The 53,621-nt window shown below is 58.7% G+C and carries 60 protein-coding genes, 1 rRNA gene, 1 other RNA gene and 1 riboswitch (1 of these 63 running past the window's edge); of the genes, 38 read left to right on the forward strand and 24 right to left on the reverse strand.

Annotated elements, in window-relative coordinates:
• Window positions 1-6: 6 nt before the first annotated feature.
• The 3 genes from rrf to AACQ95_RS19490 all read left to right on the forward strand — a co-directional run bounded on the left by rrf (window position 7) and on the right by AACQ95_RS19490 (window position 4,130).
• Window positions 7-121, forward strand: a 5S ribosomal RNA gene (rrf, locus tag AACQ95_RS19480).
• Between the two features lie 390 nt (window positions 122-511).
• Window positions 512-829, forward strand: coding sequence for a PTS system regulator TmaR (tmaR, locus tag AACQ95_RS19485; protein WP_042868369.1), 318 nt, complete (start codon window positions 512-514; stop codon window positions 827-829).
• Between the two features lie 217 nt (window positions 830-1,046).
• The gene (locus tag AACQ95_RS19490) at window positions 1,047-4,130 is read left to right on the forward strand and encodes a transglycosylase domain-containing protein (protein ID WP_241279489.1); all 3,084 of its coding nucleotides are present in this window, start codon (window positions 1,047-1,049) and stop codon (window positions 4,128-4,130) included.
• 87 nt (window positions 4,131-4,217) lie between these two features.
• Here AACQ95_RS19490 and yjgA read toward each other — a convergent pair whose 3' ends face one another.
• A complete protein-coding gene (gene yjgA, locus AACQ95_RS19495; RefSeq protein WP_042868365.1) occupies window positions 4,218-4,742 on the reverse strand; it encodes a ribosome biogenesis factor YjgA in 525 nt (174 codons plus the stop codon).
• 113 nt (window positions 4,743-4,855) lie between these two features.
• On the opposite strand from yjgA, the gene pmbA reads away from it, so the two are divergent.
• Window positions 4,856-6,199, forward strand: a complete 1,344-nt coding sequence (gene pmbA, locus AACQ95_RS19500) for a metalloprotease PmbA (protein WP_241279491.1) — start codon at window positions 4,856-4,858, stop codon at window positions 6,197-6,199.
• A gap of 86 nt (window positions 6,200-6,285) precedes the next feature.
• Here pmbA and murA read toward each other — a convergent pair whose 3' ends face one another.
• The 7 genes from murA to mlaF are packed head-to-tail and all read right to left on the reverse strand — an operon-like array spanning window position 6,286 to window position 10,805.
• Window positions 6,286-7,542, reverse strand: coding sequence for a UDP-N-acetylglucosamine 1-carboxyvinyltransferase (murA, locus tag AACQ95_RS19505; protein WP_042868361.1), 1,257 nt, complete (start codon window positions 7,540-7,542; stop codon window positions 6,286-6,288).
• Window positions 7,543-7,558: 16 nt separating this feature from the next.
• Complete coding sequence (gene ibaG / locus AACQ95_RS19510; protein WP_005306001.1) at window positions 7,559-7,816, reverse strand: BolA family iron metabolism protein IbaG; 258 nt, start codon at window positions 7,814-7,816, stop codon at window positions 7,559-7,561.
• On the reverse strand, window positions 7,816-8,088 hold the full coding sequence (locus AACQ95_RS19515) for an STAS domain-containing protein (protein WP_042868359.1): 273 nt from the start codon (window positions 8,086-8,088) through the stop codon (window positions 7,816-7,818). The genes ibaG and AACQ95_RS19515 overlap by 1 nt, the downstream gene beginning before the upstream one ends.
• A complete protein-coding gene (mlaC, locus tag AACQ95_RS19520) occupies window positions 8,085-8,717 on the reverse strand; it encodes a phospholipid-binding protein MlaC (RefSeq protein WP_042868357.1) in 633 nt (210 codons plus the stop codon). The genes AACQ95_RS19515 and mlaC overlap by 4 nt, the downstream gene beginning before the upstream one ends.
• Window positions 8,718-8,726: 9 nt before the next feature.
• Entirely contained in the window at window positions 8,727-9,218 is a 492-nt protein-coding gene (gene mlaD, locus AACQ95_RS19525) for an outer membrane lipid asymmetry maintenance protein MlaD (RefSeq protein WP_045525748.1), read from the reverse strand.
• 7 nt (window positions 9,219-9,225) lie between these two features.
• A complete protein-coding gene (gene mlaE, locus AACQ95_RS19530) occupies window positions 9,226-10,005 on the reverse strand; it encodes a lipid asymmetry maintenance ABC transporter permease subunit MlaE (protein WP_042868353.1) in 780 nt (259 codons plus the stop codon).
• Window positions 10,005-10,805: a phospholipid ABC transporter ATP-binding protein MlaF gene (gene mlaF, locus AACQ95_RS19535; protein ID WP_043140015.1), complete on the reverse strand. Its 801-nt coding sequence runs from the start codon at window positions 10,803-10,805 to the stop codon at window positions 10,005-10,007. The genes mlaE and mlaF overlap by 1 nt, the downstream gene beginning before the upstream one ends.
• 208 nt (window positions 10,806-11,013) lie before the next feature.
• Between mlaF and AACQ95_RS19540 the strand changes: the two genes are divergently transcribed.
• The 10 genes from AACQ95_RS19540 to npr all read left to right on the forward strand — a co-directional run bounded on the left by AACQ95_RS19540 (window position 11,014) and on the right by npr (window position 17,827).
• Entirely contained in the window at window positions 11,014-12,009 is a 996-nt protein-coding gene (locus AACQ95_RS19540) for a KpsF/GutQ family sugar-phosphate isomerase (RefSeq protein WP_043140012.1), read from the forward strand.
• Window positions 12,009-12,563 (forward strand): 3-deoxy-manno-octulosonate-8-phosphatase KdsC, encoded by a 555-nt coding sequence (gene kdsC, locus AACQ95_RS19545; protein ID WP_043140009.1) that lies wholly within the window; start codon window positions 12,009-12,011, stop codon window positions 12,561-12,563. The genes AACQ95_RS19540 and kdsC overlap by 1 nt, the downstream gene beginning before the upstream one ends.
• Window positions 12,560-13,120 carry an LPS export ABC transporter periplasmic protein LptC gene (gene lptC, locus AACQ95_RS19550; protein WP_043140007.1) on the forward strand — a complete coding sequence of 187 codons (561 nt, stop codon included), beginning with the start codon at window positions 12,560-12,562 and terminating at the stop codon, window positions 13,118-13,120. Before kdsC ends, lptC begins: the two co-directional genes overlap by 4 nt.
• The gene (lptA, locus tag AACQ95_RS19555) at window positions 13,107-13,634 is read left to right on the forward strand and encodes a lipopolysaccharide transport periplasmic protein LptA (RefSeq protein ID WP_042867839.1); all 528 of its coding nucleotides are present in this window, start codon (window positions 13,107-13,109) and stop codon (window positions 13,632-13,634) included. Before lptC ends, lptA begins: the two co-directional genes overlap by 14 nt.
• 3 nt (window positions 13,635-13,637) lie before the next feature.
• Window positions 13,638-14,363, forward strand: a complete 726-nt coding sequence (gene lptB, locus AACQ95_RS19560) for an LPS export ABC transporter ATP-binding protein (protein ID WP_042867841.1) — start codon at window positions 13,638-13,640, stop codon at window positions 14,361-14,363.
• A 65-nt stretch (window positions 14,364-14,428) separates the two neighbouring features.
• Entirely contained in the window at window positions 14,429-15,868 is a 1,440-nt protein-coding gene (locus AACQ95_RS19565; protein WP_043140004.1) for an RNA polymerase factor sigma-54, read from the forward strand.
• A gap of 21 nt (window positions 15,869-15,889) precedes the next feature.
• Window positions 15,890-16,177: a ribosome hibernation promoting factor gene (hpf, locus tag AACQ95_RS19570; protein ID WP_005305957.1), complete on the forward strand. Its 288-nt coding sequence runs from the start codon at window positions 15,890-15,892 to the stop codon at window positions 16,175-16,177.
• A gap of 2 nt (window positions 16,178-16,179) precedes the next feature.
• Window positions 16,180-16,626 (forward strand): PTS IIA-like nitrogen regulatory protein PtsN, encoded by a 447-nt coding sequence (gene ptsN, locus AACQ95_RS19575; protein WP_042867845.1) that lies wholly within the window; start codon window positions 16,180-16,182, stop codon window positions 16,624-16,626.
• Between the two features lie 41 nt (window positions 16,627-16,667).
• A complete protein-coding gene (rapZ, locus tag AACQ95_RS19580) occupies window positions 16,668-17,534 on the forward strand; it encodes an RNase adapter RapZ (RefSeq protein WP_103472043.1) in 867 nt (288 codons plus the stop codon).
• A gap of 20 nt (window positions 17,535-17,554) precedes the next feature.
• Window positions 17,555-17,827, forward strand: coding sequence for a PTS phosphocarrier protein NPr (npr, locus tag AACQ95_RS19585; protein WP_005314403.1), 273 nt, complete (start codon window positions 17,555-17,557; stop codon window positions 17,825-17,827).
• Window positions 17,828-17,845: 18 nt separating this feature from the next.
• Here the strand turns inward: npr and AACQ95_RS19590 are convergent, their stop codons facing one another.
• From AACQ95_RS19590 to AACQ95_RS19645, 12 genes are all read right to left on the reverse strand, one after another.
• Window positions 17,846-19,750: a BglG family transcription antiterminator gene (locus tag AACQ95_RS19590; protein ID WP_241279493.1), complete on the reverse strand. Its 1,905-nt coding sequence runs from the start codon at window positions 19,748-19,750 to the stop codon at window positions 17,846-17,848.
• 103 nt (window positions 19,751-19,853) lie between these two features.
• The gene (gene dagF, locus AACQ95_RS19595) at window positions 19,854-20,594 is read right to left on the reverse strand and encodes a 2-dehydro-3-deoxy-phosphogluconate aldolase (RefSeq protein ID WP_241279495.1); all 741 of its coding nucleotides are present in this window, start codon (window positions 20,592-20,594) and stop codon (window positions 19,854-19,856) included.
• Window positions 20,594-21,709: a DgaE family pyridoxal phosphate-dependent ammonia lyase gene (locus AACQ95_RS19600; RefSeq protein WP_241279497.1), complete on the reverse strand. Its 1,116-nt coding sequence runs from the start codon at window positions 21,707-21,709 to the stop codon at window positions 20,594-20,596. Before AACQ95_RS19600 ends, dagF begins: the two co-directional genes overlap by 1 nt.
• Entirely contained in the window at window positions 21,693-22,832 is a 1,140-nt protein-coding gene (locus AACQ95_RS19605) for an amidohydrolase/deacetylase family metallohydrolase (RefSeq protein WP_241279499.1), read from the reverse strand. The genes AACQ95_RS19600 and AACQ95_RS19605 overlap by 17 nt, the downstream gene beginning before the upstream one ends.
• A gap of 185 nt (window positions 22,833-23,017) precedes the next feature.
• Window positions 23,018-23,668, reverse strand: a complete 651-nt coding sequence (locus AACQ95_RS19610) for a DUF4310 family protein (RefSeq protein WP_098981841.1) — start codon at window positions 23,666-23,668, stop codon at window positions 23,018-23,020.
• A gap of 11 nt (window positions 23,669-23,679) precedes the next feature.
• On the reverse strand, window positions 23,680-24,456 hold the full coding sequence (locus AACQ95_RS19615) for a DUF4311 domain-containing protein (RefSeq protein WP_043554311.1): 777 nt from the start codon (window positions 24,454-24,456) through the stop codon (window positions 23,680-23,682).
• Window positions 24,457-24,496: 40 nt separating this feature from the next.
• On the reverse strand, window positions 24,497-24,793 hold the full coding sequence (locus tag AACQ95_RS19620; RefSeq protein ID WP_103472048.1) for a DUF4312 family protein: 297 nt from the start codon (window positions 24,791-24,793) through the stop codon (window positions 24,497-24,499).
• Entirely contained in the window at window positions 24,793-25,158 is a 366-nt protein-coding gene (locus AACQ95_RS19625; protein WP_042039079.1) for a glycine-rich SFCGS family protein, read from the reverse strand. Before AACQ95_RS19625 ends, AACQ95_RS19620 begins: the two co-directional genes overlap by 1 nt.
• Window positions 25,159-25,521, reverse strand: coding sequence for a transcriptional regulator (locus tag AACQ95_RS19630; RefSeq protein ID WP_241279501.1), 363 nt, complete (start codon window positions 25,519-25,521; stop codon window positions 25,159-25,161).
• A 318-nt stretch (window positions 25,522-25,839) separates the two neighbouring features.
• Window positions 25,840-26,979, reverse strand: a complete 1,140-nt coding sequence (gene degS / locus AACQ95_RS19635) for an outer membrane-stress sensor serine endopeptidase DegS (RefSeq protein ID WP_043139974.1) — start codon at window positions 26,977-26,979, stop codon at window positions 25,840-25,842.
• Window positions 26,980-27,068: 89 nt separating this feature from the next.
• A complete protein-coding gene (locus AACQ95_RS19640) occupies window positions 27,069-28,430 on the reverse strand; it encodes a Do family serine endopeptidase (protein WP_042867873.1) in 1,362 nt (453 codons plus the stop codon).
• 81 nt (window positions 28,431-28,511) lie between these two features.
• Complete coding sequence (locus tag AACQ95_RS19645; RefSeq protein ID WP_241279503.1) at window positions 28,512-28,892, reverse strand: YhcB family protein; 381 nt, start codon at window positions 28,890-28,892, stop codon at window positions 28,512-28,514.
• 140 nt (window positions 28,893-29,032) lie between these two features.
• Between AACQ95_RS19645 and zapE the strand changes: the two genes are divergently transcribed.
• From zapE to AACQ95_RS19685, 8 genes are all read left to right on the forward strand, one after another.
• Window positions 29,033-30,127, forward strand: coding sequence for a cell division protein ZapE (gene zapE, locus AACQ95_RS19650; protein WP_241279505.1), 1,095 nt, complete (start codon window positions 29,033-29,035; stop codon window positions 30,125-30,127).
• A 266-nt stretch (window positions 30,128-30,393) separates the two neighbouring features.
• Window positions 30,394-30,822, forward strand: a complete 429-nt coding sequence (rplM, locus tag AACQ95_RS19655; protein WP_042039071.1) for a 50S ribosomal protein L13 — start codon at window positions 30,394-30,396, stop codon at window positions 30,820-30,822.
• A gap of 15 nt (window positions 30,823-30,837) precedes the next feature.
• The gene (gene rpsI, locus AACQ95_RS19660; protein WP_042019610.1) at window positions 30,838-31,230 is read left to right on the forward strand and encodes a 30S ribosomal protein S9; all 393 of its coding nucleotides are present in this window, start codon (window positions 30,838-30,840) and stop codon (window positions 31,228-31,230) included.
• Between the two features lie 295 nt (window positions 31,231-31,525).
• Window positions 31,526-32,116 carry a ubiquinol-cytochrome c reductase iron-sulfur subunit gene (gene petA, locus AACQ95_RS19665; RefSeq protein WP_241279507.1) on the forward strand — a complete coding sequence of 197 codons (591 nt, stop codon included), beginning with the start codon at window positions 31,526-31,528 and terminating at the stop codon, window positions 32,114-32,116.
• Window positions 32,117-32,118: 2 nt separating this feature from the next.
• Complete coding sequence (locus AACQ95_RS19670; protein ID WP_241279509.1) at window positions 32,119-33,336, forward strand: cytochrome b; 1,218 nt, start codon at window positions 32,119-32,121, stop codon at window positions 33,334-33,336.
• Complete coding sequence (locus AACQ95_RS19675; protein WP_065402434.1) at window positions 33,333-34,067, forward strand: cytochrome c1; 735 nt, start codon at window positions 33,333-33,335, stop codon at window positions 34,065-34,067. Before AACQ95_RS19670 ends, AACQ95_RS19675 begins: the two co-directional genes overlap by 4 nt.
• A gap of 87 nt (window positions 34,068-34,154) precedes the next feature.
• Window positions 34,155-34,784 (forward strand): stringent starvation protein SspA, encoded by a 630-nt coding sequence (gene sspA / locus AACQ95_RS19680; protein WP_011707594.1) that lies wholly within the window; start codon window positions 34,155-34,157, stop codon window positions 34,782-34,784.
• Window positions 34,781-35,206 (forward strand): ClpXP protease specificity-enhancing factor, encoded by a 426-nt coding sequence (locus AACQ95_RS19685; protein ID WP_043554320.1) that lies wholly within the window; start codon window positions 34,781-34,783, stop codon window positions 35,204-35,206. Before sspA ends, AACQ95_RS19685 begins: the two co-directional genes overlap by 4 nt.
• Window positions 35,207-35,253: 47 nt before the next feature.
• On the opposite strand, the gene dolP is transcribed toward AACQ95_RS19685, so the two are convergent.
• From dolP to AACQ95_RS19705, 4 genes are read right to left on the reverse strand one after another with little or no spacing between them, the layout of a single operon-like run.
• Entirely contained in the window at window positions 35,254-35,832 is a 579-nt protein-coding gene (gene dolP, locus AACQ95_RS19690; protein WP_042867884.1) for a division/outer membrane stress-associated lipid-binding lipoprotein, read from the reverse strand.
• A 4-nt stretch (window positions 35,833-35,836) separates the two neighbouring features.
• Window positions 35,837-36,427 carry a D-sedoheptulose-7-phosphate isomerase gene (locus AACQ95_RS19695; RefSeq protein ID WP_005305871.1) on the reverse strand — a complete coding sequence of 197 codons (591 nt, stop codon included), beginning with the start codon at window positions 36,425-36,427 and terminating at the stop codon, window positions 35,837-35,839.
• Window positions 36,428-36,436: 9 nt separating this feature from the next.
• Window positions 36,437-36,829, reverse strand: coding sequence for a YraN family protein (locus AACQ95_RS19700; RefSeq protein WP_241279510.1), 393 nt, complete (start codon window positions 36,827-36,829; stop codon window positions 36,437-36,439).
• Window positions 36,750-38,537, reverse strand: a complete 1,788-nt coding sequence (locus tag AACQ95_RS19705; protein WP_241279512.1) for a penicillin-binding protein activator — start codon at window positions 38,535-38,537, stop codon at window positions 36,750-36,752. Before AACQ95_RS19705 ends, AACQ95_RS19700 begins: the two co-directional genes overlap by 80 nt.
• 199 nt (window positions 38,538-38,736) lie before the next feature.
• Between AACQ95_RS19705 and rsmI the strand changes: the two genes are divergently transcribed.
• The 16 genes from rsmI to lfiJ form a co-directional block, all read left to right on the forward strand.
• Window positions 38,737-39,570 (forward strand): 16S rRNA (cytidine(1402)-2'-O)-methyltransferase, encoded by an 834-nt coding sequence (rsmI, locus tag AACQ95_RS19710; RefSeq protein WP_043139964.1) that lies wholly within the window; start codon window positions 38,737-38,739, stop codon window positions 39,568-39,570.
• 61 nt (window positions 39,571-39,631) lie between these two features.
• Window positions 39,632-40,018, forward strand: an RNA gene (gene rnpB / locus AACQ95_RS19715) — RNase P RNA component class A.
• Window positions 40,019-40,245: 227 nt separating this feature from the next.
• Entirely contained in the window at window positions 40,246-41,121 is an 876-nt protein-coding gene (lfiM, locus tag AACQ95_RS19720; RefSeq protein ID WP_181003657.1) for a lateral flagellar motor switch protein LfiM, read from the forward strand.
• A gap of 7 nt (window positions 41,122-41,128) precedes the next feature.
• On the forward strand, window positions 41,129-41,506 hold the full coding sequence (lfiN, locus tag AACQ95_RS19725; RefSeq protein WP_103472057.1) for a lateral flagellar motor switch protein LfiN: 378 nt from the start codon (window positions 41,129-41,131) through the stop codon (window positions 41,504-41,506).
• Window positions 41,506-42,240 (forward strand): flagellar type III secretion system pore protein FliP, encoded by a 735-nt coding sequence (gene fliP / locus AACQ95_RS19730; RefSeq protein ID WP_103472058.1) that lies wholly within the window; start codon window positions 41,506-41,508, stop codon window positions 42,238-42,240. The genes lfiN and fliP overlap by 1 nt, the downstream gene beginning before the upstream one ends.
• Before the next feature lies 1 nt (window position 42,241).
• Window positions 42,242-42,511, forward strand: a complete 270-nt coding sequence (gene lfiQ, locus AACQ95_RS19735; RefSeq protein WP_005314303.1) for a lateral flagellar biosynthetic protein LfiQ — start codon at window positions 42,242-42,244, stop codon at window positions 42,509-42,511.
• Entirely contained in the window at window positions 42,508-43,290 is a 783-nt protein-coding gene (lfiR, locus tag AACQ95_RS19740; protein ID WP_241279514.1) for a lateral flagellar biosynthetic protein LfiR, read from the forward strand. Before lfiQ ends, lfiR begins: the two co-directional genes overlap by 4 nt.
• A complete protein-coding gene (gene flhB / locus AACQ95_RS19745; RefSeq protein ID WP_241279516.1) occupies window positions 43,287-44,423 on the forward strand; it encodes a flagellar biosynthesis protein FlhB in 1,137 nt (378 codons plus the stop codon). Before lfiR ends, flhB begins: the two co-directional genes overlap by 4 nt.
• 3 nt (window positions 44,424-44,426) lie before the next feature.
• On the forward strand, window positions 44,427-46,502 hold the full coding sequence (lfhA, locus tag AACQ95_RS19750; protein WP_065402442.1) for a lateral flagellar biosynthesis protein LfhA: 2,076 nt from the start codon (window positions 44,427-44,429) through the stop codon (window positions 46,500-46,502).
• 195 nt (window positions 46,503-46,697) lie between these two features.
• Window positions 46,698-46,785: riboswitch (cyclic di-GMP riboswitch) on the forward strand.
• A 139-nt stretch (window positions 46,786-46,924) separates the two neighbouring features.
• Entirely contained in the window at window positions 46,925-48,301 is a 1,377-nt protein-coding gene (gene lafK, locus AACQ95_RS19755) for a lateral flagellar response regulator transcription factor LafK (protein WP_241279517.1), read from the forward strand.
• Window positions 48,302-48,312: 11 nt separating this feature from the next.
• On the forward strand, window positions 48,313-48,639 hold the full coding sequence (lfiE, locus tag AACQ95_RS19760) for a lateral flagellar hook-basal body complex protein LfiE (protein ID WP_081097860.1): 327 nt from the start codon (window positions 48,313-48,315) through the stop codon (window positions 48,637-48,639).
• Between the two features lie 17 nt (window positions 48,640-48,656).
• The gene (gene fliFL, locus AACQ95_RS19765) at window positions 48,657-50,399 is read left to right on the forward strand and encodes a lateral flagellar M-ring protein FliFL (RefSeq protein WP_241279683.1); all 1,743 of its coding nucleotides are present in this window, start codon (window positions 48,657-48,659) and stop codon (window positions 50,397-50,399) included.
• The gene (fliGL, locus tag AACQ95_RS19770; RefSeq protein ID WP_241279519.1) at window positions 50,386-51,414 is read left to right on the forward strand and encodes a lateral flagellar motor switch protein FliGL; all 1,029 of its coding nucleotides are present in this window, start codon (window positions 50,386-50,388) and stop codon (window positions 51,412-51,414) included. The genes fliFL and fliGL overlap by 14 nt, the downstream gene beginning before the upstream one ends.
• 12 nt (window positions 51,415-51,426) lie before the next feature.
• Entirely contained in the window at window positions 51,427-52,119 is a 693-nt protein-coding gene (lfiH, locus tag AACQ95_RS19775) for a lateral flagellar assembly protein FliH (RefSeq protein WP_241279521.1), read from the forward strand.
• Entirely contained in the window at window positions 52,112-53,443 is a 1,332-nt protein-coding gene (lfiI, locus tag AACQ95_RS19780; RefSeq protein WP_241279523.1) for a lateral flagellar FliI-like assembly ATPase LfiI, read from the forward strand. The genes lfiH and lfiI overlap by 8 nt, the downstream gene beginning before the upstream one ends.
• A 9-nt stretch (window positions 53,444-53,452) precedes the next feature.
• Window positions 53,453-53,621, forward strand: the start of a protein-coding gene (lfiJ, locus tag AACQ95_RS19785) for a lateral flagellar protein LfiJ (protein WP_241279526.1). The gene runs 245 nt beyond the window's last position; the window shows 169 of its 414 coding nt (coding positions 1-169); its start codon is at window positions 53,453-53,455; its stop codon lies off the right edge, out of view.

The following is a 53,621-nucleotide window of genomic DNA, read 5'->3' on the forward strand; positions in this document are numbered from 1 at the left end:
AATTTGCCTGGCGGCCATAGCGCCGTGGAACCACCTGATCCCATGCCGAACTCAGAAGTGAAACGCGGTAGCGCCGATGGTAGTGTGGCATTCGCCATGCGAGAGTAGGACACTGCCAGGCACCCAACATTGAAAGCCCGCTCATCTGAGCGGGCTTTTTTATTGCTTTAAATTGGCATGTCAGCAGCCATTTTGCGCAATTTTGGTTATATTTTGTTTCTTATTACCCCATAGCCAGCTGTTTCATATCGCCTCAGCTCAACCAGCAAGGCCCTTTGCTCCCTTGTTTGCTGATGTGATAATTGCTACCTCATGGTGGCCTGTCTATTTGGTTCTCCACTCGACTCTTTGCTGCCGAAACACGGCGCCAAGCCTGCAATTAGGGTTGTATCTGCTTCATAACTCGGTAGAGTAAAGGGCATCTTGAGTTTGCCTGTACCCTCTCCTTTTTTCTCTCTGGTACGGGCGTAACTTGGCCTGCTTTTATCAACCTTAAGTCAGTGGTATCGATATGGAACAAGTAAACAAGTCCACCTTCAGCGATGTACTGGAATATGTGCGTATGTCCCGTCGCCAGAACAAACTCAAGCGCGAGATCGCCGACAACGAGAAGAAGATCCGTGATAACCAGAAGCGGGTACTGCTGCTCGACAACCTGAGCGACTACATCAAGCCGGGTATGAGCATAGATGAGGTTCAGGCCATCATCGCCAACATGCGTACCGACTATGAAGAGCGCGTCGACGATCACATCATCAAGAATGCCGAGCTGTCCAAAGAGCGTAAAGATCTGAGCTCCAAGCTCAAGGCCATGAGCTCCAGCAAGTAGTCCAGCCTAGCTGCTACCTGAAAACACCGGCTTTTGGCCGGTGTTTTGTTTTCCGCCATCAGCTCGGATCTCTTCGCGCGCTGCAACAATCGGCTCCCCTTTTTATAATCGCCCTGTTACCATCACTACAAAGCGGTCAATAGTTTTCAAGCCATTGACTTGAAAAGACTAAGCTTGAGTGAAACACAATAAATTGCGCAACCATGGTGGGGCTGATATGGGCGCATCAGAACAGACGGATTTGAACAAAGTGGCATCTCAGGATTCATCCGTCCCACGCGCGGACGGCAAATACACGCGCAAACGTCGTCCCTGGTGGCGCTGGTTGTTCTGTTTTCTCTTTTTGCTGTGCCTGGCTGCCGTGATCGCCCTGGTTGGCTATGAGATGCAGACATCCAGGCTGCAGTCGCAGGAGATCTCCCGCTATGCTGCCAAGCTGACCTATCAGGTCGAGCCGGGCCCCAGCAAACAGATAGCCTTCCCCGATGATGGCCCCTTCGACAAGCGGCTCGGTTACGTGCTGCTGCCCATGATGCAAGAGCGCTTGCTGCAACGGGGTTATCAGGTCAGCGAGCAGGTGCATTTTTCCGATGCGCTCTATGACTATGCCAGTCGTGGCTTCTTCGTTCCCTATACCGAGAAGGTGCAGGCCGGGCTGACGCTGCATGACTGCCGGGCCGAGCCCTTTTATCAGTTCAAGTATCCGACCCACTATTACCCGGATTTTGCCTCCATCCCGCCGCTGGTCATACAGTCGCTGCTGTTCATCGAGAACCGTGATCTGCTGAGCAACGAACAACCGCTGGCGAACCCGGCGGTGGATTGGCCCCGTTTTGCCAAGGCGGCCATGTCCCAGGTCGGCAAGGCGCTGGATATGCAGGATCAGTCCGCCGGCGGCAGCACACTGGCGACTCAGGTCGAAAAGTATCGTCACTCACCGGACGGTCTGACGCTCTCTCCCACCGAGAAGATCCGTCAGATGGCCTCGGCCAGCGTGCGCGCCTATCGCCTGGGCCCCAAGACGCTGGAGGCGCGCAAGCTGGTAGCCTGGGCCTACCTCAACTCGGTTCCGCTCTCCGCGGCCCCGGGTTATGGCGAGGTGCATGGCTTGGGTGATGGCCTCTGGGTCTGGTTTGGTGCCAACGTGGACGAGGTCAATCGTCTGCTGGATCCGGCCCGCAATCAGGATGCACCGCTTGCAGAACAAGGGCTCGCCTTGCGTCAGGTAGTCTCGTTGATGATTGCCCACCGTCGCCCCTCCTACTATCTGGCACAGGGGCGCGATGCACTGGCGACCCTGACCGACAGCTATCTGCGCCTGTTCGTGCAGGAGGGAATGATCACGCCGCCATTGATGGAGGCTGCTCTCAAGGCCAAGATAGGTTTCCGCGACTTCCTGCAGTCCCCTGCGATGACCAAGGTCAACAACAACAAGGGTTTGCAGGTCGCGCGTACCCGTCTCAGTCGCCAGCTCGGGGTGCAGTTGTATGATCTGGACCGGATGGATCTGACCGCTGACACCAGCCTCAACATGCCGCTGCAAAACGAGATTTCCCGCTACCTGCAGCAGCTGGCAGATCCCGCCATCGCAGCCCAGGTAGGGCTGTTTGGTGAGCGCCTGCTCTCGCCGGAGAAGACGGGGGACGTGAAATACAGCTTTACCCTGTTCGAGAAGTCGCCGGAAGGCTTCAAAGTGCGGGTGCAGACTGACAACACGGATCAGCCGTTCGATATCAACGAGGGCAGCAAGCTGGAGCTGGGCTCCACCGCCAAGTTGCGGGTACTGACCACCTATCTGGAGATAGTGTCCGAGCTGCACGACAGCTATGCGGACATGTCTGCGGAGAGTCTGCGCAAGATAGAGGTGTCGGAGCAGGACAACATCAGCCGCTGGGCTGTCTCCTATCTGATGACGGCCAAGGACAAGAGCCTGCCGCCTATGCTGGAGGCTGCGCTGGATCGCAAGTATTCCGCCAGCCCGAGCGAAGGTTTCTTCACCGGTGGTGGCATGCATACCTTCAACAACTTCCGTCGTGAGGATAACGGTCGCATTCCGGCGATCCGCGACGCGCTGCGCGAGTCCATCAACCTGCCGTTCGTGCGGTTGATGCGCGATATAGTGCGCTACAGCCTGTATCGGGAGGGCAACCGTGCCCAGCTGCTCAAGGATGACAAGGATCCGCGCCGTACCGAGTATCTGGCCAAGTTCGCCGATAAAGAGGGCCAGACCTATCTGCTGCGCTTCTGGCGCAAGTATCGCGGCAAGACTGCAGATGAGCAGCTCGACACCTTCCTGGATGGTCTCAAGCCCAGCGCCGTACGGCTCGCAGCCGTGCATCGCTATCTGATGCCGGATGCCTCGCAGGAGACCTTTGCCGCCTTCCTGGCCAAGCGACTGCCGCGTGACAAGCTGAGCGACCGGCGGATAGAGCAGCTCTATACCAGCTATGGTCCCGGCAAGTATTCGCTGCCGGATCAGGGCTACATAGCCCGGGTTCACCCGCTGGAGCTGTGGCTGCTCTCCTACCTCAAGGAGTTTGACAAGGCGACCTTTGCCGATGCGGTCGAAGCCAGTCGTGATGAGCGCCAAGAGGTGTATAGCTGGTTGTTCAAGACCCGTCACCGCAGTGCCAGGGACAGCCGTATCCGCACCATGCTGGAGGTCGAGGCCTTCCTCGACATTCACCAACGCTGGGCCAGACTGGGCTACCCGTTCGATCACCTGGTCCCCTCGCTGGCGACGGCTCTGGGCAGCTCGGGGGACAGACCCGCAGCACTGGCCGAGCTGATGGGGATCATCCAGAACGGTGGCATTCGTGCGCCGACCTTGCGTATCGAGCACCTCTCGTTCGCCAAGGGCACGCCGTTCGAGACAGCGTTTGAACCGCTTCATACCGAAGGCACCCGGGTGCTGCCGGCCGAGGTGGCCACCGCGTTGCGCAATGCGCTGTCGAAGGTGGTGGAAGGGGGAACCGCCAGACGCATAGCCGGCGCCTTTGCCCTGCCGGATGGCACTGTCCTGCCGATGGGGGGCAAGACGGGCACGGGTGACAACCGGATCGAAACGGTCGGTCGTTATGGCAATGTGACCAGCTCGCTGGCTCGCAACCGGACCGCGACCTTCGTCTTCTATCTGGGGGAGGATCACTTCGGTACCCTGACCGCCTATGTGCCGGGCAGCCAGTCTGACAAGTTCCGCTTCACCTCGGCCTTGCCGGTGCAGGTGCTCAAGGGGATGGCGCCACTGCTGATGCCTTATCTGCAGCCCGGTACCCATACCCAGTGCCTCGCTGGCAACTAGCGCGCAGAGCAGCATAAGAAACGGGGCCAATATGGCCCCGTTTTACGCTGTGTCGATTGCTGCTCGCCATGGGGCGTGAGTCATCACTTACAGCAGGTTTTCGATTTCACCGCGCAGGTACTGGTACATTTCGCGATAGGCGACCGGCGGCTTGTTCAGTTCCCGTTCCTTGTTGGCGGAACGGATCAGCTGACGCAGCTTCTGGCGGTCCAGCTCATGAAACTGGGACATCAGCTCGTTCAAGGCGCTGTCACCTTCGGTGATCAGGCGCTCGCGCCACTGTTCCAGACGATGCAGGCGGGCATTCACTGTGGAGTGGCGGTTCTTGATGATGGAGAGCGCTTCTTCAATCGGTTCTATATCACGGCTGCGCATCAGACGGCCGATGAACTGCAAATGGCGACGGAAGGACTCATCCTTCTTGGGCTTGAGTTTGCGGCCCAGCTCGACAGCATCTGCAAGCTCTTCATCCAACGGGATTTTTTCCAGCTCGCTGTGGCTCAGGGAGACTATCTCCGCGCCCAGCTTCTGCAGCACTTCCGCATCGCGCTTGAGCTGGGTCTTGCTGGGGCCCCAGTCTTCCAACTCGTTGTCGTCTTGATATTGACTCATCGGTCTCTTGATTCCTGTCGTTCACGTTGGTGGATATGTTACCAGCTTCTCCCGCTGGGCGCAGGGGTCTGATATGCTTAGCCCCCTTTCCTTCCTTCATACAGATGTGAGTTATGGATCAGCAAGACCAAATTCGCCAGGATCAAGCCCATCTCGAGACCGTCGTTGCCGAGGCACTGGAGATAGCCAAGGGACTGGGTGCCTCGCTGGCCGAAGTCTCCATCAGCAAGCAGACCGGGTTGTCGGTGAACACCCGCGGTTGTGAACTGGAAAGTATCGAATTCAACAAGGATGGTGCCCTTGGCATCGCCGTTTATCGCGATGGCTGCAAGGGATCCTCCTCGACTACCGATCTGGGCAAGTCGGCCATCCGCGCCGCCGTTGAAGCGGCCATGGAGATAGCTCGCCATACCTCGCCCGATGACTGTGCCGGTCTGGCTGATGCGGACCTGCTGGCCTGGGATGCCCCCGATCTGCAACTGTGCCACCAAATCGAACTGGATCCCCAGCGCGGCATCGAGCTGGCCATCGAGTGCGAGCGACTGGCGCTGGGTCGCGACGCCCGCATCAAGCATTCCGACGGGGCAGGTTTCTCCAGCCACCTCGGCATCAAGGTCTATGGCAACAGCCACGGCTTCGTCAAAGGCTATGCGGCGTCACGCAACTCCCTGAGCTGTGTGCTGATCGGTGAGCAGGATGGCGACATGCAACGGGATTATGGCTACTCCTCCAGCCGCGATCTGGCCGGGCTCTGGAGCCCGCAGCGCATCGCCGACGAGGCGGTGGAACGCACCGTCTCCCGCCTCGGCGCCCGCAAGATCTCCACCCGCCACGCTCCCGTGCTGTTTCACCCCGACACGGCTGCCGGCCTGTGGGGCCATCTGGTGATGGCCATCAGCGGTGGTAACCTCTATCGCAAGTCGAGCTTCCTGCTGGACAAGCTGGGCAAGCAGATCCTGCCCGAGTGGCTCACCATTCAGGAGTTCCCCCACCTGCTGGGCGGGCTGGCCAGCACGCCGTTCGATGGGGAAGGGGTGCGTACCCGTGACATGGAAATAGTGCGCAACGGCGAGCTGATGAGCTGGCTGCTCACCTCCTACTCGGCCCGCAAGCTGGGGTTGACCACTACGGGTCATGCCGGTGGCATCCACAACTGGCAGGTTTCCAGCACGGGTCAGAATTTCCAGGAGATGCTCAAAGAGTTGGGCACAGGCCTGCTGGTGACCGAGCTGATGGGGCAGGGGGTCAACATCGTCAATGGCGACTACTCCCGTGGCGCCGCCGGCTTCTGGGTCGAGAATGGCGAAATAGCCTACCCGGTCGAAGAGATCACCATAGCCGGCAATCTGAGCGAGATGTTCAGTCATATAGTGGCGGTGGGCAGCGACGAAGATGAGCGCTCCAGCCTCAAGACAGGCTCTGTGCTGGTCGAAAATATGAAGCTGGCGGGTCACTGATCCCCGCTCCCACGAAATCGATGCCATGAAAAAGGCCCCCTCGCCAACGCGAGGGGGCCTTTTTATCAGCCTGCGATCAGGGAAAATCAGCCCTTGATGCGCTCGATGCGGCCACCCAGGGCCTGCAGCTTGTGCTCTATGTCTTCGTAGCCACGGTCGATGTGATAGATGCGGTCGACTATGGTGGAGCCTTCGGCCACGAAGCCGGCCAGCACCAGACTGGCGGAGGCGCGCAGATCGGTTGCCATCACCTGGGCACCCTTGAGTTGCTCTGTGTCACGGCAGATGGCCACATTGCCCTGCAGTTCGATATCTGCGCCCATCCGCACCAGTTCAGGTACGTGCATGAAGCGATTCTCGAAGATGGTCTCTGTGACCATGCCTGTGCCCTTGGCGACGGCGTTCAGCACGGTGAACTGTGCCTGCATGTCGGTCGGGAAGGCCGGGTAAGGGGCCGTCTTGATGGTGACCGGCTTGAGGGTACGACCCGTCATGTCGAGGCTGATCCAGTCAGCGCCCTTCTCGATCAGTGCCCCCGCCTCTTCCAGCTTGACCAGCACGGCTTCCAGCAGGGAGGGATCCGTCTTGCGGCAGGTGATCTTGCCGCCGGTAACCGCAGCACCCACCAAGAAGGTACCGGTTTCGATGCGGTCAGGTTGCACGCTGTAGCTGCCCCCGTGCAGACGTTCGACACCGTCTATGGTCAGGGTGTCGGTGCCCGCGCCCTGGATCTTGGCACCCAGCGCATTGAGGAAGTGGGCCAGATCGACCACTTCCGGCTCGCGCGCGGCGTTTTCGATCACGGTGCGCCCGTCAGCCAGGGTAGCGGCCATCATCAGGTTCTCGGTACCTGTGACGGAAACCATGTCCATCAGGATGTGGGCACCTTTCAGACGGCCGTCGACGCGGGCCTTGATGTAGCCATCCTCGATGGTGATCTTGGCACCCATCAGCTCCAGGCCGTGGACGTGCAAGTTGACCGGACGGGCACCGATGGCGCAGCCGCCGGGCAGGGAGACGTCGGCAGCACCGAAACGGGCGGCCAGCGGGCCCAGCGCCAGGATGGAGGCGCGCATTGTCTTCACCAGCTCGTAGGGGGCGACGTGGTTGTTCACCGCACCGGTCAGCACTGTCACGTTGCCGTTGACCTTGGTGGTGGCACCCAGCATCTCCAGCAGCTTGATGGTGGTACCCACGTCTTTCAGGCGCGGTACGTTGGAGAGGTGGATCTCTTCATCACACAGCAGGGTGGCGAACAGGATAGGCAGGGCGGCGTTTTTGGCGCCAGAGATGGTCACTTCGCCGTTGAGAGTACAACGACCATCAATTTTAAATTTGTCCATTTACTTAGATACCAAATCAGGAGGGCAGTAGGAATTTACGTTCGCGCTTCCACTCGGCATCGGTAAAAGCCTTGATGGAGAGTGCGTGAATGGCGTTGCTGGCGATCTTGTCCATCAGCGGGGCATAGATGGCCTGCTGCTTCTTGACCCGGCTCATACCGTCAAACATGTCACCGACGGCGATCACTTGATAGTGACTACCATCCCCTTTGACATGGACTTCGGACAATGGCAGAGCTTCGAGGAGTATCGCTTCAATTTCAGAGACTTGCATTATGCGTCCTCAGTTGTGAGCGGGGTTGACTGAAACAGCCCGGCCACCCCGTACAGGTTGGCCAGGGTATAAAAATCAGTGGAGGCGCCCACCAGTTGCGGTGTGGCGCCTCGTGCCAATGCGGCTTTGGCCCATTTGACCAGCAGGGCCAGCCCGGCGGAGTCCAGGGTGGTGACCTCGCCCAGTTCGAGCCGATCTTCCTGCCACCAGTCGGCGCGGCGTTGCCACAGCTCAACGACCTGGGGTGCCTGCAGCTCGCCGCTCAGTCTCATGACTTGATGACCAGCGGCTTGGCATTGTGGGCGCGCAGCTGGGCGATCACCGCATCTATGCCGTTCTGGCGAATGAGGCCACCCAGCTCGTTCTGCTTGGCAGAGAGCAGGCTGATCCCTTCGGCGACCATGTCGAAGGCTTTCCATTCGCCGGTCTTGTTGTTCTTGCGCAGCTTGAACTCGAGGAAGATGTCCGGTTTGCCGGTCTCTTTCACGCTGACGTTGACGGCTGTGATGTTGCTGTCACCCGGCGCCTTGCCCGGCTCGACCTTGACGGTCTGCTTGTCGAAGTGCGCCAGCGCATCGGCGTAGGAGCTCACCATGTATTCGGTGAATACCTCGACGAAGGCGTCACGCTGGGCCGGGGTGGTCTGCTTGATCTGGTTGCCGAGCACCTTGTAGGCGGCGAAGCGGTTGTCCACATAGGGCAGCAGCTCTTCACGTATGATGACCCGCAGGTGATCCGGGTTGCTCTTCACCTGGGACTTGTCCGCCTTCAGGCGGGCAAAGGTCTGCTTGGCCGCTTCGTCCACCAGGGCATAGGGATCGGTGGCATCGGTGGCGTGAGCGACCAGGGAAAACAGCATGCTGGTCATCAGGCCCAGCAGCAGGGCGATCTTCTTGAACATGGTTACTCCTTACTTGCTGTCTGACTTGGTGTCGGAAGACTGGCTGTAGAGGAACTTGCCAATCAGGTCTTCCAGCACAATGGCGGATTTGGTGTCTTCAATCATGTCGCCATCCTTGAGCATGCTGGTGCCCATCTCCTCATCGGTGAAACCTGGCATCAGGCCTATGTACTGCTCACCGAGCAGCCCCGAGGTCAGGATGGAGAGGGTGCTGGTTTCGGAAAACTCGCCGGCACTCTTCTGCATTTGCAGGGATACGACTGGCACCTGGCTCTTGGCATCCAGGGTGATGTCGCTGACCCGGCCGACGACGACGCCACCGACCTTGACCGGTGAACGTACTTTCAGGCCGCCGATATTATCGAAATGGGCGCGCAGGGTATAGGTTTCTCCTTCCGGTTTGAAACTCAAACCTGCCACTTGCAGTGCCAACGCCAGAATGGCACCGATGCCGGCCAGCATGAAGGCGCCAACCAGGAATTCTACTTTGCTGAACTTCATCTTTACCTTATCCAAACATGACTGCGGTGAGTATAAAATCCAGGCCGAGCACGGCCAGGGAGGAGTGGACCACGGTACGGGTCGTGGCCTGACTGATCCCGGCCGAGGTCGGCTTGGCATCATAACCGTTAAAGAGCGCAATCCAGGTGACAACCAGTGCGAAGATCACACTCTTGATCGCCCCTTGCATGATGTCATCCTGCCAGTCGACTGAGGCCTGCATGGCGGACCAGAAGCCCCCTTCGTCCACCCCCAGCCAGTCCACACCGACCAGCTTGCCGCCGAAGATACCGATCAGGCTGAACATGAAGGCCAGCAGCGGCATGCTGATGACCCCGGCCCAGAAGCGGGGAGCCACTACCCGGCGCAGCGGGTCTACCGCCATCATCTCCAGGCTGGAGAGCTGTTCTGTGGCTTTCATCAGGCCGATTTCGGCGGTGAGGGCCGAACCGGCGCGGCCGGCAAACAGCAGCGCCGTCACGACCGGACCCAGTTCCCGCAACAGGGAGAGGGAGACCAGCGGGCCCAGGCTCTGCTCGGCGCCGAAGTCCTTCAATACGTTGTAACCCTGCAACGAGAGCACCATGCCGATGAACAGGCCGGACACCAGTATGATGGCAACGGACTGCACGCCCACCACGTACAGCTGCTGAAGCAGCAGGGGGAAGTGCTTGCGCGGCTCGGGTTTGCCCGCCAGCGCATGAAACAGCATTATGGTGGCTCGGCCGATGGAGCTGATGAAACGCACTCCGACCCGGCCCAGCTTGCTTACTTGGCTTATCAACATCACAGATCCTGTAGCAGGTCGCCTGCCGGAAAATGGAACGGAACAGGACCGTCGGGCAATCCTTTCAGGAACTGCTCGACTTCGGGATTATGCTCCTCGCGCAGCTGATCCGGCGTGCCGTGTGCCACCACCTTGCGGTTGGCGATGATATAGGCGTAGTCGGCTATGCTCAGCACCTCTTTCACGTCGTGGGTGACGATGACGGAGGTGATGCCGAGGGCACCGTTCAGCTCCTTGATCAGCTTGACCAGCACCGCCATCGTGATGGGGTCCTGGCCGACGAACGGCTCGTCATACATGATGAGGTCCGGATCCAGCGCTATGGATCTGGCCAGCGCCGCGCGGCGGGCCATGCCGCCGGAGAGTTCGGACGGCATCAGTTTCGCTGCGCCACGCAGACCGACCGCCTGCAACTTCATCATGACGATGGTGTGGATCAGCTCCTCCGGCAGGCCTGAGTGCTCCCGCAGCGGGAAGGCCACGTTGTCGTAGACCGTCATGCCGGTAAACAGGGCGCCGCTCTGGAACAGCATGCTCATCCGCTTGCGCACCTCGTACAGGCGGGAGCGGGAGAGGGTGGGGATATCTTCCCCGTCAAACAGGATATGACCGGACTCAGGCTTGAGCTGGCCACCGATCAGCCGCAGCAAGGTGGTCTTGCCTATGCCGCTGGGGCCCATGACCGCAGTGACCTTGCCACGGGGAATGGTCAGGTTGATCCCGTCGTATAACAGCCGATCTCCGTGACTGAAGGTCAGATCGGAGATGGTGATCAGGTCATTGTTCAAACAATTGTCCATCCGGTGTAAATGAAGAGCGAATTTTATGGGCTAGTCTAGGTCTAAGCAACAGCAAGGAACAACTATTGAACAGCCCGCCTGCCCAAAAGCGCGACAGTTTTGTGTAACCAATTGTCTCTACTTTTAGGACCGAGAAGTATCCGATTCGCTTATCTCGACAGACTTTTTTATAATCCCGCAGCAAATTTCGGCCCGGAGCTGTGCCTTTATGTCTGTAAAGCCTGAAAAAGTGTCTGAACTGTTCGATTTTCGTCGCAGCGCCCGTACCGTGCTGGACATTGAAAAACAAGCGATTGATGGACTCTATCAGTACCTGAATGATGCCTTCGATCAGGCATGCAACCTGGTGCTGCGCTGCAGTGGCAAGATAGTGGTCACCGGCATGGGCAAGTCAGGTCATGTCGGGAGCAAGATTGCTGCCACCCTGGCCAGCACCGGCACCCCCGCCTTCTTCCTGCACCCTGGCGAAGCCAGTCACGGGGATCTGGGGATGATCTCCAGCGGCGATCTCATCATCGCCATCTCCAACTCGGGCGAGAGTGACGAGATCCTGGCCCTGCTGCCGGTGCTCAAGCGCCGTGGCATCCAGTTGATCTGCATGACGGGCAACCCCGCCTCCACCATGGCCAAGGAAGCGAACGTGCACCTGTGCGTGCGGGTCGAGAAGGAGGCGTGCCCACTCGGGCTGGCGCCCACCTCCAGCACCACGGCCACTCTGGTGATGGGGGATGCACTGGCGGTTGCCCTGCTGGAAGCACGCGGTTTCACCGCCGATGACTTCGCCCTTTCTCACCCGGGCGGGTCGCTGGGCAAGCGGTTGCTGCTGCGGGTCGGTGACCTGATGCACAGCGGCGAGCTGTTGCCCCGGGTGGGGATAGATGCCACCATCAGCCAGGCGCTGCTGGAAGTGAGTCGCAAGGGGCTGGGGATGACGGCGGTCGTCGACGCCGATGGCCGGCTGGCCGGGCTCTTTACCGATGGTGACTTGCGCCGCATCCTGGATCTGCAGGTGGATATCCATCACACCCCGATCGCCAAGGTGATGACGGCCAACTGTGTTACCGTAGGACCCGAGATGATGGCAGCAGAAGCCGTCAAATTGATGGAAACCAGAAAGATCAACGGATTACTGGTAGTGGATGAGGACAAGCGCCCGCTCGGTGCCTTCAACATGCACGACCTGCTGAAAGCCGGAGTAATTTGATGCAAAACGTACCGACCCTCTACGGTCCGGTGACGCGCAACCAGTATGACAGGGCGGCGCAGATCCGCCTGCTGGTGTGCGATGTGGATGGCGTTCTCTCCAACGGCCTCATCTATATGGGCAATGATGGCGAAGAGCTGAAGACTTTCTGTACCCGCGACGGCGCCGGCATGCGGGCCTTGCTCAACGCAGGTATCGAGATTGCCATCATCACGGGGCGCAACTCCCGCATCGTCAGCGATCGGATGAAGAGCCTGGGTGTGCAGCATCTGGTGCAGGGGGCGGATCAGAAGCTGCCCCACTTCGAGGCACTGCTGGCCAAGCTGGGGCTGACGCCGGAGCAGGCCGCCTACATGGGTGATGACACCATAGATCTGCCGGTGATGCAGGCCTGTGGCCTCGGCATCGCCGTGGCCGATGCCCACCCACTGGTGCTGGCCCGGGCCGACATGGTGACCCGACTGGCCGGTGGGCTGGGTGCTGTGCGCGAGGTGTGCGACCTGATACTGCAGGCACAAGGGCTGGGTGACTATCAGCCAGAGGCCTCGGTATGAGCAGACAGACGCTGCTGTTCGCCCTGCTGTTTCTGGTGGCGCTGGCCGCCTGGCAGCTCGGCGACATAGAGCTGGTACCGGAGCCGACCACCAAGGTCGAGAACTATCAGCCGGACTTCACCGCCAAGAATCTGGTCACCACCCGCTTTGACGCCGATGGGCGGCGCACCGAGCGGCTGGAGTCAGAGTATGCGGAGTATTACCAGCTTCTCGAACAGGCCACCTTCAACAAGCCGGTGGTCTACATGTTCGACAAGCAGGGCGAGGCCGAGTGGAAAGTCACGGCCGATACCGGCGTGCTCAACACGGATGACAACGTGATCCTGCGGGACAAGGTACATCTGGACGGCCTGCTGCCCACCTCCTTCATCTCCACGCTGGATACCCCCTATATGGAGCTGGATCTGGTGACCCAGAACGTGAGAAGCAATCAGCAAGTCAGCATAGTGGGTAAGGATTTCCAGACCGAGGGCGTTGGCCTGAAGGGTCATCTGGAACGCAAATATTTTGAATTACTGGACCAGGGCCATGCCATCTATTTCAATGAAAAACGTTAATCTGGCCCTCGCGGCCTTGCTGCTGTGCGGCACCGTGAGCGCCAAAGAGTCCGACTTTGCCGAGAAGGTCTACGTGGATGCGGTCAAACAGGTGGCCGAGATGCAGGACAACCGCATCACCTTCAGTGATGATGTCATCATCACTCAGGGCACCATCAAGATTAAGGCCGACAAGGTAGTGGTGATCCGCTCCGGCGAGAAAGGGGCCGAGGTGATGACGGCCTATGGCAATCCCGCCACCTTCTTCCAGATCCTGGACAACGGCAAGCCGGTCAATGCCCACGGCAACAGCATCCGCTACGAGCTGAAGAACCGCCTGGTGACCATCACCGGCAACGGCCAGCTCAAGCAGGAAGACAGCCAGGTCAACGGCGATCTGATCCGCTACGACATCGTCAAACAGAAGATGATCGCCGAGAGCAAGGGCCCGACCCAGCGCGTCAAGACGGTGTTCCTGCCGGATCAGGTAGAGAACTTCGACAAGCCCGCCGATCAGAAGAAGCAGGGAAAATAAGCCATGGCAGTGTTGAAAGCAGTCGGCCTGCAAAAAAGTTACAAGCGCCGCATGGTGGTCAGCGATGTGAGCCTGGAAGTGGGTACCGGCCAGATTGTCGGATTGCTAGGTCCGAATGGAGCCGGCAAGACCACCTCCTTCTACATGATAGTGGGACTGGTGCAGAGCGATGCCGGTCTCATCACCATAGACGATCAGGACATCAGCCTGCAGCCCATGCATATCCGAGCCCGCAACGGCATCGGCTATCTGCCGCAGGAGGCCTCCATCTTCCGCCGCCTGTCGGTGTTCGACAACCTGATGGGGGTCATGCAGACCCGCAAGGGGCTGAGCCGCGAAGAGCGGGAAGACAAGGTCGAACAGCTGCTGGAAGAGTTCAATATCACCCACATTCGCGACAACCTGGGTCAGAGTCTGTCCGGGGGGGAACGACGCCGGGTCGAGATCGCCCGCGCGCTGGCGGCCGAGCCGCGTTTTATCCTGCTGGATGAGCCGTTTGCCGGGGTCGACCCCATTTCTGTGATAGACATCAAGAAGATCATCCAGCATCTGAAAGATAGAGGCCTGGGCGTCTTGATCACCGACCACAACGTCAGAGAGACTCTGGATGTATGCGAGAAGGCTTATATCGTCAGCCACGGCAAGATGATTGCCGAAGGTGCACCGGCCGAGATACTGGCCGATGAACAGGTCAAGCGCGTCTATTTGGGCGATCAATTCAGTCTATAGTAAGGGGGCATCTCTTCATTTCCTGTGACGACTGCCTCGCTGAACATAAGGATATCCCGACGTAGATGAAGCCGACATTACAGTTGCGTCTCGGTCAGTCCCTGACCATGACGCCGCAATTACAACAAGCGATTCGTCTGCTCCAGCTCTCCACCCTGGAACTCCAGCAGGAAATTCAGCAAGCGCTCGATAACAACCCCTTGCTGGAGCAAGAGGAGAATGAGGTGCAGGAGACCAGCCCGGAAGAGCCGGTCGACGCCAGTCAGCTCGACTCCAGCGATGCCATGGCCCAGGATCAGATGCCGGACGAGTTGCCGGTGGATACCACCTGGGAGGATGTCTACTCGGCCGGCACGGCCCAGAGCGCAGGCCCCATCCACGATGGGGAAGACAGCGTCTATCAGGGCGAAACCACCGAGAATCTGCAGGACTATCTGCTGTGGCAGATGCGACTCACGCCGTTCAGCGATCTGGATGCCGCCATTGCCCTCGCCATCATAGATGCCATCGACGATTCCGGTTATCTGACCGTCTCCCTCGAAGATATACAGGCGGCGGTGAGCAGCGAGGATGTCGAGGTGGAACTCGACGAGGTCGAGGCCGTGCTCAAGCGAGTGCAGCATTTCGATCCGGTCGGCATCGCCGCCCGTTCGGTACAGGAATGTCTGTTGATCCAGCTCGGTCAATACGCCCCCGAACTGCCCTGGCTCACCGAGGCCAGAGAGGTGATCAACGAGCACATGGACTTGCTCGGCAATCGCGATTATCGCACCCTGGCGCGCAAGACCCGGCTCAAGGAGAGCGACCTCAAGGAGGTGCTGGATCTCATCCAGCAGCTGGAGCCCAGACCGGGCAATGGCATCATACAGAGCGACTCCCAGTACGTGATCCCGGATGTGACCGTGGTCAAGAAGGGCACCAAATGGGTGGTCGAGCTCAATCCCGATTCCGCGCCGCGCATCCGGGTCAACGAGACCTATGCCGCCATGGCACGCCAGGCGCGCACCAGCCAGGACACCCAGTTCATCCGTTCCCATCTGCAAGAGGCCAAGTGGTTCATCAAGAGCCTGGAGAGTCGCAATGACACCCTGCTCAAGGTGGCCAGCTGCATTGTCGAGCAGCAACAGGGCTTTTTCGAGTATGGTGAAGAGGCCATGAAACCCATGGTGCTCAACGACATCGCCGAAGCGGTGGAGATGCATGAGTCGACCATTTCCCGGGTAACGACCCAGAAATACATGCATACGCCCCGCGGCATCTTCGAACTGAAGTTTTTTTTCTCCAGTCATGTGAATACCGAAGGAGGAGGAGAGTGCTCATCGACCGCAATTCGCGCGCTGATCAAGAAGCTGGTGACGGCAGAGAATCCCGCCAAGCCGCTAAGTGATAGCAAGATCGCGGATTTGCTGGCCGAACAGGGTATTATGGTGGCGAGACGCACGATCGCAAAGTACCGTGAATCCTTGTTGATCCCGCCATCCAATCAGCGCAAACGCCTGGTTTAGGCAAAACAAAAGGAAGACGTTATGCAAATTAACCTGACCGGACACCATGTCGAGATCACCGAAGCTCTGCGTGATTATGTGAACAACAAATTTGCCAAACTCGAGCGTCACTTTGACCACATCAACAATGTTCATGTGGTGTTGAGCGTAGAAAAACTGAACCAGATCGCCGAAGCCAAGCTGCATGTCAGTGGTGGCGAGGTGTTCGCCAATTCACAGCATGCCGACATGTATGCTGCGATTGATACCCTGCTGGACAAGCTGGATCGGCAGATCATCAAGCACAAAGATAAGTTAAATCAAAAATAACTATGCAACTTGAACACATACTGAGTCGGGACTGCACCAAAAGTGCGGTCCCTTGTACCAGCAAGAAACGCGCCCTTGAGATCATCAGTGAATTAGCCGCTGAGCGCCTTGGGACCTCTCGTCAGGCGTTATTCGAGTGCCTGCTGGCCCGAGAAAAGATGGGCAGTACCGGTATCGGTGCCGGTATCGCCATTCCCCACGGCCGGATCGGTGACGAGTTTCCGCCGACCGCCATCCTGATGACCTTCGCAGAGCCAATCCCCTTCGACGCCATCGACAATCAACCGGTTGACCTGCTCTTTGCCCTGCTGGTGCCGGAAAGCGAGTGCAAGCAGCACCTCAAGACCCTTTCCCTGATGGCATCCAAACTGGGTGACAAGGCGGTTTGCCGCCAGTTGCGCCAGGCAACCAGCGATGAAGATCTCTATCAGATCATGACCTCGGCCTGATATGCAGGCCCCGTCATGACCCCAAGCGGTGAGGGAACAAGATGCAATTAATAGTGGTAAGTGGGCGCTCCGGCTCGGGCAAGACAGTTGCCCTGCGTGTGCTGGAGGATCTCGGTTATTACTGCGTGGATAACCTGCCGGTCAACCTGCTGCCCCAGTTGATCGTGTCGGTCGAGAGCCAGTATGACAAGCTGGCGGTCAGCATAGACGTGCGCAACCTGCCGGTGAGCCCGGACAAGCTGGAAACCCTGCTGGCCCAGGTGCGCAACGAGGGCCGGGTCGAATTTTCCAGCTTCTTCTTCGATGCGGAAAACTCCACCCTGCTCAAGCGTTACGGCGAGAGTCGCCGGTTGCATCCCCTGTCGCGCAAACAGCTGTCGCTGGATGAGGCGATCCGGGAGGAGACCCACCTGCTGGCACCGCTCTCCTCGACCGCCGACCTGCGCATCGACACCACCAACCTCAGCATTCACGACCTGAGCGAGCTCATCAAGACCCGGGTGCTCGGCAAGAAAGAGAACGAGCTGGTGCTGGTGTTCGAGTCGTTCGGCTTCAAGTACGGCATCCCCAAGGACGCCGACTTCGTGTTCGATGCCCGCTTCCTGCCCAATCCGCACTGGATCCCCGAACTCAAGCCCTTTACCGGCAAGGACGAGCCTGTGGCCCGCTATCTCTCCAGCCAGCCGGACGTGATGCAGTTCATCCTGCAGATTGAGAACATGCTGGCGACCTGGCTGCCGCATCTGGAGCGCAACAATCGCAGTTATGTGACTGTGGGGATAGGTTGCACCGGTGGTCAGCACAGATCCGTGTTCATCGCAGAACAGCTGGCCAGCGCATTCCGGCTGCAGGGCAAGAACGTCCAGATCCGCCACCGCACCCTCGACAAGAGTGCGCCGCAATATTGATGGACCAATAGGGAGATCAGATGACCGTCTCAGCCTCGGTGGAAGTCAAAAACAAACTGGGTATGCATGCCAGACCGGCCATGATGCTGTTCGAACTGGTGCAGGGTTTCGACGCCCACGTGCTGCTGCGCAACGAGGATGGCATAGAGGCCGATGCGGACAGCGTGATCGGCCTGCTGATGCTGGACTCCGCCCAGGGCAAGCAGGTGGAAGTGCAGGTGGAGGGCCCCGAAGAAGTGGAGGCGCTGGCTGCCGTGGTGGCGCTGTTCACCTCCGGCTTCAACGAGGAGTGACTCACTCCCCGCCCTGGTTCAGGAACCGGTGCGCGCCAGCCTCTTGAAGCTGGCAAAATCCCGACAAGCCAGCAAATTCTTGCTGGCTTTTTCGTTCATCAGCGCCAGAAACAGGTCGTAGAGCCCCATCGCCTCTTCGTAGTCCGCCTTGCTGATGGCCAGCACGAAGATGAGGGTGGCCATCTCGCCATTGCCCCAGTCGATCCCCTGGGGGGCCAGCACTGTATAGACCAGGGTGCGCCGCGCCAGCAGGCCGAGGGAGTGGGGCAGGGCTATGCCTTCCCCCAGCAGGGTGGAGACGATGCGCTCCCGCTCGTGCAACGAGCTTCTGAATCCGCTCTCCACCCGATCTTCGGCCTCCAGCTGATCGCAGATCCTGGCAAACAACTGGCTCTGGCTGAGTGGCTCACTCACCACCATGAAGTGGTCGGCATCGAAGTATTTGTCGAGCAGGTAGGGGCGGGTGCGGTCGATCAGCACCAGCTTGCCGAGCTGCTCCAGCTGATACTGGGTCGGGAAGGGGGCGACCTGCACCACGGGCGCGTTCTTCTCGGCCACCTTGACGGTGCTGATGACGAAGTCTTGCTCGATCCGCGCCAATCCCTCGTAGTCCCGTACCGACTCCAGCGTCGTTAGCTGGAGCTGGGGATATTCCCGTTTGATGCGTGCCTCCAGTACCCGGAAGGTGGCGTTGCCGGCGTCGCACAGCAGCAGCGCCTGGGGGCGACGGGTATAGCCGATGTCATAGTGGCGCTCCAGCCCGACTCCGATATGGATCACCAGATAACCTATCTCGTGATGGGTCAGCCGGTAGGGAGTCTGCCTGATCCACTCAGAGATGGCCGCCAGCGTGATGTCGTAGGCGAGGGGATAGTACTGCTTGATGTGATCCGCCAGCGGATTGTGGCTGCCAATCTGGTATTTGACCCGCAGCAGCATGGCGCTGATGTGGGTCTGCAGATCCGCCCGCAACTGCAGATCGCCGCGCAGATCATAGGGGTAGTGCTGCTGGATGTAGGCGAGTAGATGCTCGACCAGCTGCTCGCTCTCGGCGGCCATGGCCGGGCTGAGCCTGGGCGTGTCGGCGGTGAGGCGGGCCTGGATCTGGATGGCGAGGCAGGCGATCTCCTCCGCTCCCGGCGGTGTCAGGGTCGGCAGCTCGGCGTAGATGTCGCGGGCCACGGCGGCCAGAGTCTGGGTGATGTCGTCGCTGGCAAACTGGCGCAGCTCGTGGCCGGCCGCCTGGCGCAGCAGGGCGACGGCGCAGTAGATGGCGAGTTGCTGCAGGCTCTCGTCGGCGAGGCGCAGCTGGTGATGGCCGAGCTGGGCATGGATGTGATTGCCCACTACCTCCAGCGTCTTGCTGGGGCAAAGGTTGGGCAGCAGGCTCTGCAACTGGTTGTTGTGGATCAGCTCCTGATAGAGCAACTGGGTGAGACAGGCCCGGATCGCCGTCTCGCTCCCCTGGATGCGCATGCCCAGCCGTGGCTTGCTGTCGATGAGCAAGCCGAAGTGGGCGAGTCGCTCCCGCACCTCCGCCATGTCTCCCTGCAGCGCCGCCCGGCTCAGATACCAGGTATCCGCCAGCTCGTCGAGCTTGATCCCCTGTTCCGCCGTCAGCAGCAGGATCTGCAGGTGCAGCACCCGCTCGCGGCTGGTTCGGGGCAGGCTGCTCTCCTGCTCCTGGGCCGCCAGCAACTCGTCAAACAGCCCCTGATTGTAAATCTTGAGCTGGTAGCCGCTGCCGCGCTGGTGGATCAGGTGGGCGCCGTGGGTGGCGATCAGCTCATTGAGGGTCGCCACGTCGGTGCGCACCGTGCGGGTGGAGACATTGAGGCGGCGAGCCAGCTCCTCCTGCGGCAGCGGTTCGGCATGGAGCTGGGTCAGCAGCTGATGGAGTCTGGGGTGGGGCAGCTTGGTCATGAGGGGGGGCGGGACTCCTGTCGCGAAATAAAGGGTCGATGTTAACAAGCGACTCATTAACAAGCCAGGCACCGGCCAGTGATCGGACCGGTGCCATCTTTCGTCACGCCAACAGTCGTTTCACAGTGGCGAGCAGGGTGCGCACATCCTCGGGGCGGGTCTGGCCGCTCTCGCTGTCGATGATGGAACTGTAGACGTGGGGGATCACCTTCTCGACACCGGCGTCCAGTGCGATGCGGACTATCTCCTCGAAGTTCTCCAGATCTATGCCACCTGTGGGCTCCAGCCAGAAGCCGTGACGGGCGCAGGCTTCGGCGACCGCCTGATACTCGTCACGGCAGGTGAGACCGCCCATGGGGAAGAACTTGACCGAGCTGCCGCCCATGTCCTTGAGCAGGGCGATGGCGGTGTCGATAGGCACAATCCCGTCCGGCTGCCCGGCACTGAGGGGCCCGGTGGATATCTTCACCATCCCCGGCGTGCCGGTGGGGGAGATAAGGCCATTGACCAGTGTCTCTGGCTGGCCCAGCAGTGCCCGGCTGGCACCGACCCCGGTGAACACCTGATTGACGTGCTGGGGCTGCAGCTGGCGAGCCAGTTCGGCCACCATGGCGGACTGGCGTGGATCGCCCGCCCCCAGCCCGATGGAGAGGGCGTTGTCGATAAGGGCCGAGTACTCCTTCATATCGGCGACCGCAGAGGGCACATCCGGATAGTTTTTGGAGAGCACGCCGACCAGCACATGGCCTTCAGCTGCGTCGTATACCGCGACGGCATTATCTTTGGAACCTGCCAGCACATTGAGGCAGACACGGTCACGGTAGTAGTTGGGAGTTAAGGACATCAACGATTCTCCTGTACTAGGTTGGCAATGGCGGCATGGATCTGGTCGAGCTGGGGGGCGGTGACGCTGCGCACGTCGATCTCGATATGCCCCTCGTTGGCCTTGTAGCCACGGCAGTAGATGGCAGGCGTGCCCTGCTGCAGGCGGGTGACGACCTGCACAGTCGTCATGCCGATGCTGGCATGGTCGAAGGCGATGTCGGTGCGGGCTATGTCGCGCCCCGCGCTGTCCCACACCACTTTCGCGCTGACGCCTGGCAACTGGTTGAGGTGCTCGATGAAGGGGCTCATCTTGGCCACCATGGCGGCACCGCTCTCCTTCTCTTTTTCCAGATAGCGCTCGATGGCGTGGGTCAGGCCAAGGATCCCTTCCTTGCCCACCTTCATGGCGCGGCCTATGCCGTTGGCCTGCTGCTTGACCCACTCCACATACTGGCGTTTGCCGAGCACCAACCCGCTGGTGGGGCCTTCGATGGCCTTGGCGCCGCTGTAGATGACCAGATCCGCCCCCTGGTTGTAATAGAGACGCAGATCCTCTTCGGCCGCCGCATCGACGATGAGCGGCAGCTGGTGGGCTTTGGCCACCTCGGCCGCCTCGGCCACCGACAGAATGCTCTTCTGCACGCAGTGGTGGGACTTGATGTAGAGAATGGCAGCTGTGTTGGCATTGATGGCGGCAGCCAGCTGGGCGGGGGAACACTCGTTGGCATAGCCGGCCTCCACCACCTTGCCGCCCCCCAGATTGACCATGGTGCCGACCGGCGCGCCGAAGTTGACGTTGTGCCCCTTGGGCAGCACGATTTCGCTCGGCACGTCATGGCGATGGGCATGCAGCTGCTCCAGCCGGTAAGGGTCGCCACGCACTATCACGGCGGCCACCGACTGGGCTATGCCGGCGCTGGCGCAGGAGACCACCACGGCATCTTCCACATCCAGCAAGCCAGCCAGGTAGGCTCCCGTCTTGTTGACCAGATCCTTCACCTCGAAGTAGTGGCCCAGGCCGAAGTTGACCGCATCGACCACCTCCCGCTCGGGGGTGGAGACGCCGAGAATGGTCATGCGCCCGGAGGCGTTGATCACGGGTTTGAGCTGATATTTCTCATAAACAGAAGGCATGGTGTGATTTCCCATAGTGAGTCAGAACCAGGTCACCGCCCACCAGGGCGGCGAGGGGAAGCAGTTGCAGGTCGCCGCTGCGCGATTGCGCCTCGGTATCCATAAACAGGGTCGGGCCGCTGGCCAGTTCGAACAGGGTCAGATCGGCATCCGCGCCCACTTCGAGTCGTCCCTTGCCGGTCAGGCGCAGCGCATCGGCGGCCTGGTCGGTGACGCAGGCAAGCACCTGTTCCAGCGTCATGCCGATGGCGAGAAACTTGGACATCACGTGGGCCAGGCTGTAGACGGGCCCCTTGATGCGGTTCTTGCAGTAGATGTCCGAGCTGATGGTGTGGGGCAGTATCCCCTGGCGGATGGCAAGCTCCGCCACCTCGAAGCTGAAGCTGGCGCCGCCGTGGCCTATGTCGAGCAAAAGGCCCCGTTTCATTCCCTCGCGCACCGCGACCCGCAGCTCGCCGGCCGGGGTCAGGATACGGTTGGGCTTGCCGTTGAAGCAGTGGGTCAGCAGATCCCCCTCTCCCAGCAGGGCGACTATCTCGTCCAGATCCGGCGGCGTGTTGCCCACGTGCACCATCAGCGGCAGCCGGCCATGGGCCTGCTGCAGTGCCTTGGCCATGCGCAGCGGCTGCAGGCCGTTCTCACCCACCACGCTGCCGCTCATCCGTGCCTTGATGCCGACGACAAAGCAGGGGTGACGGGCAATGGCTGCCGAGGCGAGTGCCATGTCCAGATCCCGGCTGTCCGCCAGCTCGTTCTGGCGCAGCAGGCCGATGCGGGAGATGTTGAGCAGGGCGTGCACCCGGGTCTTGCAGCCCGACGCGAGGCGCTGGAACGCATCCACGTCGTCGGCCCCCGTGCTGCCCGCGTCTATGACTGTGGTGACGCCGGACTCGACGCCCACCTTGTCCGGTTCATCGTGATAGATGGGGGAGGCGGGGTAGCAGTGGGTGTGACCGTCGATCCAGCCCGCACTCACATGCACCCTGCCCGCCAGATCCAGGGTTCGCTTCGCCTCGCTCCTTGCCGGCAGCTGGCCGATGGCCGCTATCTTGCCGTCCCGGATGGCGATGTCGATGAGCTCGCCATTTCCCTGGCGTCCCGCTCTGATGATCATGTCGTACATGCTGATATCCCTCTTGGAACCTGCTTGCGCTATTACTGCGAGGCCGTGATCAAGGCTCATGTGCTGCTCGGAATCCTCACGTATATCTATACGCTCCGGTTCCTGCGCTGCTCTTCACCTTGCTGACGACCTCTCGCGACAGAGCGCAAACAGGTTCTTCAATGCCGCCGAGAGACGGCCTGTGATTAAGCCAGGGCGACCGGGAAGAAGGTACCGAGCAGCATGGCACCCAGGATGGCGCCGCCTGTGATGGGCTTGTTCCACACGTAGAACAGCAGTGCACCCAGCAGGGAACCCAGCCCGATGGGGATGGAAGCGCCCATGGCGGAGAGGATGATCAGGGGGCCCAGGAAGCGGCCCGAGCTGTTGCCAGCTCCCATCATCACATCCGCCCCGTAGGTGGAGTTGCTCTGGTTGATGGTGAACTTGCGCGCCAGGATGATGATGCCGCCGATGGCGACCCCTATGGTCATGCCGGTCGCCAGCGAGGCACCGAAGTTCTCCACCGGGTAGAGGATGCCGGCACCCAGCAGCAGGGCAGGCACGCCCAGGCCGACCCCGGTCTGAATGGCGCCGCCGATATCCAGGATCCCCACCAGGGATCCCTCTATGATGCGGGCAAACAGGAAGCTGGCCCCGAAGGCCGCCACAGCGCCGTAGGCCCCTGTGTCCATGCCGGCTTTCAACATGGCGACGAAGGCCACCTCGTTGAAGGCGCCGACCCCGTACAGGTAGTACATGTGGGTCCCGGCAAAGACGCCGGCCGAGAGCAGGCCGACGAAGATGGGGAAGGACCAGTCGGCGTACCAGAAGTTGTTTCTCAGTTTCTCATCCATGTGGTGGCCCCTTATTTGCCGCTAAGCAGGTTATGGACGTTCTCCAGCCACAGGGGAATGCCCATATGGAAGGATTCAATCAGTTTCATGTCGAAGCCGCGGAAGAATCCGCTCAGCACGAACAGCAGCACTATGGCGGCCATCATCACGCGAGTTACGTGGTTCCAGCCGCTCTCTTCCACCCCCTTGCCGATCAGGATGCCGAGCACCAGACCCGGTACCGCGTTGCCCATGATGAGCTGTGCCAGACCGCCGAAGATGGTGGCCCAGAAGCCGGATTTTTTGCCCGCCTCTATGGCTGCCAGCCAGAAGATGACCGGCATGACGGTGTTGACCAAGAGGTTTGCAGCCGGCACCAGCACCTTGACGGCGGTGACCTGCAGGGCTTCCGGTACAGCGGCGGCCGTGCTGTTGAGGAAAGCGACGACGATGGCACCTATGATGCCGCCGGCGATGGCCATTTTCTTCGGGTCGTGCAGGGTGGTGGCGAGATCCCGGTTCTTGACCAGCAGTGCGGCCGTGGCCCAGTGCGGAATGATGCGGTGATCCACGTCCTGGGTGAAGGCACCGGCCGCCACGGTCGAGGCCCAGGCGTTGAAGAAGAAGCCGAGGCCGAACGAGAAGTGGGAGGCGGGATCCCCTTCGCAGGAGTTGAGCTCGCCCAGGGTACGGAAGGCGCCCATGCCCTGCACGGTTGGCGCGTGGAACATGCGTGCCGCGCCAGCCCCCACCCCGACGCCCACCAGGCCGCCGACGATGAGTGACTTGATAAATATGATTAGAAACATCCAGGGTATCCTTCTTGTGAGGGGATGCCAGCGGGTGGCGTCACACCAGGGTGAACGTCACTTGCTCGGCGTCCAGGCTGGTGACCTTGACAGTGATCTCCAGCTGGACGCGGAACTCGCGGCGCTGGCGCGGCAGGAAGAAGAACAGGAACTTCTCCACCCGGACCGACTCTTCGGCCTTGAGCACCTGCACCTCGACCGGTTCGATCCGCAGCATCACGCGCGGGTTGTCCTTGAGCAGACTGGGCTGCACCTGGCTGAGGGCGGCGGCGAACGCCTGCTGGCGGGTCGCCCCCTTGCCGTTGACTATGACCTGGGTGGTGAAGTTCTCTTTCATCAGACGCGTCCGTGCTTCTTGGCGAAGGCTTCGACCAGCTTCTGGCCCAGCTCTTCCTTGTCCATGAAGCCGAAGCCCAGCACCACGCAGCCGTCATTGATGGCGGTGACACCCTCCTCGACGGAGCGCATGCCGTAACGGCACTTGTAGCCGTACTTGGTCTGGGCCGTGATGGCACCGGCGCCGCCGCTGCCGCAGAAGGAGATGCCGAGATCCGCCTGCTCCTTGTTCATCACATCACCGAGCTTCATGTCGGCGGCCATGCCAGGGATCACGGTCACGCTGGCGCCGGCGGTTTCTGCCCCGGCCCCCACTTTCTGACCCTTGCCGAGACGATCTCCAATCACGAGTTTGATGGCTGACATTTAGATATCTCCTTTGAGTGAGCTGAGTTCGTTTTCTTTGGCGACTTCGAAATGGACGGACAAGAGGTGAGCCTCTTCATAGGCCAGCTTGTCCAGCCAGGCGACGGCCTGTTCGGCCAGTCGCAGGGAGAGGGGGGAGATCTCCTCGAACAGGCTGAGGTCGACCTCCGGCAGGGATTCGCCGCTATGGGAGCGCCACACCATGGCCTTGACGTGGGAGGCCAGCATCTGTGTCTGCACCTCGTTGGGACGAATGCCCTGCTCGCCGAGCAGGGAGTGGATGCGTGCCAGGACCAGGTCGGTCTTGCGCAGCAACGCCGGGCTGTCCGGAGTCAGGTTCTGGTCATGAGTCTCTGTTTGCAATGTCTGCTCTCCAAGGCTGGCAGAAGGGATGGCTTTACCCTAAGCCCGCGGGGGCATGCAGAGGAGGCAGCGTTTTTCCGATTCGAAGCGGAAATTCCCGCGCGCCTGGGCTGAAAACGCTGATTTTTGTGCGTTGGAGGGGGAAAGGGCACTTATTGGGGCCGACTTAGTGTGATCGATGGCGCACTTGGCCCGCGGGGCTGACCCGGCAAGGCTTGGTGGAAACTGTGAGTCACCTCACGGATGGCAAGGAAAATAGGAGGGCATTGAGATGACAAAGGGCGGTATCCCGCCCTTGTGATGGAGAGGGGCCGGGCGTCAGCTGGCGGCAGCGGCGCTCGCGCTGGCATTGCCCTTGTTCTGCTGCTTTTGCTGGTAGCGCAGGTCTTCTTCTATGGTGACCTGCACCTCCAGTGGCTTGCCATCGCGAAACACCGAGATGGTGAGCTTGGTGCCGGGGCGGCTCTCGACGATCTTGTCCATGGCGGAGCGCACGCCACTGATGGCTTCCCCGTTGATCTTGAGCAGCACATCGCCTCGCGTCAGCCCGCCCCTGGCCGCCGGGCCGTTGGGATCCAGGCTCTCGATCACCAGGCCGCGCAGATCGCCCAGGTTCATCATGCGGGCCACTATGGGGTTGATCTCGACGCTGGAGATGCCGAGGTAGCCTCGGATGACCCGACCATTGGCGATCAGTTCGTCCATGATCCGCTTGGCCAGCTTGTAGGGGATGGCGAAGCTGATGCCGTAGCTCTCCTGATTGCCGTTGAGGTGATAGGCGGCGGTGTTGATGCCGACCAGGTCACCGCGGGCGTTGACTAGGGCGCCGCCCGAGTTGCCTTCGTTGATGGCGGCATCGGTCTGCAGCAGATCCTGCCGGCCGTTGCTGTCCGGCCCCATGCTGGAGAGGCCGATCCGGCCGGTGGCACTGATGATGCCCTGGGTGATGGTCTGGCCGACGTTGTAGGGGTTGCCGATGGCGAGCACCACGTCCCCCACATCCGGTAGCCGTTCGGGATCCTGCGGGATCACCGGCAGATTGTCCGATTCTATGTAGAGCACCGCCAGATCGGTCAGCTGATCTGTGCCGACCAGCTCGGCACTGAACACGCGGCCATCCTGCAGCGCGACTATGATCTGGTCCGCATCGGCGATGACATGGTAGTTGGTCAGCACATGGCCACGCTGGCTCATGATGACGCCGGAACCCAGCCCCTGCGGCCTGAGTTCGGCCTGGTTGCCCTGATTGCGGGCGAAGCTGCGGGTATAGATGTTGACGACGGCAGGGCCGGCCCTGTGGGCCGCATAGGAGAAGCTCAGCTCGCGGGCATTGGTGATGATGCCGGGCAGCTGGGCACCGCCACGGAAATCGGGAAACAGCAGCAACAGGAGAGCCGCCACGGTTAAACCGAAGCCGACAGACTTGCCCAAGTAACTGATCAAAGGTGGGATTTTCATGTCATTCTCATCCGTACATGCAGCGCGCAGAGAATAACACTATCGGTGGATAAAAATCACCCGCGGCGAGGGCCGCGGGTGTGAGGGCGTTAACGTATCACCAGGTAGAGGGAAGACTCCCCGCGCTGTATGTTCAGTGCCAGCACCTCGGGCTTGTTCTTGAGCGCCTTGGTCAGCTCGTCCAGCGAGTTGATGCGCAGGCGGTTGACTCCGATGATGATGTCGCCTTTCTGCAAGCCGGAGGCGGCAGCAGGGGAACGCGGATCTATATCGGAGACGGCCACGCCGGTGACCGGTTCGGCGGTGGTGCTGAGCTTGGCCCCTTCCAGTGCCGGGTGCAGCACGCTGGCGAGGATCTCGCTGTCATCCGCCTTCTTCAGGATGACCTTGACGGTCTGCTCCTTGCCATCGCGGATGAGGCCTAGGGCGACCTGCTTGTCGGCCCCCATGGTCGCTATCTTGGCGCGCAACTCACCGAACGAGCGGATGGCCTTGCCATCTATGCTGATGATGATGTCGCCGGCCTTGATGCCGGCCTTGGCGGCGGCGGAGTCTGGCATGACCTGGTTGACGAAGGCACCATCCTTCTTGTTGTAGCCGAAGGTCTTGGCGATCTCTGAGGTCAGCTCGGTCCCCGTGATCCCCAGCTGGCCACGGCGTACTTCACCGTACTTGACGATCTGTTCAGACAGATCGCGCACCATGTTGGACGGAATGGCGAAGCCGATGCCGATGTTGCCACCGTTCGGGCCCAGGATGGCGGTGTTGATGCCGATCAGCTCACCGCGCAGGTTGAGCAGGGCACCACCCGAGTTGCCGGAGTTGATGGCCGCATCGGTCTGGATGAAGTTCTCCAGATTTTCGATGTTGAGGCCGCTGCGGCCGAGCGCGCTGACGATGCCGGAGGTGACTGTCTGGCCCAGGCCAAACGGGTTGCCGATGGCCAGCGCATAGTCGCCGACTCGCAGTTCGTCCGAATCGGCAAACTTGATCTGGACCAGATCCTCGGCCTTGATTTGCAGCAGCGCTATGTCGGACTGCTTGTCTTCACCTATCTTCTTGGCCGCATATTCACGACCATCTTTCAGGTTGACCTTGATCTCGTCCGCCTCGTGCACGACGTGGGCGTTGGTGATCACGTAGCCCTTCTTGGCATCTATGATGACGCCAGAGCCCAGCGCCTGGAAGGGCTGCTCGCTCACCTGCTCGTCAGGCATGTTGGGGCCGAAGAAGAAGCGGAATTGTTCCGGCAGACGCTGGCGGGTGATTTTTTTGCCAGAGACGGAAATGTTGACCACGGCAGGCGTGACCTGTTCGAGAACCGGCGCCAGGCTCGGCATCTCCTGGTTGTTCGCCAGCAAGGAGGGCAGTGCAGCTTGCACAGGGGCCGCTGACATGGCGATACCGACACTGAGGGCTAACACACTGAACACAGAAAGAGGTTTACGCATATGAAAAACAGCTCCCAGAAAAAGTTGCAATGCAATCGTCAAGGTCTGACCACGATACAGCGCAATTAGTTCCGCAAGGAACTAATTGGACTGCTTGAGCAGACCGGAGGCGCCGGCATAGTCACGGGGGGGGATACCCGGTTCTTCATTGGCCGGTGCATCGTTGCTCTCGTCGAGCAGCGCTTCGCGGAACAGCGGCTCCTGTGCCTTGGCCAGAAATTTGCTCTGCTCTGCCATGTGGCGATAGAGGGTCTGATACTGCTCGGCCAGCTGCTCCATCAGGGCGGCGCTGTCGGCGAAGTGGGTATTGATCTGGCCTTGGTAGCTTTCCAGCTCCGTGTGCGCTTTTTTCAGCTCTTGTTCCAGACGTCCGGCATCCCGGCTGCGCACCGTGAAGCGACCGATGATGATACCGATAATCAAGGCGGCGACAGCCAGCAGGATCCCGTTTAACAGACTCATAGATGCTCCTTGTTACAGCTAAATCAATGTGTGTTGATGCGGCCCGGATGACCGCTACGCCTTGATGGCACTATACCGTGCACCCCGAGAGCGTGATACCATTTTGTCCTTCATTCAGGGACTTGGAGGCGGTTGACAGGATGACCCCGCAGCAAAAATATCAGCAGGATTTGCAGCGCCCCGGCTTTGTAGCCGACCCGGCTCAGGCGATGGCCGTGACCCGCCTGGAGCGACTCTATCAGGATTTGTGCCAAAGCCCGACTCCGACCAGATCCCGCGGCCTGCTGGGCTGGTTGCAAAAGCCCAAGGCCAAGGAACCCGTCCTCGGGCTATATATGTGGGGCGGAGTGGGCAGAGGCAAGACCTGGCTGATGGATACTTTTTTCGAGAGCCTGCCGGGGACGCGAAAACTGCGGATCCACTTCCACCGTTTCATGCACAGGGTACACGACGAACTCAAGGGGCTGACCGGCCAGGCCGATCCGCTCAAGCTCATCGCCGGCAAGCTCGCCAGCGAGATAGACGTCATCTGCTTCGATGAGTTCTTTGTCTCCGACATCACGGATGCCATGCTGCTGGGGACCTTGTTCCAGGAGTTGTTTGGTCACGGCGTGGTACTGGTGGCCACCTCGAACATACCGCCACAGGATCTTTATCGAAATGGCCTGCAGCGCGCCCGTTTTCTGCCAGCCATCGCATTGATCGAGCGTCATTGCGAGATACTTAACGTAGATGGCGGAGTCGACTATCGCTTGCGTACCCTGGAGCAGGCTGAGATTTATCACTCTCCGCTGGATCAGCAGGCAAAAGCGAATCTGGATCGTTATTTTCAACAGTTAACCGGGCTGGAAGAGGCCCGGGCGGGCAGTGTCGAGATCAACCATCGTCAATTGGCGTCGCTGGGGATGGGGGAAGGGGTGCTCTACATGGAGTTCGAGCAACTTTGTTGCACTCCTCGCTCACAGAGCGACTACATAGAGCTGGCCCGACTGTTTCACACCGTGTTGCTGGCCAATGTACAGCCCATGGGGGCGGGCACGGATGACGCGGCTCGCCGCTTCATCGCCATGGTGGACGAGTTCTATGAACGGCACGTCAAACTCATCATGTCGGCGGCTGTCCCCATGACAGAACTCTACGGGGACGGACTGCTGAATTTCGAATTCAAACGTTGTCTTTCACGGCTTCAGGAAATGCAATCGCACGAATACCTTGCCAGAGTGCACCTTCCTTAGTCACAATACCGCGCCTGCCAGTCGGATGGGCATCTGCGGCAGGTAGGGCCGGGCGACATTTGCTAGCTTCATGGCAGTGAAATTAGCAGGTGATATTTAAGGCAACTTCACTTATAATCGCCCGGCCCACGTTACAGCTGTCGATAAGACAGCAACACTTTAAGCTTTACTTGTATTCGAAGGGGTACAGGTAGGCCATCGTTTGTTGTTTGTGGGAGAGCCCCCATAAGCAATTGGGTCTGTAACAGGTAATTGGGTTTAACTTAATGAAAACTTTCGTTGCCAAGCCAGAAACCGTAAAACGTGACTGGTACATTGTGGACGCAGAAGGTAAAACTCTGGGTCGTATCGCAACCGAGATCGCTTCTCGTCTGCGTGGTAAGCACAAAGCTGAGTACACTCCGCACGTTGACACCGGTGATTACATCATCGTTGTAAATGCTGAGAAGGTACACGTAACCGGTAAGAAATTTACCGACAAAATGTACCATGCTCACTCCGGTTTCCCGGGTGGTATCAAGTCAATCAGCTTCGACAAGCTGATCAAGCGTAAACCGGAAATGGTAATCGAAGCTGCTGTCAAAGGTATGCTGCCGAAGGGTCCTCTGGGCCGTGCCATGTTCCGTAAACTGAAAGTTTACGCAGGCGCCGAGCATGCTCATGCTGCTCAGCAACCTCAAGTACTGGATATCTAATCGGGAACTGGCAACATGGCAGAAAATCAATACTACGGTACCGGCCGTCGCAAAAGCTCCACTGCTCGCGTGTTTATCAAAGCGGGTAGCGGTAAAATCATCATCAACCAGCGCTCCCTGGAGCAGTACTTTGGCCGTCCGACTGCCCGCATGGTAGTTCGTCAGCCGCTGGAACTGGTTGAGATGACCGAGAAACTGGATCTGTACATCACCGTTAACGGTGGCGGCATCTCCGGTCAAGCTGGTGCAATCCGCCACGGTATCACTCGTGCTCTGATGCAGTACGATGAAACCCTGCGTGCCGAACTGCGTAAAGCAGGCTTTGTTACTCGCGATGCCCGTAAGGTTGAGCGTAAGAAAGTCGGTCTGCACAAAGCTCGTAAGCGTCCGCAGTACTCCAAGCGTTAATTCGCTTTTGGTACGCACTCTCACGAGTGTCAAAAAAGCCTGGCCATGTGCCAGGCTTTTTTTATTGGTAATATTACCTACGCCAATGCTAACACCACGTCACAAAAGACAAATATTTGTGTATTTATTGTTTTTGCCCTTCGCTTCTCTTTCTTGTCAAGTTGTTATCTTTTCTTTAAAATTCCCTCGGTTTTTCTGTGACAATTGTAACTCCGCTTCCGCCGCTGTTGTCACGGAAGAAAGGGGAACAGGGACACAATAAGAATGTGCGGAGTCCACATGGGAGAGTTTTTGGATGAGCAATGCGCCAGTTGATACCGGTCGCCGCAGATTTCTTACCTGGTCAACGGTCGCCGTTGGTGGGGTAGGAGCTGCTTTTACCGCAGTGCCGTTTATAAAGTCATGGAACCCGAGTGCCAAAGCCAAAGCGGCGGGTGCTCCGGTAGAAGTGGATATCAGTAAGTTGGAACCAGGCCAGCTCATCCGTGTGGAGTGGCGAGGCAAGCCGGTCTGGGTGGTAAAACGTACCAAGCAGACGCTGGATGCCCTGGCCGCCCATGATGACAAGCTGCGCGACCCAGTCTCCGACGAACCTCAGCAGCCGGACTATGCCCACAACGGGTACAGGTCCATCAAGCCGGAAATCTTCGTGGCCGTCGGCATTTGCACCCATCTGGGATGCTCTCCCTCCTATCTGCCGGACAACTTCGGTGAACAGGTTCAGGGCGTGACCTCCGGATTCTTCTGCCCGTGCCATGGCTCCAAGTTCGACATGGCTGGTCGAGTGTTCCAGGGGGTGCCTGCACCCTTGAACCTGGTCATTCCGCCGTACCAATATCTTAGCGACACCACCATCCTGGTCGGTGCCGACGGCAAGGAGGCTTGACCATGTTTGCCAAACTGATGGGCTGGATCGACTATCGCTTCCCGCTCACTGCCATGTACAACGACCATATGGCCAAGTATCCGGCGCCAAAGAACCTGAACTTCTGGTACTTCTTCGGCTCGCTGGCCATGCTGGTGCTGGTCAACCAGATCATCACCGGCATCTGGCTGACCATGAACTACAACCCCTCCGCAGAAGGCGCCTTTGCCTCCGTGGAGTACATCATGCGGGATGTGGACTACGGCTGGCTGTTGCGTTACATGCACTCCACAGGCGCGTCTGCGTTCTTTGTGGTGGTGTATCTGCACATGTTCCGCGGCATGATCTACGGCTCCTACCAGAAGCCGCGCGAGCTGCTGTGGATCTTCGGCATGCTGATCTTCCTCTGCCTGATGGCCGAGGCCTTTATGGGCTACCTGCTGCCGTGGGGCCAGATGTCATTCTGGGGGGCCCAGGTCATCATCTCCCTGTTTGGTGCCATCCCGGTGATCGGCGACGATCTGACCCTGTGGATCCGTGGTGACTATGTCATCTCGGGGGCGACCCTGAACCGCTTCTTCGCGCTGCACGTCATCGCGCTGCCGCTGGTGCTGGTGATGCTGGTGGCCATGCACATACTGGCGCTGCACGAGGTGGGCTCTAACAACCCGGACGGCATCGACATCAAGAAGCACAAGGACGAGAAAGGCTGGCCGCTGGATGCGGTGGCATTCCACCCTTACTTCACCGTGAAGGACATGATCGGCGTGGCAGGCTTCCTGTTCCTGTTCTGCGCCATCATATTCTTCAAGCCGGACATGTGGGGTTACTTCCTCGAGAAGCCGAACTTTGAAGTGGCCAACGGCCTGAAGACCCCGGCGCACATAGCCCCGGTGTGGTACTTCACGCCCTTCTACGCCATTTTGCGGGCGGTGCCGGACAAGCTGCTGGGCGTCATCATGATGGGCCTCTCCATCGTAGTGCTGTTCCTGTTGCCCTGGCTGGATCGCTGCAAGGTGCGCTCGGTGCGTTACCGCAGCACCCTGCACAAGCTGAACATCGCCCAGTTCGTGGTCTGCTTCGTCATTCTCGGTATCCTCGGCGTGTTGCCATCGACCCCGACCCTGACGCTGATTGCCCAGATCTGTACCCTGGGTTATTTCGGGTTCTTCGTCCTGCTGTTCTTCTACAGCAAGAATGAAAGCACCAAGCCGCTGCCGGAGAGGGTGACATTCAAATGAAAAGAATAATTTTTGCAGTGCTGACCCTGCTGCCGGCGCTGGTATTTGCCAATACCGGTGCCGTGCATCTGGACAAGGCCAGCTATGACCTGAACGACAAGGCGTCCCTGCAGCGTGGTGCAACCACCTTCATGAACTACTGCTTTGGCTGCCACAGCACCCAGTACCAGCGTTACAACCGGGTTGCGGCAGACATAGGCATTCCGGAAGATCTGATGGCGGCCAACCTGATCGTCAACGGTGCCAAGATCGGTGATCTGATGGAGAACTCGGTTTCAGAGAAGGATGCGGCCAAGTGGTTCGGCGCGCCGCCCCCCGATCTGACCCTGGTGGCGCGGGTGCGCGGTGCAGACTGGATCTACACCTATCTGCGCTCCTTCTACGTGGACGAGACCCGCCCGTTTGGCGTGAACAACGTGGTGTTCCCGTCCGTGGGCATGCCCCACGTACTGGAGCCGCTGCAAGGTACGCCGCGTGCCGAGTTTGCTACTCATACGGTCGACGGGGTGGAAACCCAGCAGGTTGTCAGTGTCAAATCTGACGGCAACGGTGAAATGAATAACGAAGAGTATGATCAGACGGTACTGGATCTGGTAAACTTCTTGGTCTACTCGGCTGAACCGGTACAACAGGAGCGCGAACGCATGGGCTTCTGGGTACTCGGATTCATCGTGATCTTCTTCATCTTCACTGTGCTGTTGAAGAAGGAATTCTGGCGCGACGTTCACTAAGCGACCAGATCCGGGTAATATAATGCACGGCAATGAAGACCAAGATGCTTCATTGCCGTTTCTGCTTTTTAATGACGGGAGGGTTCAATGGCTGTAGCTGCCAATAAGCGTTCGGTAATGACGCTGTTTTCCGGTGCCAACGATATGTTCAGCCATCAGGTGCGCATTGTCCTGGCGGAGAAGGGTGTTAGCGTAGATATTTGCCAGGTTGACCCAAGCAACCTGCCGGATGAGCTGGCCGAGCTGAACCCGTACAACACTGTACCGACTCTGGTCGATCGTGAGCTGGCACTGTACACCTCACGCATCATCATGGAGTATCTGGACGAGCGCTTCCCGCACCCGCCCCTGATGCCGGTCTACCCGGTAGCCCGTGGTAACAGCCGTCTGATGATGCATCGCATCGAGCTGGACTGGTACTCCCTGGCCGACAAGATCATGGCGGGGACTGACGTGGATGCGGCGCGTGCCGAACTGCGTGACAACCTGCTGGCCATCGCGCCCATCTTCGGTGAAATGCCCTATTTCATGAGCGAAGAGTTCGGTCTGGTCGACTGCTACATGGCCCCGCTGCTGTGGCGTCTGCCGAGCCTCGGCATCGACTTCACCGGTCGTGGTGCCAAGGAGCTGAAGGCCTACATGGTTCGTCTGTTCGAACGTGAATCCTTCCAGGCTTCCCTGACCGAAGCCGAGCGCGAGATCCGCGCTGGCGTATGAGCATGGAACCGACAATGACACCCAGTCGCCCGTATCTGTTGCGGGCGTTCTTTGACTGGTTGCTGGATAACGAGCTGACCCCGCATCTGGTGGTCAACGTCAACATCCCTCATGTGATGGTGCCGATGCAGTTTGTCCAGGATGGACAAATCGTGTTGAACATAGCGCCGCGTGCGGTGGGACAGTTCCACATGGACAATGAAGCCATCAGCTTCAGTGCCCGTTTCGGTGGCGTCTCCCAGCAGGTCTATATCCCGATGGCGGCCGTGCTGGCTATTCATGCCCGGGAAAACGGCGTGGGTACTCTGTTCCCGCCCGAGCCGGGTTACGACCTCTGGCTGGAGCAGGCCGAAGCACCTGTGGAGCCCGAGCCGGAACCACCGCGTCCGACCGGTCGTCCGACGCTGAAAGTCATCAAATAAAAACGCAGCCAGTTGGCTGCGTTTTTTTATGGCGGTTTGTTCATCGCTCAGTTCTGGGCGAACTCGAAAGCCTTGATGACGCGCTTCACGCCGCTGACGTGGCGGGCTATCTCGACGGCCTGATCCCCTTCCTGGCGAGTGACCAGGCCAATCAGGAACACCTCGCCATTCTCGGTGACCACCTTGACCTTGGCGCTGTCGAAGTTCTTGGCTCCCAGCATGTCCGCCCGGACCTTGGAGGTGATCCAGGAGTCATTGCTGCGTACCCCTATGCTGACCGGCTGGCCGAGGCGTAGCTCGTTGTAGACGTGGCGCACCCCTTCGATCCGGGCAACGACCTTGCCCGCCTCGAGTTTGTAGGCGTCAGAAGGTGTCTGACCGACCAGCAACACGCGGCCGTTGTTGCTGTAAACGCTGATCTTGCTGGCCGCGCTCAGCGGCTTGTTGTCGGCCAGCAAGTTGGCCGCTTTCAGCTCTATGGCCTGATCGTCCCACTGGGCCCCCAGGGTGCGGCGATCGCCGGAAGCCTTGGCAGTACCGGCGGCACCGCCCACCACCACGGCCGCGCAGCCTTGCAGCAGCAGGGTGCCGGCCAGCAGGCCGAGCAGGAGAGTTTGTTTCTTCATGGTTTCAATCTTCCTGTTGCGGGAAAAGAGTCTGGTCGATGAGATCACACAGGCAGTGCAGGGTCAACAGGTTCACTTCCAGAATACGGGGGCGACGGGCGGATGGCACCCGGATCTCCACATCGTTGGGGCCGAGCAGGCCGGCGATCTCGCCACCGTCACCGCCGCCGAGCACCACTATGGTCATGTCGCGGGAGAGGGCGGCTTCGGCTGCCTTGATCAGGCTGCGGCTGTTGCCCGTGGTGGTGATGACCACCAGGATGTCGCCGGGTTGACCCAGCGCCCGGATCTGCTTGGCATAGACCTCCTCGAAGCCATGGTCGGTGGCGATGGCGCTGATGGTGGCCATGTCGGGGGTCAGTGCCATGCCGGGCAGGGAGGGGCGCTCTGTCTCGTAGCAGTTGACCAGCTCTGAGATGAACAGCTGGGCCAGCGCTGCAGAAGGACCATTACCGCATGCCATCACCTTGTGGCCATTGAGCAGACAGATGGTCAGCATCTGGGCCGCAGTATGGATAGCGTCCGGCAGCGCCTCGGCGGCGGCAATCTTGGTCTGGATGCTTTCGGTGTAGTTTTCTTTGATGCGGTCAGTCATAGGGTCCTCTTAAAATGCGTTCTGGATCCAGTCTGGCTGGTCGCCCTCGAACGCAATCACATCGAATCGGCAGGCCTGGCTGGCCTCGTTGATGGCATGTTGCTTGAAATAGTGGCGCGCTGCCAGCACGATCTTGTGCTGCTTGCGCCGGGTGACCGAGCTGGCTGCTCCGCCATGGCTGGTGTTGGCGCGGTAACGGACCTCAACAAACACCAGGGTTTCCCCCTGGCGCATGATGAGATCGATTTCGCCACCCCGACAGCGGTAGTTGCGGGTCACGGGTTGCAGGCCGCGGGCCTGCAACCAGCGCTCCGCTAGCTGCTCAAAGTGCTGTCCTTTGTTCGTCGGTGACGGGAACAGGTTCTGCCACTGCTGGTTCATCCGTGCCAATAGACCCTTCATGGGGGGCTCCCTCGAGCTGGGGCATGGCACTGTCGCTGACCAGCTTGCCGTTCTGGTAGGTGGCCCAGTCCAGTACCCGCACTATGTTGCCGCTGGCGTCCACGCTCAGCTGGCCGCTCATGCCTGGTTGCTGCATGGCATTGACCTTGCGCATCTGCTGCAGGTTTTCCGCCAGGCTGACGGCATCGTAGCCGAGTGCGAACAGGCGCAGCAGGTCACCCTGGGTCTGTGGCCAGAGCAGGGCGATCTGTTCCCGTTGCTTCTCGTAGCCACCCAGCAGCAGCGGCATGTCGGAGATGTGCATGCCATTGAGCTCGGAGGCGACCTCGGTGGTGGCGCTGTCGTAGCTGCGTGAGCTGCTGTAGATGGGCAGGCTGCCCATGGGATTGACCGAGATGTCCACATAGGGCTTGATCATCCGGGTCTCCAGGCTGTTGGCGACCACATAGACCACATCTATGCTGCGCGGGGCTGCGGCTGAGAGTTGCACTACTTCCCCGGCCCGGGCGGTCGAGCGGCCGCTCAGGGCATTCTTGACCATGCCCTGCACCTCGTTGCGGGCACCGAAGGTGGCTACGACCGGTTTGTCCTGGCTCACTGTGGCCCATGCCTGCTCGAACGCCTTGATGCTGCTGTAGCCGATCCGCCCCTGGGCGGCGATCAGCAAGGGCTTGCGATAACCCTGACCGTAGAGATATTGCGCGGCCTGGGTCGCATCGGCGGCAGCCGAGAGGGAGAAGTAGAAGGTGTTGTCATTGACGATCGGCTTGTCCAGCTCGTTCAGTGCCAGCACGGGCACGCTCGGATTGGACTTGAGCAGCTCCTCGACCCTGTCCTTGAGCAGCGGGCCTATGATCATGTTGGCCCCTTCCTGAATGGCCTGTTTGTAGAGCTCGCCCATCGCCTTGGCCTGGGTGTCGTAGAAGTTGAGGGTGAATTGGCCCTGATTCTCCTTGTAAGACATCAACATGCCGTTACGGATAGCGGCGCCCTGAGGCTCCAGGTTGCCGGAGAGCGGCAGGAACACGGCGATCTGCTGCAGCGTATTGAGGTTGCTGGTAGCGAGATCACCCAGGCCCGCCGGCATGTCTTTCTGGGCCGGGTGGTTCGGGAAGGCCTGCTTCCAGCCTGCCAGCTGGCGGGCCAGTTGATTGGGCTGGGCGCCGAACTCGTTTACCAGTGCCGCCAGTCGCAGCCAGCCAGTGGTCACATCGGGGGCCGGGGCCTCTTCCAGCGCCTGCAGGGTGGACGGGGTCATGCTTTTGAGCAGCGACCAGATCTGCTGATGGTTGGTCGCCAGCTCATTCTGGGCCAGATAGGGCTCCAGCAGGATCAACGACTTGGCGGCACCAAACTTGTTGTTGATGTCCAGTTGCAGCACTACCCGCTGGCGATACCAGTCCTTCTGGGTATCCGTATCCAGCACCACCTCCGGCTTGCCCTCCAGCAGGATCAGCGCCTGGTTGGCGTTGTCCTGGGCGAGCAACAGATGTGCCTGCAACAGTTGCAGCTGTGCCTTCTGCTCCGCGCTCTGGGCCTGCTTTTGCAATTGCTGGTACAGGGCCGAGGCCGGTTTGGCCTGGCCGAGCGCCAGATAGCTGCGCGCCGCCATCACCTGCCAGGTGAAGGCTTCGGCCGGTTTGGCCGGGTCCACCTGCTCCAGATACCACTGGGCATTCTTGGTCAGATTGGAGAACGCAGACGGCATGCCTGGTTGCCCGGAAGGTTGGTTGGGCTCCGACGCACAGGCGGCGAGCAGTACTGCCGCGAGTAGGATGCCGAAGAGTCGTGATACACTTAGCTGCTTTGTAACCCGGTTCAAGTTCATTCCCCGACCAGTGTTGAAGTTCTCCATAGTGTAAACGGGCCAATATGGCGACACAATTGTCGGGACACTCGGAGATCCCATGAGTGACATCCCAACCCTGTATATAGTCCCCACTCCGATCGGTAATCTGGCGGACATCACCCAGCGTGCATTGGACATTTTACGCAGTGTCGATCTGGTGGCCGCCGAGGATACGCGTCATACCGGTATCCTGCTCAGCCACTACCAAATCTCGGTGCCGACCTTCGCGCTGCACGATCACAACGAGCAGCAGAAAGCCGATGTGCTGATCGGCAGGATCAAGGAGGGCAAGAACGTCGCCCTGGTCTCCGATGCCGGCACCCCGCTCATCAGCGACCCTGGTTACCACTTGGTCACCCGCTGTCGTGAGGCTGGGGTCAAGGTGGTGCCGCTGCCCGGTCCCTGTGCCGCCATCACGGCGTTGAGCGCAGCCGGCCTGCCGACTGACCGGTTTGCCTTTGAAGGATTCCTGCCCGCGAAAACCAAGGGCCGTGACGACAGGCTGCAGGCCGTCATCGAAGACACCCGTTCGCTGGTGTTCTACGAATCCCCACGCCGGGTACAGGATACGGTAGAAGCGATCGCTCGCATCCTGGGAGAGCGTCAGGTGGTGGTATGCCGCGAGCTGACCAAGACCTTCGAGTCCATCCATGGTCTGCCTGCCTCCGAGATGCTGACCTGGCTCGGTCAGGACGATAACCGCTGCCGTGGCGAAATCGTGCTGGTGGTCGCCGGTGCCAGCAAGGTAGATGAAGAGCTGCCCGCCGAGGCGATCCGCACCCTGGGGCTGCTGGTGGCCGAATTGCCGCTGAAGAAAGCGGCAGCGCTCACCGCCGAGATCCATGGCGTCAAGAAGAATGCCCTCTACAAATATGGTCTCGAGCACTATTAATCCGGGGAAAGGCCAATTGCAGGTTTACCCGGGGCGCTGGACAAGGCTATAATCCGCGCCCGGAGTCGGCTGGGCAATCGCTGCTTCGTCGTTGTGTCCCTCGGGACAGACGGGCGGAGGGGAGGAAAGTCCGGGCTTCATAGGGCAGGGTGCCAGGTAACGCCTGGGAGGCGTGAGCCTACGACCAGTGCAACAGAGAGCAAACCGCCGATGGCCCGCAAGGGATCAGGTAAGGGTGAAAGGGTGCGGTAAGAGCGCACCGCGCGACTGGCAACAGTTCGTGGCACGGTAAACTCCACCCGAAGCAAGACCAAATAGGCCCCTATTGGCGCGGCCCGCGTTGGGGGCGGGTAGGTTGCTTGAGCCAGCGAGCGATTGCTGGCCTAGAGGAATGATTGCTACCCGGGGCAACCCGGTACAGAACCCGGCTTACAGGCCGACTCCGACCTATTCAAGGTATGCAAGTACCTTAAAATCCCGGCACCTTCTGGTGCCGGGATTTTTATTTTTGGGTTGCCAGACTGTCTCGTGGCGCCTTTTAGGGTTTTGTAATAAAGTTCTCGCCCATTCTGGTCGCTCTATGTCGGCTGGACTATTTGTACCGATCACATGGCTGGCCTGATAGATGTCTCTGTGGCAGTAAGGCGAGATAAAAATGGCTAAGGTGGATTCTTAATGTCATCAAGCGGCGTAATGCTCACACCTTCTCGGTTGCTTTGTGCTGAGCGGGGCAAAACCCTTCCCCATTATGATCTTCTGGGTGTCGAACGAGCAGACCGGGAACGACTCAAACAAGTAAATGCCCAGTTAGGGACTTTCTCCCTGCAGGCCGCCGGCTGCATGGCTCAGCTATTCAATAGCGCTGACTGCGAGCTGACTTATCAGGAGTTCATCGCTGTTTCATCTCAGGAACATGATGATGGCTTGATCTGGATTGAGGCCCGTAGTCCGCTTGATACCCAACGGGTCGCTTATTTCTCCATATCCCCTTCAGTTATCTATCGCTTGGCGGTGCTTTTCTTCGGCGGCTCTTTACGCAATCAAGGAGACACCGTCTCTCATAGCAAAGGATTGACGGATACCGAGCAACGCCTGGTGTTGCGTCTTTGCCAATATCAGGTCGACATCTGGTCCTCCTGCCTGGGGCTGGGTGATCTCGAGTGGCAATTGACCTTGATTACACGTGATGCCCTCCCGGTGTCACGACTGTGGATGGCCGCCGCCACCCTGACGGTGGGGAGCTTTTCTCATGGTTGGCAGTTGTGGCTGGTTCCGCCCGCTGAGAGAACAAGCCCTGTGGCAGGGTACACCTTGCAAGATGGTGCCTTGGAGCAGGCATTGACACACATTCCCACACGTTTACGCGTGGTGATGGGGCAGTTGTCCATGACGCTGGCCGACCTGGAGTGCCTCAAGGTGGGCGATGTGCTCTCGCTGGATTTACCTGAAGTGGTGCCAGCCCTGATTGGTAACCGTCCCTGCTTTAGTGGACGTATCGCTGAACATAAAGGCAGCCTGGTTTATCAGGTCGCGACGGTCGTAGAGGAATAATCGAATCATGAACGAGCACAATATGAATGACCCGCTGGATTTGGATGGTCTGGATCAACTGTTTGGCGATGATATCAGCATGCCGAGTGCGGCAGACTATATGGCTCCCACCAGTAGCAGCAAGCAGCGGGATCTCTCCTTCTTTCGCCAGATCCCGGTCAAGGTAACGCTGGAAGTGGCCAGTACCGAGGTCTCGCTGGGGGAATTGATGCGAGTGGAAGAAGGGGCTGTTATCGAGCTCGACAAATTGGCTGGTGAGCCGCTTGACGTCCGGGTAAATGGCCGCCTGCTGGCCAAGGGGGAAGTCGTTGTGGTCAATGGTAAATATGGTCTGCGTCTGGTGGATGTGATCGACACCAATCTGCTGGGTGGCATGGACGACTGATGCGCCACCTGCTGTTTGCTCTGCTGTTGTGTTCACTGCCCAGTTGGGGGGCAGACATGACATTGTTCTCGGTTTTACCGGGTGCGGAAGGTGGAGAGGACTACAACATCAAGTTGCAGATCCTGTTCTTCATGACCCTGTTGGGGCTACTTCCGACGCTATTGCTCATGATGACCAGTTTTACCCGGATCATCATAGTGCTGGCGATTCTGCGCCAGGCGATGGGCTTGCAGCAGAGCCCTCCCAACCGTGTACTGATAGGCATCAGCTTGATACTGACGATAGTGATAATGCGCCCTGTCTGGACTGACATGTATCAGCATGCATTCATCCCTTACGACCAAAATGAAATTAGCCTGTCGGAGGGGATTTCTCGGGCTGAAAAGCCCTTGCGTCATTTTATGCTGGCGCAGACCCGCGAACCGGACCTGGAACAGATGCTGCGGATCTCCGGTGAACCTACCTCCCTCACCAAGGCTGAGGTCCCGTTCGGGGTCTTGTTGCCTGCTTTTGTGCTGAGTGAACTGAATACGGCCTTCCAGATAGGATTTATGTTGTTTATCCCCTTTCTGGTGATAGATCTGGTCGTTGCCAGCGTGCTGATGGCGATGGGGATGATGATGCTCTCGCCCCTGATCATCTCGTTACCGTTCAAGCTGATGGTGTTCGTGCTGGTGGATGGCTGGTCCATGACGGTAGGCACCCTCGCAGCTAGTTTTGGTAGTGGAGGCTGACGTGACGCCGGAGCAGAGTGTGGCGCTCATTGGTGGTGCCGTTAACCTGGTGGTAGTGATGGTTTCGGTATTGATTGTACCGAGCTTGATCGTTGGCTTGGTCGTCAGCGTATTTCAGGCAGCTACCCAGATCCAGGAGCAAACACTCAGCTTCTTGCCACGTTTTCTGGTGACCTTGATGACGCTTATCTTTACTGGCAACTGGTTGCTCTCCCAAATCACGACCCTGTTTCACGATCTGTTTCTGAAGATACCCGGGCTTATTGGATGAATTCCCTGCTGTCCCTCAGTGCTGCCGACCTGACGGCCTGGTTGGGGCAGTGGTGGTGGCCATTCATCCGGATCGCTACCGCATGTTGGGTTATGCCGGTATTTGGTGATGGCCGGGTCCCGCCACAAGTGCGTTTGCTCCTTGCCTTCATTGTCAGCCTGTTGATCGCTCCCATGTTAAAAGAGATGCCAGTGGTCGATCCTTTCAGCACCAGCGCCCTGGTACTGACTGTCGAGCAACTGTTGTTCGGGCTGTTGTTCGGACTCTGTGTCCAGATGTTGTTCATGATCATGACCATGGCTGGGCAGATCCTCTCCATGCAGATGGGTCTTGCGATGGCAGTAATGAATGATCCCAGCAACGGGGATTCTGCACCTATCGTCAGCCAGCTGATGCTTATCTTCTGCTCACTGTTGTTTCTTGGGCTTAACGGTCATCTGGTCACTCTGGATGTGCTGGTACAGAGTCTGCGTAGCTGGCCACCGGGATCTTCACTCGACTTGCTGGATATGAAAGGGGTCATAGGTTTGTTTGGCTGGTGTATTGGTGCCGCATTGATCCTGACCTTGCCTGCAGTGGTAGCCATGTTGATGGTCAACTTGACCTTCGGGGTCATGAACCGCACTGCGCCATCTCTGAACATCTTTTCGCTGGGTTTTCCCATGACCTTGTTGCTTGGGTTGGTGACCATGGCTATTTCCATCAGTGGAGTACCGGCTCGCTACCTTGACCTGGTGACGCATGTGCTGGAGCAACTCAGGGCGCTGACCCCGTCATGAGCCAGAATAGCGCCCAGGATAAAACCGAAGAGGCCTCTTCCCAGAAACTGCGCAAGGCTCGGGAAGAGGGACAGATAGCGCGCTCCAAGGAGTTGAGCTCCGCCGGGCTGCTGCTGCTGGGGGGCCTCGCCATGCAATGGATGGTGCCCAGCTTTGGCCACTTCTTTGCCGAGTTGATGAAACGTCCTCAACGCTTTGACTGGCAAGGCACCCGTGATCCGCAAATGATGATTCACTGGACGGCTGAAGCCCTGCTCAGCATGTTGTGGGTGCTGCTACCTCTGTTCGGTTTTCTGGCGTTGTTGCTGGTACTGCTCAGCATAGTGCCAGGTGGCATGGTGCTGACCTGGAAGAAATTACTGCCCAGCGCAGAGAAGCTCAATCCGCTCAAGGGGCTCAAGCGGATGTTCTCAACTCACAGCCTGATGGAACTGCTGAAGTCAGTGCTCAAGATCCTGCTGATTGGCTCAACGTTGGCACTGATGCTGCAGCACCAATGGCCCTTGCTGATGATGATGAACCGCATGCCGCCCCAGGCCGCGATGGAACAGGCGCTGCGGACCCTCTCTCAGGCATTTATTTTGCTTGGCAGTGTGCAGATGCTGATTGCCGTTCTGGATGTGCCGTACCAGCGTTGGTCCCTGAACAAGCAACTGCGGATGACCAAGCAAGAGGTCAAGGATGAGCACAGAAACAGTGAAGGGCGACCCGAGATAAAGGCCAAGATCCGTCAGGTGCAAGGGATGCTTGCCCGGGCCCGTATCGAACAGCGTGTACCACAGGCCGATGTGATCATCGTCAACCCGACCCACTATGCGGTGGCCATTAAATATGATCCTGAGAGGGCAAATGCCCCTTACGTGATTGCCAAAGGGATTGACGGCATGGCGGAGCGGATCCGCCAGGTCGCAAAGCAGCACGACAAGATGGTCATGAGTCTGCCGGATCTGACCCGGGCCATCTATTACTCCACCCGGGTCGACCAAGAAGTGCCGGCGGGTCTTTACACCGCGGTGGCCTATGTGCTGAACCATGTATTGCAGTTACGGGCCTATGCGGCTGGCAAGGGGAAGAAACCGACTCCTCTTGCCCCTTTGCATGTACCGCCCGAGTTACGTCAACCTGAGAGGTAAGTTGTGAACTGGCGTGTATTGACCCAATCCTATACCGCGATCCCCATGCTGCTCCTGGCCATTCTGGCCATGATGATCTTGCCTCTGCCCGGTTGGCTGCTGGATGTCCTGTTCACGTTCAACATAGTGTTGGCGGTTCTGGTTCTGCTGGTTTCTGTCTCGGCCCGCCGCCCGCTCGATTTCTCCGTCTTCCCCACAGTGTTGCTGGTGGCAACCCTGATGCGGTTGTCGCTCAACGTTGCCTCTACCCGCGTCGTCTTGTTGCATGGTCACGAGGGGCATGAGGCTGCCGGTAAGGTCATTCAGGCCTTCGGGGAAGTGGTCATCGGCGGTAACTATGTCGTCGGTCTGGTGGTCTTCGTAATCCTGATGATCATCAACTTCGTGGTGATCACCAAGGGTGGCGAGCGTATATCCGAGGTATCCGCTCGTTTCACCCTGGATGCCATGCCAGGCAAACAGATGGCGATCGATGCCGATCTCAACGCCGGTACCATGGATCAGCATCAGGCCCGCGCGCGGCGTGACGAGATTGCCAGAGAGGCTGATTTTTACGGTGCGATGGACGGTGCGTCCAAGTTCGTGCGAGGGGATGCCATCGCCGGCTTGCTGGTGTTGATCATCAACCTGGTCGGTGGTTTGGCGATCGGTATCTTCCAGCATTCGCTGCCGGTTGCGGAGGCGTTCCAGAGTTATGCACTGCTCACCATAGGTGACGGTCTGGTCGCCCAGATCCCTTCTTTGCTGATGTCTACCGCCGCGGCCATCATAGTGACTCGGGTCAGCGATGAAGGCGAGATGTCGGATCAAGTGGGTCAGCAGATCCTGGCATCGCCGCGGGTTATCTACACCGCTGCGGCCATCATGTTGATCCTGGGTCTGGTGCCAGGTATGCCTATGCTGGCGTTTCTCAGCTTTGCCGCCGTGCTGGCATGGGCAGGTTGGAGTGTCAGCAAGCGTCGGGTCAATGATCCTGATCTCGATGCAGCCCAGGAACTGACGCGCCAGATGGTGCAGTCCGAGCCACAGGGACTGGAGTGGCAGGACCTGCCTCCTGTCGATGCGGTCGCCATTGAGCTGGGCTATCGGCTGGTACCCTTGGCAGAAGCGGACAAGGGAGCCGAACTGCTTGCCAGGGTACGGGGTATTCGCAAAACCCTGTCCGAGCAATATGGCTTCCTGCTGCCCGAGATCCGGGTGCGTGACAACTTGCAGTTGCAACCCGATCAATACCGGATCAAGTTGTCCGGGGTGGCACTTGCGGCTGGTAACGTCGACTGTCAGCGACTGATGGCCATCAGCAGTGGGGAGACGTATGGAGTCCTGGACGGTGAGCTGACCCAGGATCCCGCCTATGGCATGAATGCAGTCTGGATCTCGCCGGAGAACAAGGCCAAGGCCTTGAACCTGGGTTATTCCGTGGTCGATTCCGCGACAGTTATCGCCACTCATGCCAGCAAGTTGTTGAGAGAGCAGCTTGATTCTTTGTTTGGTCATGATGAGGTGGGCAAGTTGGGCCAATATCTGGCTACCCAGTCACCCCGTCTGGCAGAAGAACTGAATCTGGCGCTGACCCAGATGCAGCAACTGAGGGTTTTCCGCCAGTTGCTCAAGGAGCAGATCAGCCTCACCGATATTCGAACCATCGCCACCACCTTGTTGGATGCGAGCGAACTGACCAAGGATCCTGTCTTGCTGGCATCCGATGTCAGATGTGCCTTGAAACGCCAGATTGTCAGACAGGCGATTGGGTCGCGCGATATTTTAGCCGCGTTTACCTTGGAGGATCGTCTGGAGCAGACGCTGTTGGCTGCAATGAACCAGTCCCAGCAGCAGGGCAAGATTCAGTTGGACAGCTTCCCGGTTGATCCTCAGCTGCTGGCGCAGTTGCAGCAAAATATGCCCTTGGTGAAAGAGCAGTTGCAACAGCAAGGCCATGCTCCAGTATTGGTTGTCATGCCTCAGCTCAGACCCTTGATGGCACGATATGCCCGTTCTTTTTCAAAAGGTCTCAAAGTACTCTCTTATAATGAAATACCTGAAGATCTGAGGGTGGAAGTTATTGGGACACTGGGCTGAAGCTGAACTGCCATGTTATGAATTGATAGGAAGGTTATATTCCGCATATCTACTTGAATTGTCATTGGAAGCCGCTATGATGTGACTGTTTTTGACGCACCAAGTGTTAAAAATAAATAACAAATATAACAATTCACATGTGTCACACAGCTATCACTGGATAGGTGGAGCTGTCTTGTCCCAAAACGGACAGTCGCATGATAAAGGCAAACTGAACTGAAAAGTCAGGACGCAAAGCCTCCGGTCTAATAGCTGCAATGCTAATGATAGCGGGGTTACCAAGGCCATTGTTACTGCCTTGATACCATTCTCTGCATAAATGAGACGCCCGTTAGAGGCGCCATTTCCGGCATGGTGCGCTTTTATTTTTGACACATCAGTTCTGTTGATTGGTTTGTCCACAATCACGGGTTCGGGTTCATATGCTTTCGGATATATCTATCAAGAAAAACTCAAGACCCATTGGTATTGAGACAGCTCCTCATTTGTTATTGATCAGACCTGTGTTATCAAATGGAAACGATATTGAGGGGATATTGTTGGCGCAGGGATACGTTGTTTCCTGTGTTGACTCGATCAAGAAGTCCAAATTAATTCTCGCCAATAACTCAGTTGCTCTGATCTTGCTCGACATGGATCTCATGACCGAGGCTGGCCCCCAATTAGTGCATGAATTCTGTGGCGTCGATTGCGTCATCCTGGTTAATGAACAGCAGGCTTATCTTGCGGCAGAAGCCATGCGGGCGGGGGCGATTGACTACATCATCAAACCCTTTGGCTGTCAGCAAATGCTCGATGCGGTGAAGGGGGCGCTGCGTCTGCGCCAATCCATACCCAATCTGATCGCTACCTCTGCCATGAGCCTGCAGGTGCTGCAACTGGCTCGTCGTGCTGCCAAGACGTCTGCCACCATTCTGATTGGTGGTGAGTCGGGGACGGGTAAGGAGCGATTGGCTCGCTATATCCACGACATGTCCAACCGTGCCGGCAAACCTTTTATCGCCATCAACTGTGCTGCCATTCCTGAATCCATGCTCGAATCCATTTTGTTTGGCCATAACAAGGGGGCGTTCACCGGTGCGACAGGCATGCAACCGGGCAAATTTGAGTTGGCACAAGGCGGAACCCTGCTACTCGATGAAATTTCTGAGTTGCCGTTGTCGCTGCAGGCCAAGTTGCTGCGTGTTTTGCAAGAGAAGGAAGTCGAGCGGCTCGGTAGTCACCAAACCATCGCACTGGATGTACGGATTATCGCTGCCAGCAACAAAGATATACGGACGCTTGTTGCCGTGGGCCAGTTTCGGGAGGATCTGTTTTATCGTCTCGACGTACTGCCCATGAATTGGCCAGCGCTACGGGAGCGCCCGGATGACATACTGCCATTGGCCGAATATTTCATCGAGCGGCATGCTCCTCAGCAAGGCTATCGTCTGAGCGAAAGCGCCCGTCAGCAGCTGTTGGCGTATGGCTGGCCTGGCAATGTCCGGGAGCTGGATAACGTCATGCAACGTTCATTAATCATGGCTCGCGGATTGCATATTCAAGCAGTCGATTTGATGCTGCCCAGTTACACCATTGAATCCGACAATGCGTTACCGGAAGCGTTTTCCGCCCCGGAAGGGCTTAGCGAGACGCGTCGGTATGCCGAATTTCAATTTGTACTAGAGACTCTGCGCCGCTTTCGCGGCCATCGGACCCGCACGGCAGAGGCCCTTGGTATGACGACCCGGGCACTGAGATACAAGCTGGCGGCCATGCGTGAGCAGGGCATAGATATTGAGCAGCAGCTTCAAAACTAAGGGATAACCGAGTGAAGATTGAAATGATGTCATCACAGGTGACGCTCTTGCAGCAGATGCAGGAGATGCAGCGAGTCGCCAACCAAACCCCTTCCATCGAATTAAATGATGCATCGAATGTGTCATTCACCGATGCCATGCGCGATGTCGTCGGGCGAGTCAACGAGCAGCAAAATACCGCCTCAAAACTGATGACCGCCGTCGATGCGGGTCAGAGTGATGACCTAGTGGGGGCCATGGTGGCCAGCCAGAAAGCGGGTCTCAGCTTCTCAGCCCTGATGCAGGTGCGAAACAAGCTGATGACAGGCTTTGACGACATTATGCGCATGCCACTCTGAGGTAAGTGATGACTGAACTGGTAACGTCCCCGCAAGGGGCTTCGGATTCCTTCAGAACACGAGTCCAAGAAGGGTTGCGCAACTGGCGTAGCCTTTCTCGCGACAATAAATCCATTCTTACAATCGCACTATTGGCGGCCATTGTGGCTGGCACGATCGTCGTAATCCTGTGGACCTCCAGCAAGAATTACGTGCCCCTGTATGGCAAGCAGGAGCTTTACGATACCGCCAACATCATGGAGATGCTGGAAAAGGAGCAAGTGCCATTCCGTTTGGAAAAGAGCACGGGTCAAATTCTGGTCCCCGAGAGTCAGCTTGCCCATGTTCGCATGGCGTTGGCTGCCAGAGGGGTCAGAGCGGCCATGCCTGCCGGTCTGGAAGGGTTGGATAATGTCACAGGCCTTGGCACCAGCGAATTCATGGAGGGCGCCCGTTATCGGCATGCATTGGAAGGTGAGCTGGCGAGAACCATCATCTCGCTGGATGCGGTGCGCAGTGCTCGTGTTCATCTGGCGATTCCCAAGAGGACCCTGTTTGTCGGTCGTGATGAGGAAAAACCCAGTGCCTCTGTGATGCTGGATCTGCAACCGGGTCAGGCAATGGAGCCAGGACAGGTGGAGGCGATAGCCAATCTGGTGGCTGGCAGCATCTCCGGCATGAAGCCGGGTGCTGTGACCATAGTGGATCAGGCGGGTCAGCTGCTCAGCGCCGAGCTGGGTGACAAGGCTGGTTTCGGCAAGCAGAGCGTGCAGCAGATGGAATATGTGCGCAAGCTTGAGCAGTACATCCGCCAGCGGGCCAGCGACATGCTCTATCCCATGCTGGGCACGGGCAATTTCAGGGTGCAGATCGCTGCCGATGTGAACTTCAATGCAGTGGAGGAGACTCAGCAGCAGCTGGATCCACAGGGCGTGGTCACCAAGGAGTCCAGCAAGTCGGATAAAACCATAGACGCGTTGGCGCTGGGGATCCCCGGAGCCTTGTCCAATCGCCCTCCCGAAACAACGCCCAAAAGTGAGCAGCCAGCTCCGAATCAGGGGGCTACCAGCTCGGAAGCCCAGAAGAACGACTCTCGTACCGAGCGCCAAGAGATCAACAAACAGTACGAAAATAGCCGAACCATAGTGCATACCCGCTATCAGCAGGGCCGGCTGGAGAAAATGAATGTCTCCATTTTGCTAAATCAGCAAAGTGCCCCCAAAAATGGCTGGAGTGCAGAACAACTGGAGCAAATCCGCCAGATGGTGGAGCGCTCGGTCGGATTTGATGATGCGCGGGGCGATCAGATCAGTCTGCAAGTCTTCGACTTTACCGGTGCGGTGCCGATTGTTCCTCCTGAATCTGGCTGGTGGGAAACGCCTTATTGGCAAGACTCACTGCGTTATCTGGTCGGAGGCCTGCTTGGCTTGACGTTGGTGTTCTTCGGGATTCGTCCGTTGGTTAAGCATCTGGTACGTACCCAGCAGCTACCCGATGAGGAACCAGCCGAAGAGCAGGACGAGCAGCAAGAACCAACTGTGAGTCTCTCCATGCGACGCGATGACGATGCCGCCCTGACGGCTCCAATGATGAATAATGGTCTGATCCGTGCAGATAATCAGATGGAACCCCAGTTCTCCTCCTTGAATCTGGAGGCATTGCCAGAGCCAGGTTCCGAACTGGAAGTACAGCTTCAGCATCTGCAGTTGCTGGTTGAGAAGGACACTGCTCGGGTAGCGGAAGTGGTCAGATCATGGGTGAGCGGCAATGAACAACGTTAATCTGAACCAAAATGCCGTCGATATCGACATCGATAATCTGGAAAAGGCAGCGATTTTGCTGTTGAGCATGGGCACAGAGGCGGCAGCCAAGGTCATGCAAAAACTCTCCCGTGACGAAGTACAGCGACTCATTTCCAAGATGGCGGGTCTGTCTGGCGTCAGCTCTATGGAGGCAAAGTGGACTTTGCAGCAGTTCTTCAACCAGTACCGTGAGCAGAGCGGGATTGGCAGCGCTTCGCGGGAATATCTGGAACAGACGCTGGATCTCGCACTGGGGCAGCGGCTCTCCCGCAGTCTGCTCGACAGCCTGTATGGCGATGTCATGAGCCAGGATATCCAGCGTTTACAATGGGTTCCTGCCGATGTGCTGGCCCGCTTCTTCCGTAATGAGCATCCGCAAATGCAGGCGGTTCTGCTGGCTTTCTTGCCCCCCCAGACGGCATCTGCCGTATTGGATGCTCTGCCTGGTTCCGTTCACGATGATCTGTTGGTGCGGGTTGCCAGCCTCAATAGTGTCAGTGAACACGTGTTGGGAGAGTTGCGTCTGACATTGGACCGCTGCCTCGCCTACGTGGCGGATCAGTCCGGAGCCAAGGTCAATGGCGTACGACAGGTGGCCGACATCTTGAACCGTTATCAGGGAGACAAGGAGCAGATGCTTGCCCTGTTGCGGGAACACGATGGCGACATGGCGCTGGAAATCGAGAAGAACATGTTTGACTTCATGGCGTTGCGTCGTCAATCGGATGAAACCCTGCAACGTCTGGTACAGGAACTGCCAAGCGATCTGCTGGCATTGGCGCTGAAAAATACCGAAGCCAGCTTCCGCAAAGTGGTGCTGGGAGCCATGCCGAAGCGTATGGCCCAGGCGCTGGATGCCCAAATTCAGGGGCAGGGCAGTGTCTCTTTGCGCAAGGTCGAGCAGGCAAGGGAAGAGGTCATGCAACTGGTCCGCGAATTGGTGGAGCAGGGCGAGGTCGAATTCCAGCTGTTCGAAGAGCCCACCGTCAATTAACAGGAGGCGTTCATGAGTCACAATGTTCGCAAGTTGGCGACGGGCGCCACTCGTCTTTACCGTTTCCCTTCGTTGGGGCAAAGCGGAGCAGAGGCGCAGAGCCAGCAGGAGCAGTTTGAATTCGGCTATCAACAGGGTCTGGAGCAAGGCCATGATGAAGGGTATCAGGCAGGCTATCAGCAAGGGTTGACCAGCGGTCTCGTTGACGGGGAGGCCAAGGGACTGCAACAGGGGCAAACTCGTGGTTTTTCACAGGGACTGGCAGAAGGGCGTGCCTCGTTCGATCAGGCCCTGGTTCCCTTTGCCAAGCTGCAGGCACAATGGGAGTCCTTGACCCGTTCTCGTATGCAGGAACAAAAAGAGCTGGTTGCCCAGCTGGTGACGCAGGTTGCGAAACGAGTGATCCAGGCTGAATTTACCCTCAATCCCCAGCAGGTACTCAATCAGGTGGAGCAGGCCTTGGCGAGTCTGCCAGCGGCATCGGAAGAGCTGGTGATTTATCTCAGTGAGGGGGATCGCCAGCGCCTGGCCGAGCAAGGCGTTACCCGTTGTGAGGGGTGGCTATTGCAGGTGGATGGCACCCTGAGTGTGGGCGATGCCCGCATAGAAACTCGGGCTGCGGTGATCGAAGTCAATACCGGAGAGCGCCTCGCCTCTTGTATCGAGCAGCTGAATAGTACGCTGGAATTGCCACAGGATGCATGAAGCGCTGCAACAGGCGCTCACTTCAGCGCTGGACAGTTTTGAGGATGTTCCCGGTTTTCGCCGTTATGGCCGGCTAGTTCGAGTCACAGGGCTGACACTGGAGGTGGTTGGCTGTCAGCTGGTGATGGGCCAGCGTTGCCGGGTTGATACGGCGACAGGGGCACCGCTGCTGGCCGAAGTGGTCGGGTTCAACCGGGATATTTCCTACCTGATGCCGCTGCAACCCATGAGTGGCCTCTATGCCGGTGCACGTGTGCTTCCCATTGATGGTGAAGAGACAATACAGGTCGGCGAGCATCTCTTGGGACGTGTGGTCGATGGTCTGTTGCAACCCCTGGATGGTCGTCCGTTGCGCGACGAAGGTGAGCGTGTTGCCTTGTTCGCCTCGCCCCCCAATCCCCTGCTGCGCACGCCAGTGCGCGAGCCGCTCGATGTGGGCATTCGTGCCATCAATGGTCTGTTGACGGTAGGCAAGGGACAGCGCCTTGGCCTGTTTGCGGGTTCCGGGGTCGGCAAGAGTATGCTGCTGGGCATGATGACCCGCAATACGACCGCGCAGATAGTGGTGGTGGGACTGATTGGTGAACGGGGGCGAGAGGTGCGCGAATTTATTGAGCACAGCCTGGGCCCGGAAGGGTTGGCGCGTGCGGTCGTCGTGGCGGCCCCTGCGGATCAATCTCCGCTGATGCGTCTGCGCGCGGCACAATTGTGTCACCGTATCGCCGAGTATTTCCGCGAGCAGGGACGGGATGTGCTGCTGCTCATGGATTCCTTGACTCGTTATGCCCAGGCTCAGCGTGAGATCGCGCTGGCAATAGGGGAGCCACCCGCGACCCGTGGCTACCCACCTTCGGTGTTCAGCATGCTGACCCAGCTGGTTGAACGAGCCGGTAATGGCACACACCCAGATGGTTCTCTGAGTGCTTTCTATACAGTCTTGGCGGAAGGGGACGACCAGCAGGATCCTGTGGTGGATGCGGCCCGTGCCATTCTGGATGGTCATATTGTTCTGACTCGCCGATTGGCGGAGGAGGGACATTACCCCGCAATCGATATAGGTGCCTCCGTAAGCCGAGTCATGCCACAGGTTGTCCCTGCCGAATGGCAGACGCTGGCGGTGACGCTGCGGCAGTTGTGGGGGCGTTATCAACAGGTGCGCGAGTTGTTGCCATTGGGCGGTTATCAGCCGGGAGCCGACCCCCAGATGGATGAGGCGGTACAGCGTTACCCTGCCATCGCGGCCTTCCTGCAACAGGGTATCCATGAGGAGATGCCTTTTGCTCAGGTGATGACAGGGCTGAAGCAAGTGCTTGGGAAGTCTTAAGGATCCACCATGTTGAAATCCTATCTTGGTTTGCAGCAGGATGCGTTGGAGGTGATGGGCAAGGAGCGCCAGCGTTTGCGAGAAGAGGCCATGCGAGAAGAGCATAGGGCGCTGAGGTTGCAGGATGTGATCAGCTCTCTGAGCCCAGGTTCGGCAACATTCCATCCCCTGCTGTGGC

Source organism: Aeromonas sp. MR19, assembly GCF_963899305.1.
In the GTDB taxonomy this organism is placed as follows: Bacteria; Pseudomonadota; Gammaproteobacteria; order Enterobacterales; family Aeromonadaceae; genus Aeromonas; species Aeromonas bestiarum.

Excerpts from the sequence above, each read along its gene's own strand:
- AACQ95_RS19625 (WP_042039079.1), bottom strand. The coding sequence starts at position 25,158 with ATGTCAGCCATCAAACTCGTGATTGGAGATCGTCTCGGCAAGGGTCAG.
- kdsC (WP_043140009.1), top strand. The coding sequence starts at position 12,009 with ATGCAAAACGTACCGACCCTCTACGGTCCGGTGACGCGCAACCAGTAT.
- AACQ95_RS19615 (WP_043554311.1), bottom strand. The coding sequence starts at position 24,456 with ATGTTTCTAATCATATTTATCAAGTCACTCATCGTCGGCGGCCTGGTG.
- AACQ95_RS19565 (WP_043140004.1), top strand. The coding sequence starts at position 14,429 with ATGAAGCCGACATTACAGTTGCGTCTCGGTCAGTCCCTGACCATGACG.
- npr (WP_005314403.1), top strand. The coding sequence starts at position 17,555 with ATGACCGTCTCAGCCTCGGTGGAAGTCAAAAACAAACTGGGTATGCAT.
- AACQ95_RS19695 (WP_005305871.1), bottom strand. The coding sequence starts at position 36,427 with ATGACTGACCGCATCAAAGAAAACTACACCGAAAGCATCCAGACCAAG.
- mlaF (WP_043140015.1), bottom strand. The coding sequence starts at position 10,805 with ATGGACAATTGTTTGAACAATGACCTGATCACCATCTCCGATCTGACC.
- mlaD (WP_045525748.1), bottom strand. The coding sequence starts at position 9,218 with ATGAAGTTCAGCAAAGTAGAATTCCTGGTTGGCGCCTTCATGCTGGCC.
- AACQ95_RS19605 (WP_241279499.1), bottom strand. The coding sequence starts at position 22,832 with ATGTACGACATGATCATCAGAGCGGGACGCCAGGGAAATGGCGAGCTC.
- rpsI (WP_042019610.1), top strand. The coding sequence starts at position 30,838 with ATGGCAGAAAATCAATACTACGGTACCGGCCGTCGCAAAAGCTCCACT.
- mlaC (WP_042868357.1), bottom strand. The coding sequence starts at position 8,717 with ATGTTCAAGAAGATCGCCCTGCTGCTGGGCCTGATGACCAGCATGCTG.
- AACQ95_RS19515 (WP_042868359.1), bottom strand. The coding sequence starts at position 8,088 with ATGAGACTGAGCGGCGAGCTGCAGGCACCCCAGGTCGTTGAGCTGTGG.
- lptA (WP_042867839.1), top strand. The coding sequence starts at position 13,107 with ATGAAAAACGTTAATCTGGCCCTCGCGGCCTTGCTGCTGTGCGGCACC.
- AACQ95_RS19640 (WP_042867873.1), bottom strand. The coding sequence starts at position 28,430 with ATGCGTAAACCTCTTTCTGTGTTCAGTGTGTTAGCCCTCAGTGTCGGT.
- ibaG (WP_005306001.1), bottom strand. The coding sequence starts at position 7,816 with ATGCAAGTCTCTGAAATTGAAGCGATACTCCTCGAAGCTCTGCCATTG.
- fliGL (WP_241279519.1), top strand. The coding sequence starts at position 50,386 with ATGAACAACGTTAATCTGAACCAAAATGCCGTCGATATCGACATCGAT.
- AACQ95_RS19540 (WP_043140012.1), top strand. The coding sequence starts at position 11,014 with ATGTCTGTAAAGCCTGAAAAAGTGTCTGAACTGTTCGATTTTCGTCGC.
- lfiI (WP_241279523.1), top strand. The coding sequence starts at position 52,112 with ATGCATGAAGCGCTGCAACAGGCGCTCACTTCAGCGCTGGACAGTTTT.
- yjgA (WP_042868365.1), bottom strand. The coding sequence starts at position 4,742 with ATGAGTCAATATCAAGACGACAACGAGTTGGAAGACTGGGGCCCCAGC.
- mlaE (WP_042868353.1), bottom strand. The coding sequence starts at position 10,005 with ATGTTGATAAGCCAAGTAAGCAAGCTGGGCCGGGTCGGAGTGCGTTTC.
- hpf (WP_005305957.1), top strand. The coding sequence starts at position 15,890 with ATGCAAATTAACCTGACCGGACACCATGTCGAGATCACCGAAGCTCTG.
- ptsN (WP_042867845.1), top strand. The coding sequence starts at position 16,180 with ATGCAACTTGAACACATACTGAGTCGGGACTGCACCAAAAGTGCGGTC.
- degS (WP_043139974.1), bottom strand. The coding sequence starts at position 26,979 with ATGAAAATCCCACCTTTGATCAGTTACTTGGGCAAGTCTGTCGGCTTC.
- sspA (WP_011707594.1), top strand. The coding sequence starts at position 34,155 with ATGGCTGTAGCTGCCAATAAGCGTTCGGTAATGACGCTGTTTTCCGGT.
- AACQ95_RS19685 (WP_043554320.1), top strand. The coding sequence starts at position 34,781 with ATGAGCATGGAACCGACAATGACACCCAGTCGCCCGTATCTGTTGCGG.
- AACQ95_RS19490 (WP_241279489.1), top strand. The coding sequence starts at position 1,047 with ATGGGCGCATCAGAACAGACGGATTTGAACAAAGTGGCATCTCAGGAT.
- rapZ (WP_103472043.1), top strand. The coding sequence starts at position 16,668 with ATGCAATTAATAGTGGTAAGTGGGCGCTCCGGCTCGGGCAAGACAGTT.
- rplM (WP_042039071.1), top strand. The coding sequence starts at position 30,394 with ATGAAAACTTTCGTTGCCAAGCCAGAAACCGTAAAACGTGACTGGTAC.
- AACQ95_RS19705 (WP_241279512.1), bottom strand. The coding sequence starts at position 38,537 with ATGCCGTCTGCGTTCTCCAATCTGACCAAGAATGCCCAGTGGTATCTG.
- AACQ95_RS19600 (WP_241279497.1), bottom strand. The coding sequence starts at position 21,709 with ATGCCTTCTGTTTATGAGAAATATCAGCTCAAACCCGTGATCAACGCC.
- AACQ95_RS19590 (WP_241279493.1), bottom strand. The coding sequence starts at position 19,750 with ATGACCAAGCTGCCCCACCCCAGACTCCATCAGCTGCTGACCCAGCTC.
- dagF (WP_241279495.1), bottom strand. The coding sequence starts at position 20,594 with ATGTCCTTAACTCCCAACTACTACCGTGACCGTGTCTGCCTCAATGTG.
- fliP (WP_103472058.1), top strand. The coding sequence starts at position 41,506 with ATGCGCCACCTGCTGTTTGCTCTGCTGTTGTGTTCACTGCCCAGTTGG.
- lfiN (WP_103472057.1), top strand. The coding sequence starts at position 41,129 with ATGAACGAGCACAATATGAATGACCCGCTGGATTTGGATGGTCTGGAT.
- lptC (WP_043140007.1), top strand. The coding sequence starts at position 12,560 with ATGAGCAGACAGACGCTGCTGTTCGCCCTGCTGTTTCTGGTGGCGCTG.
- tmaR (WP_042868369.1), top strand. The coding sequence starts at position 512 with ATGGAACAAGTAAACAAGTCCACCTTCAGCGATGTACTGGAATATGTG.
- AACQ95_RS19675 (WP_065402434.1), top strand. The coding sequence starts at position 33,333 with ATGAAAAGAATAATTTTTGCAGTGCTGACCCTGCTGCCGGCGCTGGTA.
- zapE (WP_241279505.1), top strand. The coding sequence starts at position 29,033 with ATGACCCCGCAGCAAAAATATCAGCAGGATTTGCAGCGCCCCGGCTTT.
- AACQ95_RS19645 (WP_241279503.1), bottom strand. The coding sequence starts at position 28,892 with ATGAGTCTGTTAAACGGGATCCTGCTGGCTGTCGCCGCCTTGATTATC.
- AACQ95_RS19670 (WP_241279509.1), top strand. The coding sequence starts at position 32,119 with ATGTTTGCCAAACTGATGGGCTGGATCGACTATCGCTTCCCGCTCACT.
- lptB (WP_042867841.1), top strand. The coding sequence starts at position 13,638 with ATGGCAGTGTTGAAAGCAGTCGGCCTGCAAAAAAGTTACAAGCGCCGC.
- lfiR (WP_241279514.1), top strand. The coding sequence starts at position 42,508 with ATGAATTCCCTGCTGTCCCTCAGTGCTGCCGACCTGACGGCCTGGTTG.
- lafK (WP_241279517.1), top strand. The coding sequence starts at position 46,925 with ATGCTTTCGGATATATCTATCAAGAAAAACTCAAGACCCATTGGTATT.
- pmbA (WP_241279491.1), top strand. The coding sequence starts at position 4,856 with ATGGATCAGCAAGACCAAATTCGCCAGGATCAAGCCCATCTCGAGACC.
- murA (WP_042868361.1), bottom strand. The coding sequence starts at position 7,542 with ATGGACAAATTTAAAATTGATGGTCGTTGTACTCTCAACGGCGAAGTG.
- rsmI (WP_043139964.1), top strand. The coding sequence starts at position 38,737 with ATGAGTGACATCCCAACCCTGTATATAGTCCCCACTCCGATCGGTAAT.
- AACQ95_RS19700 (WP_241279510.1), bottom strand. The coding sequence starts at position 36,829 with ATGAAGGGTCTATTGGCACGGATGAACCAGCAGTGGCAGAACCTGTTC.
- dolP (WP_042867884.1), bottom strand. The coding sequence starts at position 35,832 with ATGAAGAAACAAACTCTCCTGCTCGGCCTGCTGGCCGGCACCCTGCTG.
- petA (WP_241279507.1), top strand. The coding sequence starts at position 31,526 with ATGAGCAATGCGCCAGTTGATACCGGTCGCCGCAGATTTCTTACCTGG.
- AACQ95_RS19620 (WP_103472048.1), bottom strand. The coding sequence starts at position 24,793 with ATGAAAGAGAACTTCACCACCCAGGTCATAGTCAACGGCAAGGGGGCG.
- flhB (WP_241279516.1), top strand. The coding sequence starts at position 43,287 with ATGAGCCAGAATAGCGCCCAGGATAAAACCGAAGAGGCCTCTTCCCAG.
- lfiM (WP_181003657.1), top strand. The coding sequence starts at position 40,246 with ATGTCATCAAGCGGCGTAATGCTCACACCTTCTCGGTTGCTTTGTGCT.
- AACQ95_RS19610 (WP_098981841.1), bottom strand. The coding sequence starts at position 23,668 with ATGGATGAGAAACTGAGAAACAACTTCTGGTACGCCGACTGGTCCTTC.
- lfiH (WP_241279521.1), top strand. The coding sequence starts at position 51,427 with ATGAGTCACAATGTTCGCAAGTTGGCGACGGGCGCCACTCGTCTTTAC.